The 57671-nt window shown below is 60.3% G+C and carries 50 protein-coding genes (2 of these 50 running past the window's edge); 19 read left to right on the top strand and 31 right to left on the bottom strand.

Translation table 11 applies throughout. From position 1 onward, the window contains the following. Together nikB and Thiofri_RS19245 are read left to right on the top strand one after the other, a co-directional pair. Nucleotides 1–379, top strand: partial view of a nickel ABC transporter permease gene (nikB, locus tag Thiofri_RS19250; RefSeq protein WP_009147765.1) — the end only. Its footprint begins 542 nt before the window's first position; the window shows 379 of its 921 coding nt (coding positions 543–921); its start codon lies beyond the left edge, outside the window; it ends in the stop codon at nt 377–379. 461 nt (nt 380–840) lie between these two features. Continuing rightward, a complete protein-coding gene (locus tag Thiofri_RS19245) occupies nt 841–2619 on the top strand; it encodes an AAA family ATPase (RefSeq protein ID WP_009147764.1) in 1779 nt (592 codons plus the stop codon). Nucleotides 2620–3079: 460 nt separating this feature from the next. Here Thiofri_RS19245 and Thiofri_RS19240 read toward each other — a convergent pair whose 3' ends face one another. After that, nucleotides 3080–4888: an oxygen-binding di-iron domain-containing protein gene (locus Thiofri_RS19240; RefSeq protein ID WP_009147762.1), complete on the bottom strand. Its 1809-nt coding sequence runs from the start codon at nt 4886–4888 to the stop codon at nt 3080–3082. A 474-nt stretch (nt 4889–5362) separates the two neighbouring features. On the opposite strand from Thiofri_RS19240, the gene Thiofri_RS19235 reads away from it, so the two are divergent. Continuing rightward, entirely contained in the window at nt 5363–6688 is a 1326-nt protein-coding gene (locus Thiofri_RS19235) for an ABC1 kinase family protein (protein ID WP_009147761.1), read from the top strand. A gap of 77 nt (nt 6689–6765) precedes the next feature. Here Thiofri_RS19235 and Thiofri_RS19230 read toward each other — a convergent pair whose 3' ends face one another. Further along, nucleotides 6766–7329, bottom strand: a complete 564-nt coding sequence (locus Thiofri_RS19230; RefSeq protein WP_009147760.1) for a cytochrome b — start codon at nt 7327–7329, stop codon at nt 6766–6768. A 171-nt stretch (nt 7330–7500) separates the two neighbouring features. Further along, nucleotides 7501–8052 (bottom strand): EF-hand domain-containing protein, encoded by a 552-nt coding sequence (locus Thiofri_RS19225; RefSeq protein WP_009147759.1) that lies wholly within the window; start codon nt 8050–8052, stop codon nt 7501–7503. Between the two features lie 246 nt (nt 8053–8298). Here Thiofri_RS19225 and Thiofri_RS19220 point away from each other — a divergent pair, with 246 nt between their 5' ends. Beyond that, nucleotides 8299–12201 carry a DUF3683 domain-containing protein gene (locus Thiofri_RS19220; protein ID WP_009147758.1) on the top strand — a complete coding sequence of 1301 codons (3903 nt, stop codon included), beginning with the start codon at nt 8299–8301 and terminating at the stop codon, nt 12199–12201. Between the two features lie 36 nt (nt 12202–12237). Beyond that, complete coding sequence (locus Thiofri_RS19215; protein ID WP_009147757.1) at nt 12238–14577, top strand: 2OG-Fe(II) oxygenase; 2340 nt, start codon at nt 12238–12240, stop codon at nt 14575–14577. A 30-nt stretch (nt 14578–14607) separates the two neighbouring features. Here the strand turns inward: Thiofri_RS19215 and Thiofri_RS19210 are convergent, their stop codons facing one another. The 19 genes from Thiofri_RS19210 to Thiofri_RS19120 form a co-directional block, all read right to left on the bottom strand. Then, a complete protein-coding gene (locus Thiofri_RS19210; protein ID WP_009147756.1) occupies nt 14608–15819 on the bottom strand; it encodes a protein phosphatase 2C domain-containing protein in 1212 nt (403 codons plus the stop codon). Further along, a complete protein-coding gene (locus tag Thiofri_RS19205; protein ID WP_009147755.1) occupies nt 15816–17519 on the bottom strand; it encodes an FHA domain-containing protein in 1704 nt (567 codons plus the stop codon). Before Thiofri_RS19205 ends, Thiofri_RS19210 begins: the two co-directional genes overlap by 4 nt. A gap of 115 nt (nt 17520–17634) precedes the next feature. Next, complete coding sequence (locus Thiofri_RS19200; protein ID WP_223296702.1) at nt 17635–18012, bottom strand: hypothetical protein; 378 nt, start codon at nt 18010–18012, stop codon at nt 17635–17637. Between the two features lie 44 nt (nt 18013–18056). Beyond that, nucleotides 18057–18596: an Rpn family recombination-promoting nuclease/putative transposase gene (locus Thiofri_RS19195; RefSeq protein WP_223296701.1), complete on the bottom strand. Its 540-nt coding sequence runs from the start codon at nt 18594–18596 to the stop codon at nt 18057–18059. Continuing rightward, nucleotides 18586–20574 carry a serine/threonine protein kinase gene (locus Thiofri_RS19190; RefSeq protein WP_009147753.1) on the bottom strand — a complete coding sequence of 663 codons (1989 nt, stop codon included), beginning with the start codon at nt 20572–20574 and terminating at the stop codon, nt 18586–18588. Before Thiofri_RS19190 ends, Thiofri_RS19195 begins: the two co-directional genes overlap by 11 nt. 79 nt (nt 20575–20653) lie before the next feature. Beyond that, the gene (locus Thiofri_RS19185; RefSeq protein ID WP_190275787.1) at nt 20654–21241 is read right to left on the bottom strand and encodes a hypothetical protein; all 588 of its coding nucleotides are present in this window, start codon (nt 21239–21241) and stop codon (nt 20654–20656) included. 76 nt (nt 21242–21317) lie between these two features. Next, the gene (locus Thiofri_RS19180; protein WP_223296700.1) at nt 21318–21530 is read right to left on the bottom strand and encodes a hypothetical protein; all 213 of its coding nucleotides are present in this window, start codon (nt 21528–21530) and stop codon (nt 21318–21320) included. Between the two features lie 20 nt (nt 21531–21550). After that, on the bottom strand, nt 21551–22357 hold the full coding sequence (locus Thiofri_RS19175; RefSeq protein WP_323705597.1) for a MotA/TolQ/ExbB proton channel family protein: 807 nt from the start codon (nt 22355–22357) through the stop codon (nt 21551–21553). Further along, entirely contained in the window at nt 22354–22773 is a 420-nt protein-coding gene (locus tag Thiofri_RS19170; RefSeq protein WP_009147749.1) for an FHA domain-containing protein, read from the bottom strand. Before Thiofri_RS19170 ends, Thiofri_RS19175 begins: the two co-directional genes overlap by 4 nt. 12 nt (nt 22774–22785) lie before the next feature. Continuing rightward, nucleotides 22786–23364, bottom strand: a complete 579-nt coding sequence (locus Thiofri_RS19165; protein ID WP_040855500.1) for an FHA domain-containing protein — start codon at nt 23362–23364, stop codon at nt 22786–22788. A 141-nt stretch (nt 23365–23505) separates the two neighbouring features. Beyond that, a complete protein-coding gene (locus tag Thiofri_RS19160; RefSeq protein WP_190275786.1) occupies nt 23506–23682 on the bottom strand; it encodes a hypothetical protein in 177 nt (58 codons plus the stop codon). Between the two features lie 10 nt (nt 23683–23692). Continuing rightward, on the bottom strand, nt 23693–23875 hold the full coding sequence (locus Thiofri_RS19155; RefSeq protein ID WP_051023805.1) for a hypothetical protein: 183 nt from the start codon (nt 23873–23875) through the stop codon (nt 23693–23695). Between the two features lie 70 nt (nt 23876–23945). Further along, on the bottom strand, nt 23946–24131 hold the full coding sequence (locus Thiofri_RS19150; protein WP_009147747.1) for a DUF433 domain-containing protein: 186 nt from the start codon (nt 24129–24131) through the stop codon (nt 23946–23948). Between the two features lie 117 nt (nt 24132–24248). Beyond that, nucleotides 24249–26117, bottom strand: coding sequence for a protein kinase domain-containing protein (locus Thiofri_RS19145; protein WP_009147746.1), 1869 nt, complete (start codon nt 26115–26117; stop codon nt 24249–24251). A 93-nt stretch (nt 26118–26210) separates the two neighbouring features. Continuing rightward, nucleotides 26211–26882, bottom strand: coding sequence for a YfaP family protein (locus tag Thiofri_RS19140; RefSeq protein WP_323705591.1), 672 nt, complete (start codon nt 26880–26882; stop codon nt 26211–26213). Further along, nucleotides 26882–27616 (bottom strand): PP2C family protein-serine/threonine phosphatase, encoded by a 735-nt coding sequence (locus Thiofri_RS19135; protein WP_323705590.1) that lies wholly within the window; start codon nt 27614–27616, stop codon nt 26882–26884. Before Thiofri_RS19135 ends, Thiofri_RS19140 begins: the two co-directional genes overlap by 1 nt. Further along, nucleotides 27613–28932 (bottom strand): trypsin-like peptidase domain-containing protein, encoded by a 1320-nt coding sequence (locus Thiofri_RS19130; protein WP_323705588.1) that lies wholly within the window; start codon nt 28930–28932, stop codon nt 27613–27615. The genes Thiofri_RS19135 and Thiofri_RS19130 overlap by 4 nt, the downstream gene beginning before the upstream one ends. A 32-nt stretch (nt 28933–28964) precedes the next feature. Continuing rightward, nucleotides 28965–30548, bottom strand: a complete 1584-nt coding sequence (locus tag Thiofri_RS19125) for a protein kinase domain-containing protein (protein ID WP_009147278.1) — start codon at nt 30546–30548, stop codon at nt 28965–28967. A 290-nt stretch (nt 30549–30838) separates the two neighbouring features. Beyond that, nucleotides 30839–31105 (bottom strand): type II toxin-antitoxin system TacA family antitoxin, encoded by a 267-nt coding sequence (locus Thiofri_RS19120; protein WP_407702917.1) that lies wholly within the window; start codon nt 31103–31105, stop codon nt 30839–30841. Nucleotides 31106–31407: 302 nt separating this feature from the next. Here Thiofri_RS19120 and ychF point away from each other — a divergent pair, with 302 nt between their 5' ends. Together ychF and Thiofri_RS19110 are read left to right on the top strand one after the other, a co-directional pair. Then, nucleotides 31408–32499: a redox-regulated ATPase YchF gene (gene ychF, locus Thiofri_RS19115; RefSeq protein WP_009147281.1), complete on the top strand. Its 1092-nt coding sequence runs from the start codon at nt 31408–31410 to the stop codon at nt 32497–32499. Next, the gene (locus tag Thiofri_RS19110) at nt 32492–33298 is read left to right on the top strand and encodes a phosphodiester glycosidase family protein (protein WP_143741785.1); all 807 of its coding nucleotides are present in this window, start codon (nt 32492–32494) and stop codon (nt 33296–33298) included. The genes ychF and Thiofri_RS19110 overlap by 8 nt, the downstream gene beginning before the upstream one ends. A 57-nt stretch (nt 33299–33355) precedes the next feature. Here Thiofri_RS19110 and Thiofri_RS19105 read toward each other — a convergent pair whose 3' ends face one another. Further along, nucleotides 33356–33778 (bottom strand): hypothetical protein, encoded by a 423-nt coding sequence (locus Thiofri_RS19105; RefSeq protein WP_009147283.1) that lies wholly within the window; start codon nt 33776–33778, stop codon nt 33356–33358. Nucleotides 33779–34129: 351 nt separating this feature from the next. Between Thiofri_RS19105 and rpe the strand changes: the two genes are divergently transcribed. From rpe to coaE, 10 genes are all read left to right on the top strand, one after another. Next, the gene (gene rpe / locus Thiofri_RS19100) at nt 34130–34825 is read left to right on the top strand and encodes a ribulose-phosphate 3-epimerase (protein ID WP_009147284.1); all 696 of its coding nucleotides are present in this window, start codon (nt 34130–34132) and stop codon (nt 34823–34825) included. 48 nt (nt 34826–34873) lie between these two features. Continuing rightward, nucleotides 34874–35650: a phosphoglycolate phosphatase gene (locus tag Thiofri_RS19095; RefSeq protein ID WP_313777880.1), complete on the top strand. Its 777-nt coding sequence runs from the start codon at nt 34874–34876 to the stop codon at nt 35648–35650. Between the two features lie 147 nt (nt 35651–35797). Beyond that, complete coding sequence (gene trpE, locus Thiofri_RS19090) at nt 35798–37303, top strand: anthranilate synthase component I (protein WP_009147286.1); 1506 nt, start codon at nt 35798–35800, stop codon at nt 37301–37303. A gap of 288 nt (nt 37304–37591) precedes the next feature. Beyond that, entirely contained in the window at nt 37592–38812 is a 1221-nt protein-coding gene (locus tag Thiofri_RS19085; protein ID WP_009147287.1) for an HD-GYP domain-containing protein, read from the top strand. A 299-nt stretch (nt 38813–39111) separates the two neighbouring features. Beyond that, nucleotides 39112–41058, top strand: a complete 1947-nt coding sequence (gene acs / locus Thiofri_RS19080) for an acetate--CoA ligase (RefSeq protein WP_009147288.1) — start codon at nt 39112–39114, stop codon at nt 41056–41058. A 147-nt stretch (nt 41059–41205) separates the two neighbouring features. Further along, nucleotides 41206–42039, top strand: a complete 834-nt coding sequence (locus Thiofri_RS19075; RefSeq protein ID WP_009147289.1) for a LabA-like NYN domain-containing protein — start codon at nt 41206–41208, stop codon at nt 42037–42039. A 199-nt stretch (nt 42040–42238) separates the two neighbouring features. After that, the gene (gene pilB, locus Thiofri_RS19070; RefSeq protein ID WP_009147290.1) at nt 42239–43951 is read left to right on the top strand and encodes a type IV-A pilus assembly ATPase PilB; all 1713 of its coding nucleotides are present in this window, start codon (nt 42239–42241) and stop codon (nt 43949–43951) included. Nucleotides 43952–43956: 5 nt separating this feature from the next. Further along, the gene (locus Thiofri_RS19065; RefSeq protein ID WP_009147291.1) at nt 43957–45210 is read left to right on the top strand and encodes a type II secretion system F family protein; all 1254 of its coding nucleotides are present in this window, start codon (nt 43957–43959) and stop codon (nt 45208–45210) included. A gap of 45 nt (nt 45211–45255) precedes the next feature. After that, on the top strand, nt 45256–46239 hold the full coding sequence (locus Thiofri_RS19060; RefSeq protein ID WP_009147292.1) for a prepilin peptidase: 984 nt from the start codon (nt 45256–45258) through the stop codon (nt 46237–46239). Between the two features lie 54 nt (nt 46240–46293). Beyond that, nucleotides 46294–46848 (top strand): dephospho-CoA kinase, encoded by a 555-nt coding sequence (gene coaE, locus Thiofri_RS19055; protein WP_407702916.1) that lies wholly within the window; start codon nt 46294–46296, stop codon nt 46846–46848. A gap of 43 nt (nt 46849–46891) precedes the next feature. On the opposite strand, the gene Thiofri_RS19050 is transcribed toward coaE, so the two are convergent. The 3 genes from Thiofri_RS19050 to Thiofri_RS19040 all read right to left on the bottom strand — a co-directional run bounded on the left by Thiofri_RS19050 (nt 46892) and on the right by Thiofri_RS19040 (nt 49607). After that, nucleotides 46892–48310 carry a PhoH family protein gene (locus Thiofri_RS19050; RefSeq protein ID WP_009147294.1) on the bottom strand — a complete coding sequence of 473 codons (1419 nt, stop codon included), beginning with the start codon at nt 48308–48310 and terminating at the stop codon, nt 46892–46894. A 182-nt stretch (nt 48311–48492) separates the two neighbouring features. After that, nucleotides 48493–48960, bottom strand: coding sequence for a peroxiredoxin (locus Thiofri_RS19045; RefSeq protein WP_009147295.1), 468 nt, complete (start codon nt 48958–48960; stop codon nt 48493–48495). Nucleotides 48961–49067: 107 nt separating this feature from the next. Continuing rightward, nucleotides 49068–49607: a glycine cleavage system protein R gene (locus Thiofri_RS19040; protein WP_009147296.1), complete on the bottom strand. Its 540-nt coding sequence runs from the start codon at nt 49605–49607 to the stop codon at nt 49068–49070. A 324-nt stretch (nt 49608–49931) separates the two neighbouring features. Here Thiofri_RS19040 and dapA point away from each other — a divergent pair, with 324 nt between their 5' ends. Further along, nucleotides 49932–50819 (top strand): 4-hydroxy-tetrahydrodipicolinate synthase, encoded by an 888-nt coding sequence (gene dapA, locus Thiofri_RS19035; RefSeq protein WP_009147297.1) that lies wholly within the window; start codon nt 49932–49934, stop codon nt 50817–50819. 140 nt (nt 50820–50959) lie between these two features. Next, complete coding sequence (bamC, locus tag Thiofri_RS19030) at nt 50960–52165, top strand: outer membrane protein assembly factor BamC (protein WP_009147298.1); 1206 nt, start codon at nt 50960–50962, stop codon at nt 52163–52165. 77 nt (nt 52166–52242) lie between these two features. On the opposite strand, the gene cydC is transcribed toward bamC, so the two are convergent. The 5 genes from cydC to Thiofri_RS19005 all read right to left on the bottom strand — a co-directional run. Then, nucleotides 52243–53979, bottom strand: a complete 1737-nt coding sequence (gene cydC / locus Thiofri_RS19025) for a thiol reductant ABC exporter subunit CydC (protein ID WP_009147299.1) — start codon at nt 53977–53979, stop codon at nt 52243–52245. After that, nucleotides 53976–55880 carry a thiol reductant ABC exporter subunit CydD gene (gene cydD, locus Thiofri_RS19020; protein ID WP_009147300.1) on the bottom strand — a complete coding sequence of 635 codons (1905 nt, stop codon included), beginning with the start codon at nt 55878–55880 and terminating at the stop codon, nt 53976–53978. The genes cydC and cydD overlap by 4 nt, the downstream gene beginning before the upstream one ends. 154 nt (nt 55881–56034) lie before the next feature. Further along, the gene (locus tag Thiofri_RS19015) at nt 56035–56613 is read right to left on the bottom strand and encodes a lipocalin family protein (protein ID WP_051023799.1); all 579 of its coding nucleotides are present in this window, start codon (nt 56611–56613) and stop codon (nt 56035–56037) included. A gap of 99 nt (nt 56614–56712) precedes the next feature. Next, complete coding sequence (locus Thiofri_RS19010; RefSeq protein ID WP_009147302.1) at nt 56713–57498, bottom strand: DUF1295 domain-containing protein; 786 nt, start codon at nt 57496–57498, stop codon at nt 56713–56715. Further along, nucleotides 57491–57671, bottom strand: partial view of a DUF2878 domain-containing protein gene (locus Thiofri_RS19005; RefSeq protein WP_009147303.1) — the 3' portion only. The gene runs 395 nt beyond the window's last position; 181 of the gene's 576 nt are visible here — the last part of the coding sequence; its start codon lies beyond the right edge, outside the window; the stop codon is at nt 57491–57493. The genes Thiofri_RS19010 and Thiofri_RS19005 overlap by 8 nt, the downstream gene beginning before the upstream one ends.

Raw genomic sequence — 57671 nt, 5'->3', positions numbered from 1 at the left:
CACCGGACTGGCCGCGCTGCTGGCCCGCATGGTGCGCGCTAGCCTGCTGGAGGTGCTGGGCGAGGACTACATCCGCACCGCTCGCGCCAAGGGCCTGAATGAATCCGCCGTGCTTTGGCGTCATGCCCTGCGCAACGCCGCCCTGCCCATCCTGACCCTGCTCGGTCTGCAACTCGGCGGCCTGCTCGGCGGTGCCGTCATCACCGAGACCGTCTTCTCCTGGCCCGGCATTGGCAGCCTGCTGGTCGACGCCATCAAAGCCCGCGACTACCCCGTGGTGCAGGGCTGCGTGCTGCTGATCAGCCTGATCTATGTCGGCGTCAATACCCTAACAGATGTGTTGTATTTATGGATCGACCCGCGCATTGGGCGGGCTTGATCGCGCACCAATCGTGCGACAGAATCGCTGGTGCGAATTTCAGGCATCGGGTCGTTCGCCTCCGCGCTGGCGCAATTCTTCGGCAATATCCTCAGCACTCGTCAGCTGACCGCCGGACGCGAGTTATACCAATCGCAAACTGGTTATCGGTTTTGGGTCGGGTGACGGCCACGGGGGTCTCGGCGGCCCTTGATCGGATCAGGGACGCCGCCGGGAAGCCTACAGGGAGGTATTCACGGCGTCCCCCGTGGCCGTCACCCGGCCCAAAACGAGCCGAAATCTCAAAGGGTTTCGGTATAGGCGTTGCGTGCCTGAAGTGCCAGCCGGCCCATTTTGCTCATGGGTTGGTAATGATCATCCGCAAGGTCTTGCATGTGTAATCCGGGCCGGCCAGCCAGCCAGCCGAGGCCGCAGCAGTGCTATGCTGAGGCAACTTGTCCCCGCCATGGAGCAGAGCAACCATGCACTTTCCCTATGGTCTGAGCGATTTTGGCACCCTGAGGCAGGAGGGTTACTGGTACCTCGACCGCACCGACCGTCTGGCCGCGCTCGAGAACACCGGGCGGCAGCTTATCTTCCTGCGCCCGCGCCGCTTCGGCAAAAGCCTGCTGCTCTCCATGTTGGAGCACTATTACGATCTGAACCGCTCCGAGCAATTCGATGCGTTGTTCGCCACCCTGGCGGTGGGGCAGAACCCGACGCCTCTGCGCAATCAGTTTTTCGTGCTCAAATGGGATTTCTCGCTGGTCGCTGCGCATGGGGAGATCGGCGATATTGAAGTGGCGCTGCATCGGCACATCAACGGGCGCATTCGTGCCTTCGCCCGGCGCTATCGCGAGCGATTGCCAGAACCGATTCAGATCCATCCCGAGGATTCCCTCACCTCTTGGGAGACACTCTTGAGTGTCCTTTCCCAAACTCCCCACAAACTCTATCTGCTGATCGACGAATACGACAACTTCGCCAACGAGGTACTGATGGCCGCCCAGCCCGGCGGGCAGGATCGTTACCAAACGCTGCTCCAGGGCGAAGGCTTGATGAAAACGGTGTTCAAGTCCGTTAAGGCCGCTGCTGGCGGGCAGGGACTTGATCGGGTGTTCATCACCGGCGTCTCGCCCGTGGTCTTGAGCGACATGACCAGCGGCTACAACGTGGGCAAGGATATTTTCCTGCTGCCCCAATTCAACGACCTGTGCGGCTTTACCGAGGGGGAAGTGGCTGCCGTTTTGAACCAGCTTACCCAAGAAGGAGGCGATTGGTCTGCGGACAAGGCGCTGGCGACCATGCGCACCTTCTACAACGGTTATCGCTTTAGCGAGGAGGCCGAGGAAAGTCTCTACAACCCCACTCTGAGCCTGTACTTTTTCGACGCGCTGTTCACCCAAGGCAAATACCCCCGGCAGATGCTCGATGAAAACCTGGCCATGGATCGCAACAAGCTGATTTATATCGCCTCGCTACCCCATGGCGAGGAGCTATTGATCGAAGCGCTAAGTGGCGATGACCGAGTGCTGGTGCCGGAACTGGTGCAGCGCTTTGGCGTCGCCGATGTACTGGCGGCAGTGAAGGATCAGCCCTTCATGGTGTCCTTGCTGTATTTCTTTGGCATTCTCACCTTGGCAGGCTTGAACTCCTTTAACGAGTGCCAGATGCGCATTCCCAATCTGGTGGCGCGCGGGCTCTATGTGGAGCGTTTGCGCGAACGCTGGCTGCCGCCGAGCGGACGCGCACGCGAGCTGCCCGACGCCGTGCGCGCCCTTGGCCAGCAAGGCGATCTCGCGCCCCTGTGCGCGCTGATCGAACAGAGCTATTTCGCCGTGCTGTCTAACCGAGATTATCGCTGGACCAACGAGTTGCTGGTGAAATTCGCCTTCCTGACCCTCTTGTTCGACGACCGTCTCTACATGGCCGTCTCTGAGCTGGAGACCGAGCGCGGCTATGCCGATCTTGCCTTGATCGTCCGCCCGGACATGCGTCGCTTTCAGGCACTTGATCTGCTGCTGGAATTCAAATATCTGAGCCTGAAGGAACTGGGCATGAGCGGCGCGCGAGTGCGGCAGGAATCCCGCGAGGCATTGGTCAAACAACCGGCGGTAGCCGCCAAGCTCGATGAGGCCGAAGCCCAGGCCCGCGACTACGGCGGCACCCTGACGAAACGCCATGGCCTGACCGACCTGCGCGCTTTCGCCGTGGTCGCCCTAGGGGTGGAGCGGCTGGTGTTTCGACCCCTTTCTGACTGAAGCACGCCCTCCCGTTCGATCTCCCGTACCTCGCCCCTCAGGACCCGGAAAAACGGTTCAGAAAATCGGGTATTTGTTGAAGTCTGCGCAAGAGCGCCAATTTCCTACCCCGACGGTCGGTTAATCTGTTATCGGCCTTTCGGTAAAGCGTCACTTTCACTAGAGGGTAAGACTATGAGCGATGAAGCACTGCGTAGAAAAAATCGTCTGGGCTTTTGGATGACGGCAGCAGTCTGTCTGCTGCCACTGGTGCCCTATGCCATGCATGCCGGGTCCTGATTCATAGTCCTGGCCGCTCCGAGAGATGAAGATGTTTTTCTAGGCTAAAAAAGGGGCGGTAATGTGAAACCCAAGAACCCGGCTTTCCGCCGGGTTCTTGCATTTTGGGAGCTTTGGTCCGCTCAATAAACAAGGGTATTGAAGCCGGACCAAGTCCGGCCGCCGTTCAAAAAAGGGGGCATCAAGCCGCCTCGACCCGATTACGGCCATTCTCCTTGGCGCGATAGAGCGCGGTATCGGCCCGTTTGATGAGTTGATCTAGGCTTTCGGCTGGGGCTCGTGTGGCCACACCGAAGCTGGCGGTAATGGCGAGTGGCTCTTTGCCGCCTGTATCAATGGGAGCAGCCATCAGACAGGCACGCAGGCGCTCGGCGGTGGCCATGGCCGTTTGCTGGCCTTGGCCCACCACAAAGACAATGAATTCCTCGCCACCATAGCGCACGGCAATATCGGTTGCGCGGCTGGAGGTGGTCAGCAGGGCCGCGACGCTTTGCAGTACGCGATCCCCAATGCCGTGGCCATAGGTGTCGTTGATGCGCTTGAAATGATCGACATCGAGCATAATGGCGGCGAATTCCGCCTTAGGGTCGCGATCATGCAGGGCACAATGGCGGCTCATCACATCCTGCATGTAAAAGCGGGTAAAAAGCCCCGTTAAAGCATCCCGAATGGAGCGCTGATAGGCTTTTTCCCGCTCCTGATCGATTTCCCGATAAATAACCTCGCGCTCCAAGGCCACCTGTAGCGGATCGGCGAGCTGCTTGACGATCTGCTCGACACCCTTGGTGACCGGAATACGCTCGCGCAGGGTGATGATGGCAAAGCCATCGATGCGCTGTTGCGAGGGGCCAATCAGCGGAATGGCAATGCGCGATCCCGTGCCGGAGCCGCTGTATTCCTCACAAAAGGCGCCAGCGCATTGGTGATGATCGATAAAAGCCGGATCGACCTGATGGGCGCTTACCCACTGCTCGCGATCCTGGCCGATGAATTGGCAGAACTCCGGGGATTCGCATTCAATGCTGCCGGAGAAGCGATTTTCTGGATTGAGTACCAGCATGTTCCCATCCGGCAGAGCAGTGTAATAATCGATGCGCTCCGCTGGCAGACTGCGCTGCACCAGTTCTAGCAGGCGGGTGGCGATGTCGCGGAAATCCCGATACAGCAGCATGGTCTCGGCAATGTCGCGCAGGGTGGCATTGAGTCGCGAGAGCCGCCGAATATCGCTGTCATCCTGACCGAGCAGATAAATGCCGCAATCGAGCTGCTTGAGCTGTTCGATCAGAAATGGGACCAGGGAGCGCGGAATAATGGAGCCATGCTGCGCGGCAATGATCTCCACCGGATAGCGCTCAATCTGCGCCATGGCATAGCCAAGAATGTCATTGCTTGGCATGTAATGCTCATGAAAGGGTTTGAGCGCCTCGATATGGGATTCCCCGCGCGCGACCAGGGTGGGTTGTTCGGTAAAGCCGCCGAATAGATCGCTGGAAAACAGCACCCCGGTCTTGGGGTCAAAGGTGCAGATGGCGCCGGGAAAATGCGCATAGGGCGTGAAAATGAACTTCAACTCCCGATCAACCAGCGGCAGGCGCCAGTCGTTTTGATCGACCAGCCAGAAGGGCATTTTGAGTCCGTAATGGCGCAGCAGGGCATGGGCACGCCAGTGGGTGACCACCACGGCATCCTCACGCTCGGTGATGGCGTCGATCAAGGGCAGCGCGGCGGTAATGTCGGGGTCCTGATGGTGACAGACAAAGTAACGAATCTGGGTGAAGGGAATCACCTGCTCGATTTTGCGCAGAGTACTGGGAAAGGTCAGGCGCGAGCCGGGGTCGAACAGCACAGACTGATCGCCCTGTTCGAGCAGATAAACATGGCACTGAAAGGGGTCATCCGGCAGCACATGCCCGACCCACCAGACCCGCTCGGCGATTTCGAGCGCCTTGTTGGTGTCGGCCCCGATCAGATGCCTGAGTTCCGGGTCCATATCTGGGTTCAGAGAGGATGACTTGTCCAGAAAACTTCTCCAGTGCGCGCGCGGTTCCGGCGGCTGTTGCTCTTTGCCACTTTGCTATGACCCGACTATATACCAAAACCCTTTGAGATTTTGGCTCGTTCTGGGTCGGGTGACGGCCACGGGGGACGCCGTGAATACATCCCTGTAGGCTTCCCAGGGGCGTCCTGCTGCCGAGACCCCCGTGGCCGCTACCCGTACCCAAACTGACAACCAGTTTGCGATTGGGATAGCACCGCGCGCACGGGGGCGCGAACGCAGATCCGCCATCCCAGGAGACGCCATGCGGTAGAGACACTCCCGCTCATTGGGGGGGCAGCGGGAGTGTTCGCGCGAGGAGGGAATTCCGACCAGGCTACTGGGGAATGTCATGGCGGGGGTGACTCGAAAAGGGCAGACTGGCGCACTATTTACTGAAGCATTCAACGGAATTTAGGGAACCCAACAATGAGTCACTTTTCAGAAAGCGGCGGTCGCGCCGTTCCCAGTCAGCGTTTGAGTCGCCTGTGGCATCTCGGTCGCGCCACCACTGATCTGGCCGCTGGTGTTGGCGTGCGCGGTCTGATGGAACTGGCGCGCTCGCGTGGTTCTGAGTCCAACCGCATTCGTCTCAGTCCGGTCGCCACCCAGCGTTTTACCGACCGCCTCGCGCGCATGCGCGGCGCGGTGATGAAAATGGGCCAGATGATGTCCATGGACGGCGCCGATGTGTTTACGCCCGAGGCGGCCGCCATTATGGGCAGCCTGCGTGAGCGTGCCGAGCCGATGCCGCTCAGTCAACTCGCGCAGGTGCTGGAACGAGAATGGGGGGCGGATTGGAACAAGAACTTTCGTCGCTTTGACTTCACCCCCATCGCAGCGGCTTCCATTGGCCAGGTGCATCGCGCCGAGACCAAGGACGGGCGCCAACTGGCGCTGAAGATTCAGTTCCCGGGTGTGCGTGAGAGCATCGATAGCGACATCGACAATCTGGGCTTTCTCGCCCGCACCTTAGGCATGGCGCCTAAAGGGATGGATCCGCAGCCGCTGCTTGATGAGGCGCGCCGCCAGCTGCACCAGGAGGCCGACTACCAGGCCGAAGCCGAGGCACTGGAGGCCTATCGCGCGCGCATTGGCGATGATCCCGCCTTTTTGGTGCCGGCGGTGCATCGGGATATCAGTACCGCCCAGGTGCTGGCGATGGATTATATCGAGGGGGTGTCGATTGATCGGCTGTCAGAGACAGGATTCAGCCGCCAAGAGCGTGATCGCGTCTCCAGTGCGCTGACGGACCTGACCTTGCGCGAGCTGTTTGGCTTTCAGCTCGCACAGACGGACCCGAATTTCGGCAACTATTTCTATCAGCCGGAGTCCGGGCGGGTGGTGTTGCTGGACTTTGGCGCTACCGCGCGCATTGCGCCTTCGCTGGTCGCGGGGTTTCGCCGCCTCGCCGCCGCTGGCATGGCCGACGATGTGCCCGCCATGCACCAAGCGATCATTGATCTCGGTTATCTCAGGGCCGATGCGCCGCGCCAGAATGTCGATGCCCTGACCGAACTCATGCGCCTGTCCGGCGAGATGCTGCGTACTGAGGGTATTTACGACTTTGGCACCTCGGATCTGTTCGAACGCATTTATCAGCGCGGGCGCGAGCTATACCTGGCCGGTGCCTTCAGCGAGCTGCCCGATCCGTCCAGTTTGTTCCTGCACCGGAAGTTTGTTGGCACCTTCATGCTGTGCCGGCGGCTGCGTGCGCGCATTGATTTCCGCGCCATGATGACGCGGCATCTATAACAGCGCGCGACGAGTGAGCTGCGAGAGATGGTTGCTAGGGGCGACCTCCAGGTCGCCCAAGGCCAATGCTGGAATGCTCAGGTTCTTGGCGGGCTCCAGGGCAGCATGCGCTCAAGCGCATGATCCTTGCGCACATACTGATGCCACAGAGCTGCGGCGATATGCAGCCCAACCAGGCTCAGCAGATAAATCGCCATTGGCGAGCCGTGCAGAATCTCCATCACATGATGCAGCCAGGGCTGATCGCCGACCAGAGATGGCACGGGTATGCCAAAGAAGTTGGCCGGGATGTCCTTGGAGGCAACACGCAAATAGCCAAAAATGGGAATGGCCAGGGTAGAGAGATTCAGCAGCATGTGCGCGGCCTTGGCCGCCAGCACCGACCACTGGGGTGCATCCAGCAGCTCAGGAGGGGGAGCGATCTTGGCCCAGAAAATGCGCGCGAAGGTCAGCCCAAAGACCAAAATCCCGAAGGACATGTGCAGCCCAAGCCAGAACTTGAAGGCATCTGAGTCTTCCGCCGACCCGCTGCGCAGGGCGTTGGTGATTAGCAGGCCCACCAGCAGCAGCGCCACTAGCCAGTGGAAACCTTGGGCGATGATGCCGTATTTTCGAATGTCCGAAGCCGATTCGGTGCTCATGACGATGGTCCTCGTGGTGACTCGGTTAACTAAGGCGGCGAGTTTGCAAAAGAAGCCCGACCTTCGTCATGGCTGAATCGCAAGTCACGCCCCAGGCTGTTGTTTGCCGAATAGATTGGTTCAGCGCTGGACCTTGGCGGTAAGCCAAGGCCCAGGTGGCAAGGTGTTGCGTTATTGCTGTGCCGGTGGTGCCGCCATGTCCCCGTGCTGTTGCTGCATTTCTTCCATGCGTCTTTGCATTTCCTGCTGCAACTCATCGAAGAAAGCGGTGGCTTCTTCGGCACTGGCCACGCCATCGCTGTTGGCGTCCATGCGCCCGAAAGAGTCTAGTGCGGGCTGCATGAATTCGTCCGCGCTCACCTGTCCGTTTTTGTCGGTGTCGAGATTTTGAACAAAGGTTTCGCCTGGGTCTGGCATGCCGCGCTTTTTCATCTCTGCCATCATCTCCGGCGGCGCCTGCTTGGCAAAGGCTTCGCTGGCTTCTTCAGTGGAGATGGCGCCGTCGCCATTGGCGTCGGTCTCTGTGAAGCGTTGCTGTTGCGGGGTCTTGATTTCATCGACGGACACCTGGCCATCGCCATTTTTGTCGAGTTCTTTCATAAAGGCAGCGGTCGGTGTCGTTGGCCCATCGGCGGGTGGCTCTTGGGCCAGGGCGCTGGTGGCGAGCACTAGGGTCGCGAGTGAGGTGGTCAACAGGTTGGGGATCAGGTTGAAGGTGCGCATGAGCTAAGAAACTCCATTCTAATAAAGCGTGGAAGCGGCAGGATTGCCGGGAAACCTTAAGCCAAAGAATCCAGGGGGGACGCATTGGCCATTGCTGCGATAGGGTAATGCGCCAGCGGTGCGCTCGCAAACCCGATGTGCGACCAGTCCCGCTGCGGGCTGACTTTGCGGCTGCCGGATCGCATTGGGGGCTGCCCGAACCCTGGGTTACACTGAGACTCCCTTTAGCAACCCTAATCTGTTCGCATGACTCAGCCCGCATCCACCGTCGCTCCGATGGCTCCCACCGCACCAGCCTGGCGTATTCGCGAAATTCCCTACAATTACACCTCCTTTTCTGATCGCGAGATTGTGATCCGCTTTCTTGGCGAGTCAAGCTGGCGACTGATCGAAGAGCTGCGCGGCTCAAGGCGCACCGGGCGTTCGGCGCAGATGCTGTTTGAGGTGCTGGGCGACATGTGGGTGGTCAGCCGCAATCCTTATTTGCAGGAGGATTTGCTCGATAGCCCGCGACGCCTGCGGCAGTTGATCGAGGGGCTTGAGCAGCGCCTGGATCTGTTCGAACAGCGCCTGAATCAAAACCAAAAAGCCGCTGCTTTGCTGGACGCCGGGCGGGAGGCTGTGCGGCGTTTTGCCGAGGGTTTTCAGCAGGATCTGGCGCTGCGCGGGCGTATCGAAAAGCGCCTGGCCGAGGTGACCCGGCGGGATAATATTCAGTTCGGCGGCCTGGCGCGGGTTTCCCATGCCACGGACGCGACCGACTGGCGCGTGGAGCTGCCCTTTGTGGTCATCAGCCCGGATGCCGAGGCCGAGGTCGCGCCCATTGTCGCCGCCTGCATCGATTGCGGGCTGTCGCTGATTGCCCATGGCGGTAACACCGGCTATACCGGCTCGGGTGTGCCCTTATCTGCGCGTACAGCGGTGATCGACACCGAGAAGCTCGATACGCTGTCACAAGTCGAGACCATGGTCCTGACCGGCGTGGCCGAGCCTGTGCCAACGGTGCTTTGCGGCGCCGGCGTGGTGACGCGCCGGGTGGCGGAGCGAGCGGAAGCCCAGGGCCTCGCCTTCGCGGTCGATCCGACCTCCCAGGATGCCTCCTGCATCGGCGGCAATGTAGCCATGAATGCCGGCGGCAAGAAGGCCGTCATCTGGGGGACGGCGCTCGATAATCTTGCCTCCTGGCGCATGGTGACACCCGAGGCGCAGTGGCTGGAGGTTGAGCGCCTGGACCATAACCTCGGCAAGCTCCAGGACGCCGAACGGGTGCGCTTTCGTATCCAGCGTTTTGCCACCGATGGCCAGACGCCTATTGGCGAGCCGGAGCTGATTGATGTGCCGGGCGGCAGCTTCCGCAAGGCCGGTCTTGGCAAGGATGTGACCGACAAGGCGCTGAGCAACCTGCCCGGGGTCCAGAAGGAGGGCTGCGACGGCATTATCACCTCCGCACGCTTCATCCTGCATCGCATGCCAGCGCATACCCTGACGCTGTGCCTGGAGTTCTTCGGCGCCGATCTCGAGCGCGCGGTGCCGGCCATCGTCGAGATCAAGGACATGATCGATGGCCTGCCTGAGGTGCAGATCGCCGGGCTGGAGCATCTGGATGAGCGCTACATCCGTGCGGTCAACTATTCCACCAAGGCCGCGCGGCGCGAGCTGCCCAAGATGGTGCTGCTCGCCGACCTGGTGTCCGATGACGATGCGGCGTTGGGAGCTGCGGCTGCGGCCGTGCGCGAAAGCGTCACCGCGCGCGATGGCGAGAGCTTCATCGCCACCAGCCCCGAGGCGCGCCGGCGCTTCTGGCTCGACCGCGCCCGCACCGCGGCCATCTCGCGCCATACCAATGCCTTCAAGATCAACGAGGACGTGGTCATCCCGCTCGGGCGCCTGGCCGACTACAGTCGCGCCATTGAGCGCATCAATATCGAGCAGTCCATTGGCAACAAGGACCGCATCCTGGCTGCCGTGCTGGAGTATCTGTCCGGCCCCATGCCGCAGGCGGCACCCCTGGACCACGAAGACTCGGCCGAAGGGCAGGCCATTGTGGCCGCCAAATGCGAGGCGGCGCGGGAGGCTGTCAGTCAGGCACGGACTCGCTGGCAGCAAATACTCGCCGCACTCGACGAACCGGCCGCCGACCACCTCGAGTTGCTGCGCGAGAAGGAACGCGGCTTGATCCGCGCCGATGACGATCGCGGTGACACTCTGCTCGCCATGCTGCTGCGCCGCGATCTGCGCCAGAGCTATCGCAAGGAGGTCGCCAATCGGCTCAATGAACTCTTCGCCGGGCAGGAACTGCAACCGGTGCGCGAGCATCTCGCCGGCATTCATCGCAAGATTCGCGACGCGCGCCTGTTCGTTGCCCTGCACATGCACGCCGGTGACGGCAATGTGCACACCAACATCCCGGTGCATTCCGCCGACTACGAGATGCTGCACGAGGCCGACCGCATCGTCGATCGCATCATGACGCTGGCGTCCGACTTGGGCGGCGTCATCTCCGGCGAGCATGGCATTGGGCTCACCAAGGTGCGCTATCTGGAGCCCGAACGGCTCGCCGCCTTTGCCGCGTACAAGGAGCGGGTCGACCCCCAGGGGCGCTTCAATCCCGGCAAGCTGCTTGCCGGTAGCGGACTGGAGCTGGCCTACACCCCCTCGCTGCGGCTGGTCGAGCGCGAGGCCATCATTCTGGAAGAGACTGAGCTCGGCGCGCTGAATGATGACGTCAAACACTGTCTGCGCTGCGGCAAATGCAAGCCCAAGTGCATGACCCATGTGCCGCGCGCCAATCTGTCCTACTCGCCGCGCAACAAGATTCTCGGCACCGGCCTGATTATCGAGGCTTTTTTGTACGAGGAGCAGACCCGTCGCGGGCTGTCCCAGCGGCATTTCGCCGAGATGAACGACATCGCCGACCATTGCACCATCTGCCATCACTGCCAGCCGCCCTGTCCGGTGAATATCGACTTTGGCGATCTCACCATGCGTCTGCGCCGCATGCTGGTCGAGCGCGGCAAGAAGCGCAGCAACCCCGGCGCCTGGGCGGCGATGCAGTTCCTCAACGCGCACGACCCGCGCCTGGTGCGCCTGCTGCGCCGAGTGCTGGGTCGGGGCGGTTTCGCCGGTCTCAACCTGGCGCATCGGTTTGCGGCGCGCCTGGGCCTGACCAAAGGGCCGACCATGGCCCCCGGCGCCACCACCGGTCGGCCGCAACCAGTCGATCAGGTGCGGCAACTGGTCAGCCGGCCGATCCGGGTCGAGCTGCCCAAGCAGGGTTATCGGGAGGTGCTGCAGCTTGAGGACAAAACCCGCATCCCTATTCTGTGCGATCCCCAGGGCGCCCACGGCGAGGACGAACAGGCGGTGTTCTACTTCCCCGGCTGCGGTTCGGAGCGGCTGTTCTCGGACATCGGCCTGGCGACTCTGGCCATGCTCTACCACCAGGGCGAGCGGGTCATTCTGCCACCGGGTTATCTCTGCTGCGGCTATCCACAACGCGGTGCGGGATTAGAACAGCGCGGTCAGCGCATCACCATGGAAAACCGGGTGTTATTCCACCGCGTCGCCCACACGCTCAATTATCTCGACATTCACACCGTGCTAGTCTCCTGCGGCACCTGCATGGACCAGCTCACGCGCTACCAGTTCGAGCGCATCTTCCCCGGCTGCCGACTGCTCGACATCCATGAATATCTGATGGAACAAAAGGTGGCGCTCACCCCGACCGACGGGACGCAATACCTCTACCACGACCCCTGCCACACGCCGATGAAGGCCTACCAGCCCATCTCGGTGGCCAGCAAACTCATGGGCCAGCCGGTGGCACTCTCTGAGCGCTGCTGCGGTGAAGCCGGCACCCTGGGCACCGCCAGGCCCGACATCGCCAACCAGGTGCGCTTGCGCAAGGCCGAGGAACTGGCGGCTGGGCTGAAAACGCTAACCGGCGAAACGCGCGCAACTGATGGCCAGGCAAAACTGCTGACCTCCTGCCCCGCCTGCCAGCAGGGCTTGGCCAAGTTCACCGACCAGACCGGGCTTGACACGGACTACGTTGTGGTCGAGCTCGCCCGTCGCCAGCTTGGCGAGGGCTGGCAGCAGGGGTTCATCAAGGATTTAGCGTCCCGAGGCATCGAACGGGTCCTGCTGTGAGGCCCAGCGTTTGTAACGACACACTGGAAACCTGCCATGCTAAACATCCAAGAGCAACTTGCCGCGCTGCTCGAGCGTATCGACCGTCCCGGCGACTTCTATGCCACCGGCACGCTCGACATGCACCCACCACGACTGCGGGTGGAGGGTATCGGCACCATCGCGCTGCCCTTGTTGCCGGTGCAGGCGCAACAACTGATCGGCGTCGCCGAGCAAGCGCCCTATGGTCGTGGCAGCGAGACCCTGGTCGATACCGAGGTGCGACGCACCTGGCAGATCGATGCCGCCCAGCTGTCGCTCGAGGGGCAACGCTGGCAAGATGATCTCGCCACCCTGCTCCCGTGCATTGCCGAGGGCTTGGGCGTTACCGGTCAGGTCGAGGCCGAGCTCTACAAGCTGCTGATCTACGATGCCGGCAGCTTTTTTGTGCGGCACCGCGACACCGAGAAATGCCCCGGCATGTTCGCCACCCTGGTGATGATCTTGCCCTCTGAGTTCAGCGGCGGCGAGCTGATCGTGCAGCACCAAGACCGCGAAGTGCGCCTGGATCTGCGCCGCGATGATCCAGCCGCCATCGCCTACGCCGCCTTCTATGCCGACTGCCGCCATCAGGTGTTGCCCATCACCGACGGCTGCCGGCTGGCGTTGATCTACAACTTGGTCCGCCGGGATGGCGGCCCGCTGCCCCAAGCACCGGATCATGACAGCGCGCGCACCGAGCTGACCCGGCTGCTCAGCCTGTGGAGCGAAAGGCCCGATCAGGGCCAGGCTCGGGGCGAAGGGCAGGGCGGCCATCAGGATCAAGCCAACTGGCCGCGCAAGCTGGTGCTACCCCTGGAGTACGCCTACACCGAGGCCGAGCTCGGCTTTCGCGCGCTCAAGGCCATCGATGCCACGCTCGCGGCCGTGGTGCGGGATGCGGCCGCCGCCTCTGAATGCGATCTGCATCTGGCCATGCTCAGTGTGCAAGAAACCGGCTGGGCGGAATACACGGGCTACAGTCGCTGGGGTGACGACCTCGAGGTCGGCGAGGTGGACGAGCGGGTGCAGGAACTGCACAGTTGGCGCCGACCGGATGGTCGCTCGTCGGCCATGGGGGCCTTGCCCTTCACCGATCACGAGCTTTGTCCGCCCTCGATGCTCGAGGAGATCGCCGATGCCGAGGCGGAATTCCACGAAGCCACCGGTAACGCGGGCGCCAGCTTCGAGCGTCAGTACCAGTGCGCGGCCCTGGTGCTCTGGCCGCGCCGGCAACGCAGTGCCGTGCTTGCCGCTGGCGGACTGGATGTCAGCCTGCCTCGGCTGAGCGAGCTAATCGGGGACGCGGATGCTAGCGCGGGGGCCGATGCCGAGATACTGGCCGAGGCGCGCCAACTCGCACAAGCCATCTGCGCCGGTTGGCCAGCGTCCGACCATTCAGCATACTTTGCCAGCCGCAATGGCAAGAGCGCGCGCTTTCTAAGCGCCCTGCATCGGCTTGGCGATACCCGCACCACGGTTGATTTCATCGCCAAGGTCGCCGCCGCTGGCGGCTACAGCGCGCAGGACAACGTACCAGTGCTAGCCATCCTCGATGAACTGCCCGCCGAGCACGCCGGGGCGATTTTGAGCAGCCTGATCACCGGCAATGCCCAGCGCGACCCCAGTGCCTGTGCCGAACTGCTCGCCAAGGTGCTCGCCGGCAAGCCGGAGTTGACCGGCGAGACGGTAAAGCCCGCGGCCATGGTACTCCTCGACGGGCTGCCGATCGCGCCCCCTGCCCGGAGCTACTATGGTGCGCCAGAAAAGATGACGCCCGAACTGGTTACCGCGACCCTGGCGGCTTTCCAGCACCTCGACGGGGCACTTGACACGGCATCAGTCAATCCGCTCGCGCAACAGGCACTCGAGCGCTTTCTCACACACCCGGAAACCTATGATCCCGACCAAATCCTGATCCCAGCCGCGCGCGCAGTGCAGACCGGCGAGGCCCCACTGGCTGCCAACACTCCTCTGGCTGAGCAACTCAAGGACGCCATGATTGCGCTCTTGCGCCAGCGCATTGCCGAAGCGCTCGAGCCACCCGCCGACTGGCGCCGTCCGGCCAAGCTCAAGTGCCAGTGCACCCATTGCCAGGAGCTGAGCCGCTTCCTCGAATCGCCGAGCGATTCCACCTGGCGATTGAAGGCCGGGCAACAGGCCCGCGACCACGTCAGCCACCAAATCCGCACGGCCCAATGCGATTTGGACTTGACGACAGATAAGCGTGGCCGACCTTATACTCTGGTTTGCACCAAAAATCAGGCCAGTTACGCCAAGCGCCTGCGCCAGCGAGCCGCCGACAGCGATAACCTGCATGCGCTGCTCGATCCGAACGGCACAGGAGACACCGCCTGATCCGAGCGCCCGGGCTTTGTTTCATGCGCTCTATTCATCCTCCGGCTCGGGTGCGGGCACGGACTTCTCAGCTTCCATGTTTGTAGTTTTCGATGGCGGAACCGCTGGAGGCCGTATCTGTGAGTCTACTGGCTGGGGTTGTGCGTCAGCGGCTTCCAATGCCCCGCTATCTCGCATGGAGGCGCCAGCCTCGGAATTCGGCACTGAAGACTCTGGCATCTGAGTCGCATCCTCTGGCGGCTTTGCTGGCTCTTGCTTCCCGGGGTTGCGCAGTGACATGCCGATGGCGATGCCGATCAGAACCAGCACTAACGCAAGCCCAATGCCAATGATCAGCTTGCTTAAGCGCGACGCGAATTGGCGCGTCCCAGTCATCTCCTGGCGAGGACTGGTCATTGCACCATGTTGCGGACCCGGAGATTGGAGCTCGATCTGATCGGGTGGGGACGCCTCTGCGGCCAGAATGGCGAGGGTTGCATTATCCTGAGTCGGCTTCGCGACAGCTTTCAAGCTGGAGACAATGGCCTCGGCGGCCTGCTGGGCAGGCTGGCGAATCAGTTGCCGCAAGTCTTCAGCATCCAGGCTCCCATGAACGCCATCGCTGCATAGCAGCAGGCGATCACCCATGCTGAGCGGAACGAGATCGGTGCCTGAATCGATCAGAGGAATGTCCTCCAAACCAAGAAAGCTGGTCAGCGCGTCGCGCTCCGGGTTCTCGTCGGCGTCTGCCTGATCGACCGCCCCCTGGGCAACCCGGGCTTGCAGGATGGCGGCGTAGTTATGCTCCTGACTCAACAGGCTCAAGTTGTCCGTGTCAGCACGATAGCCATAGAGACGGCTATCACCTGCCGCGACCCAGTAAATCCCTTCGTGATGGGCGACGGCTGCCACCAGCGTGGTGCCCACCTGGCCTTCTCCATCCGAAGTGATCGCCAGTTGGTAGACGGCGGCATTCGCCGCTTCGAGCGCGCGCTGCAAGGCGTCTGGAATCGATTCCTCTGGTGCTTTCTCGGCATAGGCTTGGCGCAGGATCGCAACCGCTGTCTGGGCGGCGGCACGTCCGTTCTGCAGCCCGCCCATGCCATCGGCGAGGACTGCGAGCATCCCGCCATGGGTGCTGAATTCGAGGTCGTCAAAGCCGTGAAAGCCAAAGGCATCCTGCTGCTCGCCGCGCGTGCCGATCCATTGGGCGTTGCCAGGTGTCAGGAACACTTTGTTCTTGGTTGCGGCACTCGCTGTCATGACAGCACTCGCAGCTCGGTCTGTCCCACACCGATGCGGTCGCCATTTTGCAGCGGATGCGTCCCCTGCACGCCAACGCCGTTCAATCGGGTGCCATTGGTGGAGCTCAGGTCGCGCAGCACTCGCTGGCCATTGTCTAGGCACAAAACCTCCGCATGACGACCGGAGATTTCATCGTCGCCGGAAAGCACTAAGGCACAATCGGCGGACCGACCAAGTCGTGCTGGCTGCATCACGGACAGTTCCACAACCTCTCCGCGCCGCGGGCCGGTGACAAAGGCCAGCCGCAGCTGGGGCAAGATATTGACCGGAGGGGCTTGCGGGGTCGCATGATCCGCCGGGGGAACGCTGGGAGCCGCAGGCATCTGTCCGCGCTCGGTAACCAAGGCGTCCGCATCCAGGCTCAGCGACGGCTCGCCCGCCTTATCTGACGCGGTTGCGGGTATCGCCAGTTCAGCCTGGTCTGTCATTGTCGCTGCAGTGGTCTGAGCTAACTGGCGGCCCCGGGCGCGCAAGACAACCGCCAGGATGATGAGCAGCACCACCAAAGCGATGCCACCTGCCGCGAGCACCCAGCGCTCGTTACTGTGGAGAATGCCCGTGATGCCAGTCTCTGCTGCTTCTTCCGATGCGGTTTCTCCCGCATCCGCAGTGTCCGCTGCTTCGGGTTCAGATTCCGTGCCGGAAGAATCGGCGATGTCTTCTTCCGCGTCCTCAGGCTCTTCGGTGCTGACCGGTGGGGGCAACAAACGCAGATCGCTCCCATCCGTCAAGCGAAGGCCATCGTCGCTCAGCAACGTGATCTGCAGCCGGTAGCGGTTCCCGTCCAGGGTGCAATCCGGGCATTGCAGTCGCAGCCGCCAGACAGCGCGAATGTGATCGCGCATCTCGGCATAGGGCGCGGACAAGTCCTCCGCGCGATTCGCATCCAAAAACAGCCCGCCGGACTCGCGTGCAAAACGGCCCAGTGCCGCCAGCCCAGCCGTGCGCCGCTCCGCGCTCCCCCCGGTGCTCAGTCCGATGGCATAAATGGGGGCGGGATTCTCCGCCAGCCTTGCATGCACCTCGTCCGCCGTCATGCCGCCGGGAGCATCCTCCAGTCCATCGCTCAGAATCACAATCGCGCGCCGCCGCGGCCAATCGGCGCGCTGTTGCTGACCAAGCGTGATCGCGCGCACCAGCCCCTGATGCAACGCGGTCTGCTGGTCCGTCGGCGCGAGACGCCCGATCGCCTCATCCAGCGCCGACCGATCGGCTGTCGGTGCCAGGACGGTCTCAACCCGCTCACCGAAGGTGATAATGCCGGCCAAGTCATTCGGCTGGAGTGCCGCGACCCAGGCCATCAGGGCCGCGCGAATCTGCGCGAAGCGGGCGGCGGAGAGTGATCGCGAACGGTCAACCAAAAACAGGTAGAGCACGCCTTCCTCTGTCGCCGCGAAAGGCTCGACGCTTTCAATGGCGCCGGCATGGGGACCGATGGTGACGTGCAAACGCTCCGGGTCGAGATCTCCGACAGGCTCCCCATGCGCATCGCGCACATCGAGATAGGAGGTGAGCTCGGTCCCATCCTGCCAGCTCTGTGACAGTCGCAGTTCGGCTGGCTCCGTCGCCGCGGCCGTTGCCGACGCAATGCCTGCCATGAATAGAGGCAAAAAAAGCGCGGCGGCGATCAGATGATGCGAGGCGATGATTCTTTTCATGAAGACTGGCCAGTGATCAAGTGTTGCTGTCAGGGAAGTGCCGCAGCTGTCGGCAGCGATGTTCAACCAGGGTCAGGCGGCGCGGCAAATCGGTGAAGTGCCATAACGTCTTGGTCTAGTCGTCATAATTGCCATGCAGCGCACGCACCTGCTGAAGCGGCAGACGGGTCGTCTGCGCGATCTGCTCGTCGGTCAAGAGGCCAAGCTTAATGAAATTCCGCGCCGTCTCGCGTGCCGATTCCTCACGACCTTCCTTGCGGCCCGCTTTGTGACCGGCTTTGCGGCCATCCTGGCGTTCCCGTTTCACTAAATGTTCAAGATTTTCCACCAACATTGCTTTGTCCTCGGTGAGAGAGTGAACTTGCCCGAGATCGATTCGGTTGCCCAGCCGTTTTAGGTGGCGCTTCAGCCAACGGGTGATCAAGCGGTCGAGACGTTCTTTGTTGGGATCGGCGCGAATCAGCGCCGCCAGCCGATCCACGGCCGCCTGCAAGCTCGCCCAGTCGCTTGAAGCGTTCTCGACCTCGAACAGACCCGTCAGGGGGCTGTTGATCGCCGCCAGCTCATCTTGGCTGTAGCGTCCCTCGTCGATGACCAGATAGCGCAGATGCGGCTGATAATGGCGCAAGAACGCCGGCGGCTTGGGGCGCACCAGCCCATGAATGTCCGCGCCGCAGTCCAGCGTCCGACGCCATTGTAGAGCACGATGGGCAACAGCGGCGGCAGGCCCTGCTTGAGCGAGGTTACCTTGGTCTTGAGCAGGTGATCATAAAAACAGGCCACATAGTGCAGCAGCCGAATCGCCACGCGCGCATCGACGCTGGACTGGAACTCCAGAAGCAGAAACAGAAACACACGCTGGCGCAGCCCTTGCCAAGCCACCTCGACCGACCAGACCACGTCATCGATCTTTTCTTCAAACAAAGGCGTAATGTAATGCCCGCTGTGGTTGGTCAGGATCGCAAAGTCCATCATCGTCGCCACCTCGGGCGGCGCGAAGCCTTCGATGAGCTGTTGGACAAGCTCGGGATGGCTGAAGAGTTCTTTGTAATTGAGATTTCGGGGGTTAGTTCGCACCAATTCTGCGCAATGAGCCGGAAAAACCACACTCAGCTCCATGGTAATAAGAACAAGAAAACTCTTTTATTACAAGAATGTCATCAGAAAAACGAAACGCTAAATTGCAATCAGAGCTTTCTTTTTCGTCTTCAAATAGAGCTTCGCTCTCAGAAATCCAACTAGCTTTGCCACTTAATTCGCCGATACACCTATTCTGAAAAATCTTTACTTTGAAGAATAAGCCTGTAATCTGTGCGTCGATATTGGCTTCAATCTGGTAATCGACCCCGTAAAAGTTTTTTATATACCCAGTCGTGTAGATTCCTGATTTTCTTTTGTTGGCGTTTATGCGTCTTTCTAAAACCATTGCAACATGATTGCCTGGTTCAATTTGACGCAAACGTTCAATTCGATCTTTCACTCGCTCAAGATTCGATGATCTAAATGCCTCATGCGCACTATTTTCATAAAATTCAATCATTTTTTTAAAAGCTTGTTGTGCTTCTTGATTATCCGCGTCGTTTTCCAGTAGTTTTCGAAAACAAAGGAACGCATTGTCATCTCCCGGATGAGTATAACGCATGTTCCTCATGTGCTCACGGCAAGTCGCGAGTAACTCAGCGTCTACTGCTGCGAATGGTGGCGACGTTTCAACTTCAGGTTGCGATTCAGCCTTAACTGCAGGCAGCGATGATGGTTCACTCGCGGCAGTCCTGTCAGGCTTCGTTTCAGATGTTAACGACAGCTCGGTTTGCCCCGTCGATTTTGATTGCTCGGTAACCGGTTCTTCTGGTTGGATCATCCCTGTTGCCAATGGCTCGTAATCGGCCGGTGGCGACTTGAATTGAGACAGCAGCGCAATCGCGATAAGAACACCCGCCAGCGTACTAACTTGTACGCCCACGCCAACACGGGACCGGCGGCGCCCGTCCGTTGGTGGCGCAGCTTGGGGTTGTGATGGCTCAGTTAGAAGTTGCGCGTCATTTGGCACCGCTGGCGATTGGGCGACGAGAGGCACAACTAGCAAGTCGAGTCCCTGCTGAAACGCCCTTACCGACGCAGGTCGCTCGTCCATATTGATTGCCAATGCCTGCGTCAGAGCCGTGCTGATCGGTGAGCGGATACCAAAGTCGGAGGCCGGGCGCAGGTCATCACCCGCCATGCGCTCGGTCGCCTCGGGCGGCACGAATCCCGTCAGCATCCGATACAGCACCGCTGCCGCGCCATAGATGTCGGTCGCCGGTCCTTGCTGGCCTTTACGATGATACTGCTCAAAAGGGGCATACCCCGGACTGATCACTACCGACAATGACCGCGAGCGCTCCCCCATCGCCTGCCGCGCGGCTCCGAAGTCGAGCAGAATCGGGCGCACGCCGCCGGTATTGGTCTGGGCGAGGTAGATGTTCTGCGGCTTGATGTCCCGATGCAGAAAACCTGCGGCATGGACTGCGCGCAGACCATCGAGAATCGGCTGCATCAGTGCCAGCGCATCCGCCTCGGACATGCGACTGCCGGGCAGGCTGTCGAGGTGCTCTTGCAGCGAGCAGCCTTGGTAGTAGTCCATTACCAGATAGGCGGTGCCGTTTGCTTTGAAGAACTGGCGTACGCGAACCAGGTTGGGATGATCAAGCTTGGCGAGCGTGCGGGCCTCGGCCAGGAATTGCTCAAGCCCGTAACTGAAGAGTTCCGTTTCGTCGCTACTGTGAGGACGCAAGGTGCGGCTGTCCTGGGCGCGGACGGCCAACTCGCGTGGCAGATACTCCTTGATGGCGACCGTCGCCTCGAGCATCTGGTCCCAGGCGAGATAGGTGATGCCAAAGCCGCCCGGTTTGCCAAGCACGCGGCCAACAACAAACTGATTGTTGAGCAGTGTTTGCAGCGGGAGCGCCTGCACCGGGCGCGGGGCGGCTTCATCAAAGCCGCAGTGCGGGCAGGGATTCGCGGTACCCTTTGGCTTGAAACAACCTGGGCAAAGTTGATCCGGGGCGGCCGTCATGCGGCTATCCTTGGCAGGTTTTAATGCGATTGGGTGGATTGCTTACTACGCAGGTATTCTGGATTTAATGACAACCAGATCAACTCGCATCGCAAATCCGGTCGAAAATCAGTAGGGCGACTCGGGAGCAAACGGCTTTCACCGACGGCCAATCTTGCCACGGTGATTTCAGCCCTTTGTATTCGGCTAGCTCGGTTTCTTCAAGATCATAAGGCATCGGGTTGGCGAGTTGAATTTCTAACTGCTGTAAAGGGGATTCCCCATTGCTCTGCGGATAGAGTTGGTCAAAAGGGTCAAGAGCGGCGGTCAGGTCTTCGATACTCATACAATCAGCCAATGCGACAAAGTCCAGATAGTCCCGCGTGGCATTGCGCTTGAGGATCAGAATCCCTTTGATGCGAAGAATTTCGGCTTCCGTTGGTAGGCGAATTTGTTGCTCTTGGATTGAAATCGTCCGCGTCTCAAGCGGCGCGTCCCGAATCAACTGCCTAATGCCTGTCTCAATTCCGTCAAGTCGGCCAAGAATCTGCACCGGACGCTGTACGCGGGCCGTTTTCCACCCCGCGACCGATTCGAGTTGTTCAAGAACGGTGTCGAAGTGAAATTTGAGGTCAGTCAGAACATGATCGGCATCGCGCGAAAACCGGTGCTCGGCAACCAGTGCCACGGCGGTTCCTCCGACCAATACGGCTTCTGGCAGTAGGCGCTGAAGCCTGGCTGCCGCGGACAGTACCTGTTCCCAATCAGGCAGTTTTTCGGTGTGCTTCGACATAGCGCAGCCAGAATAGGTGGCGTTGGGCATAAGGGTCCGAGGCATACTGACCGCATACCCGCTCGACCTTGTTCAACAGAGCCGAATCAGCCAGCACGGCGCGCCTTAGTTCCGCCCAGTCGTTGAAATTCCCGCGGGAAATGACGTCATCAATGGCCGCGAGCGTGAACCTCTGATGATTCAAATGCCGATGTTCCATTGCGCTCAATGCCCGGCATAGAGCCGATTGACGAGATTGACCAGGGTGTAGTGTCCCGCTTGATTCAATACCCGCTCCTCACGCGTTTGCACCAAATTGAGTAGCAGCACCAGAATAGCGCTTTCGATCAATGCGACCAGGGTGGTGTAGAACGCGACTCCCAGGGCTTGCGCGATCTCACCGAGCGGCTGGGTGCCAGCGCTGGGGTCGATGAGATTCAGCGCCAGCGCGATGCCGATCACGGTGCCGGTGAAGCCGATGGTGGGGATGACCCAAACCAAATAGCGCAGCATGGCGTAGCACAGATCGACCCGGTGGGCGATCAACTCCAGGCTGGAATTGAGCACGCTGACCACCTGATCGACCGAGCGACTCGACTGGAATTGCAGGATGCACAGGTCGATCAACCCCGGCAGCACGCCTTGCTCGCCATCGTGGCGGCCGGCAACGCGCGCGCGAATCGCCGGCAGGTCGTGGCTTTGCAGCACCACGCGCGGGTCTTCGGGCAGCAGATGCCCGGCGAGCAGTGCGGATTCGTCACGCAGTGCACGCCAGCGTAAGAACAGCTCGCCGAAGCCCGCGAACAGCAGCAGGTGCATCAGATTCTGAATGGTAAAGGGGTAGACGAAAGGCGAATTGGGCGGCGGCAGCGCGTGATGGTCGAGCAGCAAAACCGCGACCGGGTCGCCGGCGGACAACAGCACGCTTAGCAGGGCAATGAACATCAAGGCACACAGCAGCGCCAGGACGCGCACCAGCCAGGCCGGCGGGACGCGGCTGACGACGGTTGGCAGGGGTGCCGGCTCGGTCATTGGCCACAGGCGGGGCAAGTGCCGCCGACCGCCTTGATGGCGCCGCAGTCACAGCGTTCGAGTGGCTCGCCTAGTGCGGGCGCGGGTGTGGGTTCGGGCTCACTCGGTGCCTCGGTCTTGGATGCAGCAGCCGGCGACTTAAGCCGCCAGGCTTCGAGAATCTCCCGCACTCGTAGGCGTGCCTCGCCGAAATCAACCTGATCCATGGGCGAGACCAGAGCCTGATGCAGGCGTTGACGCTGGCCGTTCGCCGCAATCAGAAAGGTGCCGTTGCGGCTGCGGCAGTCGGTGAGCAGCAGTTTGCCGTCGCCCAGAAAGCTCAGCTCGGCATGCTGGCTGCTGACGGTGTGATGGTTGAGCGCGATCTCGCAGCGCGGATCGCGACCGATGTGGATCTTGGTAGTGGGCGAGGCCAATTTGTGCTGACCTCAGTCCCCATCCGACCAGCGGAAGGGCTCGCCGCAGAAGGGCACGAACAGCAATTTGCTCGCGCCCAACTCGATCCGGTCATAGGCCGTCAGCACCTCGGCGGCGAGGACTTCGTCATCGTTCAGATAGACCAGCCCACGGCTGTCGCCGGGCGCGAGGCTGAAGCGGTTCTTCTTCGGGTTGTAGCTGATCACCGCGTGATTCTCGCGACTAATGCTGGCATCGCCGGCAATGGCTATATCCATAGTCGGTGCACGCCCAATAAAATTGCGCTCACTATGGATGCGAAAATCCCGCCCCTTGTCCGGCCCCTCAATGCACACCAGCCAGCCGACAACCGGATCGATGCCACCGAGTTTCTCGGCCCAGATGTGTCGGGTAACGCCATCGTCACGCTGTGGCGGCGCCCCGACGCGACCGGCGGCTCGGGTCACCGATGCCTCCACCTCAACATTCTGCGCGACCGAGTTGGAGACGCCAACGGTTGCACCGATGTCCATATCGACACCGCAATAGGGGCAGGTGGAATGCGCGCTGTCGTCGTAGAAATGGCCTTTGCCGCAGGATTTCATGGGCATGCTCTTGGTTCCCTCAAAGCGGAGTGCAAATGTCTTGGTCGAGTATCTTAGCGCAACATCGTGTTGCCGTGCGCATCGACTAAGGTGGTGGCTTCTTCACCTTGTCGCAGAGCTTTGGGGTGAGCGTTTCGAGGTCTTTTTTCAGCTTGCCGCGTGAAGCGAACCCGATAGCTCCAGAGGTTCCTTGAAGATGTCCTCAAAAGAGCGAATCGCGCCCTTTTCCGCTTCGATTCGGGCCTGCTCGAAGGATTCTCGGAAGCCTGGCAAGGACAGCAGATCCAGGGTTTCGATCAGGCTCTCGTGCTCGGTCTCGGACATCAGTACGCGTCTAGTGCCGGTTTTTCTCATGTAACGCTTGCACTTGCTGGAGCGGCAGACCTGTCGCCTGCGCGATCTGCACATCGGTCAAAATGCCAAGTCTGATGAGATTGTGTGCGGTCTCGCGCGAGGACTCCTCACGACCTTCACTGCGCTCCCGTTTCACCAGGTTCTCGAGATTTTCCACCAACATCGCTTTGTCCTCGGATAACGAATGGACTTCATCATGCCGCCAAAGATCCAAATCGTTTGACTGTGGTCATTCAAGCCGCGAAGGCGAGCGCCGCCAGGATGTCTTCTCGCGTCAAATCTTCGTAGTGAGCCAGGATCTCATCAATTCTCATCCCGCCGGCCAGCCATTCGAGGATGTTTTCGACCGGATAGCGCAGTCCACGAATGCAAGGCTTTCCGTGGCAGATGCCAAGATCAATTGTAATCAAATCGGTCATGAATACTTTCCCCATAAATTAATGCAAGAAATTTGGATGTGTAACAAAATCTTACTCATCGAGCAAGTGTGAATAACGTGGTCTTTCCCTGATTTTCCTTAGATTTAAGTTGCAATGTCAGCTTGTTTTCTTCCACGTTGCTATTGCCTTCATGGCATTCTTGGCGCTAATCGTATCTTTCGGCTCGAAACCTTTTGAGCTGAGATTTTTTTCTCTCCATTGGTTTCCTAGTCCGCCAAAAAGAAGCGCTATGCCGATACTAATCAAGGAGTATAGAGTGTCAGGTGGCGGCCCAGCCCCGACGATAGGCTCGGCTTCCAAAGCGCCTTCAATTAACCCAAGAGTAAAGAATCCAACAAAGTATAATATTCCAATAACCCAGAGTTTCTTGAAAAACGCCCAGAATCCCCCGAAACAGAAGGCTGGCCATGACCAACCTTGCTTGACCGCCTCAATCTTCCCTGTGTGGGAGATAAAGATTTTATAGTGTTTGAGTTTTCCTCTCGTGTCATTTCTGCTCTCTTGCTTGATTTCTTCTTTGCTTACAAACCATTCCCCATCGATCAGGCGGCCCTCATAGAATCCATCTCGAATCATATCGATCACTTTAGCTTCGGTAAGTCCCTTGAGTCCCGCGAACTTTTTGACTGGAATCTCGCTTTGGAAATTCTCTGAAGTAAATTCACTTTCATAGAGGCTTGAGTGGCCATTCTGATTGCCCCGTAAGTTCAAGCTATAGGGGTACGTATCTTCTGTTGGGTCTAACTCGTCCTTACTGACAAACCACGATCCGTTCACCAAGCGACCAATATAGAAGCCATCTCGTATCATATTGATAACCTTGGCTTCTGGTATGCCTTTTATTTGAGCAAAGTCAGTCAAAGGGATTTCGTTTTCGTTAGCTTCCTCGCGCTTGGCTTTGCGAGCACCAACATTGCTCTTGGAAAATGTCCTTGAGGGTGTGACTTCATCTTTGGGGTAGGAAGGCGCATTATCTATACGATGCTCTGGATCTTTCGGCTTTATTTGGTCTTGGATTGCTTGCGCTGTTTGAGGCCGATCTGAGGGGGTAACCGCTAGCGCCGAAGTAAGCGCCTTACTGAGAGCCAGAGAGACGCCAAAGTCGCTGGCCGGTTTGAGTTCGTCCGCGCTCATGCGCTCTGTAGCTTCAGGCGGCTCGACGCCTGTCACGGCTTTATAAAGCACCGCCGCTGCTGAATAGATGTCAGTCCAAGGCCCTTGCTGGCCTTTGCGCTGGTATTGCTCGAACGGTGCATAGCCAGCGCTGACTACCACTGATAGCGAGCGGCTGCGCTCGCCCATTGCTTGGCGCGCGGCACCGAAGTCCAGCAGGATCGGGCGCGTGCCGCCGGTGTCGGTCTTGGCCAGATAGATGTTCTGCGGCTTTACATCGCGGTGCAGGAAGCCCTTGGCGTGCACCGCACGTAGCCCATCGAGAATCGGCAGCATGAGCTGAACGGCGGCCTGCTCTGGTAACTTGCCACCCTGTTGGTCTAGGTACTCAGCTAGGGACACGCCATCGTAGTAGTCCATCACCAGGTAGGCGGTGCCATTCGCCTCGAAGAACTGGCGTACCCGAACGATGTTCGGATGATCGAGCTGGGCAAGCGTGCGTGCCTCGCGCAGGAACTGATCGAGGCCGTAGCGGAACAGCTCGGCATCTTCTACTGAGTGGGCGGCGATCGTGCTCTTGTCCATATCACGCCCGGCCAGATCGCGCGGGAGGTATTCCTTAATCGCTACGCGCGTATGTAGCTGTTGGTCCCAAGCCAGATAGGTAATGCCAAACCCACCCGGCCTACCGAGCACGCGGCCAACGAGAAACTGGCCATTGAGCAGCCTATGGTGAGGTAGAACGAGCGGCCCACGCGGCACCTGTTCGTCATAACCGCAGTGGGGGCAGGGATTGGCACCTGCAGTAGCGGCGAAGCAGCCGGGGCAAAGGTGCGCTGAGTCAGTGGTCATCGGCGATGATCCTGGGCATTCGTGGGCGATGGAGCCATTGTAGAGCGGTGTTCGCTGGTGCGGCAACGTGCGAGTAAGGTTGCAACCGACTTATTATCGCAACGAAACGTTACCGTCGGCATCGACCTGAATGGTCGTGATGAGCGCGGACTCACTCGTGCGGTTTAGCCGCACGGTCGGAAAGGCGTTGCTTCCGTCGCGATGAAAGACGCGGCCCTGCACGACAGCCGGCTTGCGAGCATCCTTGTCTTTGTAGAGCTGGGCGAAGATCTGGTAGCGGCCCGGCGGGGCATCGCGCACTTCCCAGACCTCGTTGCCAGGTCCATTAATCGTATCCTCGCTCAGCTCTCCGGGGCGCCCGGGGCGGGTTTTGTGCTCGAAATAGAACTCAGCGCCGCTGGGGTCGATCACATGCAGATCGATATCGTCGAGCGTGTTCCAGCGGATATAGAGCACCAGAAAGGTGCGCGCCAGCCGGCTGACCAGGCTCTCAGCCTGCTGCCGTTGGCGCTCTGCCTCGGCGCGTGCGCTCTGGGTCTCCGCCTCAGCGGCTTCTCGCGCCGCCTCGGCACTCGCCAGCTCGGCCTGGGTGGCATCCAGTGCCTGCTGCAATTCGGCGATGCGGGATTGATCGGCGATGGCGTCGCGCTCGTAGTAGGGCAGCAGAATGATCATGATGATCAGAAAGGCTGCCATCGCGCTCGCGAACACATCGAGCATCGATAGGTTGAAAATCGAAATCTCGCGGCTGCGGCGCTTGAGCATCAGGTCGGCGATCCGTCGACGAAAATGGCCATGGCGCTGTAGTTGTCATGGCCGGGTTCGGCGCGCTCAAGCAGGCGCTGCTCCATGCGCTCAAGCCAGGCCGTCGGCTCGCTGGTCTCGGCCAGCGTCTGTTGCATTTCGTTCTCATCAACCCATTCCCAGAAGCCATCGCTGCACAGCAGAAAGACATCGCCCGGTTGCAGCGCGACTGTGGCCTCGGACAGCGCTGGCTTGGGTGGGCGCTCCTGTCCCAGACAGCGCAGCAGGCGGTTGCGATCCTCGTGACCACGGATCTGCTCCGGTGTAATCTCCCCGGCCAGTGCCAGCACCTGGGGCACGCTGTGATCGGCGGTCTGCACCCACAGACGCCCGGCGCGAAAGCCATACAGCCGACTATCGCCAACATGCGCCCAGCGGGCGTTGCGGCCATCGCTGCATAACAGCACCAGAGTGGTGCGCATGGCGACCAGACGCGCGGCCTCTTGCTGACCATCGACCACGGTCTGGTGGGCGGCGGCGATAATCTCGGTCAGATTGGGCAGACCGGTGCTGGCGACCTGGGTGGTGGCAAGAACTGCGTTGACGGCAAGGCGCGAGGCGATCTCGCCGCCACCGTGACCGCCGAGACCATCGGCCAGCACCCAGATGCCTTCGCCTTGCCCCAGTGCGTCCTCATTCAGAGTGCGCCCGCCGGCGACGCTTAACTGGGCGGTGCGAAAGGTTAGGGTGGTCATGTCAAAAGTACCTCGAAAGCGACCTCAGCCGTTGCCAGATCGACGCGGCCGCCCGGCGTCAGGGTGGTCGAGCCACCGGGTGGCAGTGGCTCGCCATTCACAAAGGTGCCGTGGGAAGACCAGCAGTCCTCGACCCGAAACTGGCGTGTCGGGCGATCATAGCTGATCAGCGCATGGCGTTTACTGACTCGACCAAAAGTGGGTGGAATCACCAGTTGCGCCATGGCCGGATCGCGGCCGATGGCAAGAGGCTCGGCACCGAGCGGAATCTTGACGCCGGCATAGGGGCCGGCGAGGCCGCGCAGTTGCGCCTGTCCGGGCGGCGTTTGTGCTGGCGCTGCGGCGGGCTGCGGAGCGCGTAAGCTCGACTGGCGGACGGCGGTGCTCGGGGTGGCAGAGCGAGCGCGGCGGGCAAGCAGGGTCAAGACCATCAGGCCCAGCGCCAGCGCGGCGATGGTCAGCCAGACGCCGCCGGATAGGACATGGTCAGCGGCCTCTGGCCGGGTGGATTCCACCCGATAAGCGATCCCGAGACGATCTAGATAGGGCAGCAGTTCATCGCTGACCACGGCCCAGCCGATGCCCTCGCCGAGCGGCACCCGCACCGGCGTGCCATCGGAATCCGGGTCGGTGGTGGCGACCTCCGTCAGTGCCTTCATGGTGTTGATGCCGATCACGCGGCCAGCGGCGTCGAACAGCGGCCCGCCGGAGTTGCCGGGATTGATGGCGGCGTCGAGCTGGATCAGCCGAGGCAGACCAGCGCCCGGTGCCGCCGGGTCGATGCGACTGACCACGCCAGTGGTCGCGCTGGGATCGGCCAGATCGCCGGCGTCTTCGCGGTCGGCCACACAAGGAAATCCATAGGCGACGACCGGGTCGAGCTTGCGTACGCTGGCCGCACTCGCAAAGGTGACTGCCGGGCGGCGCAGTGGTCGATCCAGTGCCAGAATGGCCAGATCGCGATTCGTATCCGAGCTGACGACCTGTACCCCGACCACCGGCTCGCCGGCTGGGTCGCGCCCGTCGCGCTCGGTTGCAGAGATCAGCACCGCAGCCTGTCCCGCCGCGGCAGTGCAGTCGACCACATGCCAATTGGTGACGACGTGACGACCATCGCCAATGACGAAGCCTGATCCAGTGCCGAGCTCCGTGCCATCTTCGCTCAGGCACAGCACCCGCAGCGTTGCCGCATCCATGTGCGCGCGGGTGGCGTCGTCGCTGGAGCGCAGCGGCGTGCTGGCAAGCAGGGTGCTGAGTGCTGTCAGCGACAATACCAGTGCCGCTGCGGTGCGTGAGCTGGGTCTTCGGCTGATCACAGGGTTTGTGCGCAAGATGCAAAAAAACAAAATCACTGTCCGCCGCGCACCAACCGCACAGCACTGCCGTTGCTCTTATTGCCGAGGTTGACGTAGCCATCGTTGAAGGAGACAGGCCACGCGCCGTACGAATAGTTGGTAGGCGGCGAGGCCGACCAGAAACAAATAGATGGCGTATTAGGAAAAGCTTCAAGGTGGATCGTTGGTCGAACATAATGGCCTTTGCAGGCGCTATTCGTGACTTTCCAATAATCTGGTTGACCGCTTGAACAGTAAACAAGCGTTTTCAATTCATCGATTGTCGGTACGCGCCAATCGCTGTAACCGGCAAACTCGGGCCAAGTCTTCTGTTGTCCGTTTGGCATGATCGCATCCCATGTCATCTTGACTGCCGATCCAGCACAAGTCGTTCCAGTCCACTTCTGCCCAAGGCTGCAGCGCATCCACTGCAAGCCAGTGCTGAGATCAGTTAAGGTGCCGTCGCCATGATCCTGGTAGCGCTGTTCAAACAGTGATGGCGAAGCCCCCTGCCGCTGTTTCTCTCCGGGAAGCAGTGACGCACCTCCGCTCGGATGCCTGACCTCGGGACGCACTTTAGAACTGCTGGGCACGGCGGGCGGCATATCCTCGGCACGCGCAACCGACGGCTGGAGCATCTGCTGAAAAGCCGCAACTGACTCTGGCCGCGCGTCCATCTTCATCGCCAGCGCAAGAGCGAGCACCGCGCTGGCCTGCGGACTCACGCCAAACTCGGTCGCTGGAAGCAATTCATCCCCGGCCATGCGCTCAGTTGCTTCGGGCGGCACCACGCCGGTCACCATCCGATACAGCACCGCAGCTGAACTATAGATGTCCGTCGCTGCGGCTTGCTGGCCTTTGCGATGGTATTGCTCAAAAGGCGCATAGCCTGGACTGATGATCACTGAGAGTGACCGGCTGCGCTCCCCTATTGCCTGCCGAGCGGTGCCAAAGTCGAGCAGAATTGGGCGCACACTGCCGAAGTCGGTTTCGGCGAGGTAGATGTTCTGCGGCTTGATGTCGCGATGCAGAAATCCCTTGGCATGAACGGTGCGCAGACCGTCGAGGATCGGCTGCATCAGCGCCAGCGCTTTTGACTCGTTCATCCGGCTGTTTGGCTGCGTCTCCAGATGCTCTGCCAACGAGCAGCCCTGGTAGTAATCCATCACCAGATAGGCGGTGCCATTGGCCTCGAAGAACTGGCGTACCCGCACGATATTGGGATGATCGAGCTTGGCGAGCGTGCGCGCTTCGGCGAGGAATTGCTCCAGGCCGTAGCGGAAAAGATCGTTCTCGTCCGTGCTGTGCGGATGCAGCGTGCGGCTGTCTTGGGCGCGCACTACCAACTCGCGCGGCAGGTATTCTTTAATGGCTACGGTGGCCTCAAGCAGCTGATCCCAGGCCAGGTAGGTGATGCCGAAACCGCCGGGCTTGCCGAGCACTCGACCGACCATGAATTGATCGTGAAGGAGGGTGCGCAGTGGTAAAGCCTGCACCGGGCGTGGGGCTGCCTCGTCGAAGCCACAGTGCGGGCAGGGGGTCGCACGGCCTTTGGACTGGAAGCAGCCGGGGCAAAGCGCGGCGGGGTTGGTGTCCATGATCTGTCTTTACTTCGTGGCGCGGTAGCGGGAATCCCGAAGTTTAGCGCCCGAGGCCGAGACCTGCCACTGCCGTCGTGTCTCGACCTGGGCGACTGTGCATCCGGCGCGACTCAGTCCTCGGTGAAAATCTCATCCAGAGAGTCAGCGCGTAATAGCCGAGGATCACGCTCGGGGCTGTCTCTTGAACTGCGACAAAGGTTTTCGACAAGCCTTTGTCCTGATGCTGGCGAGCGATCTTGACCAGCCAGTCATTGAGTTCGGAGCGCCCGCAATCGAAAGCGCGCCGGTCATGCTGGCCAGTCAAAGGCTGAATCAGCATCGCGCTTCGGTGTCTCGTAACGGTTTTGGGCGGCGGCGAGTGCGGAGTTTGGCAATGGTGGATGTTCAAGCAAATCCAGCAGACGTTCAGCATCTCGCGGCGATAAGTGCAAACGCTTTTCGTGCTCGATGACCACTTGAGCCTCCTTGAGCGCAGCCTGCACGAGGAACTGACTGAGTGTGGCGCCGGTGAGATCGGCTGCGCAATGCAGCGTACGCAAGACATCGGGTGGCACACGAGCGCCGATTCGAGTTGAATGTTTTGGTTCGCTGGCGAGCACGGAAAAGGCCCCGTGGTTGATCAATATGGATGAAACAAGAGCATCGGCGCCACAGTGACGCCATCATTTTGCCGAGCGATCATTGTGACCGTTTCTGGCGGTCTCCAGGTTGGGCGCGGTGCCGTTGAATTGCCGCATCGCGCGCGTCACAGGTCTAATTCGCGCGAGCGTTAGTGGTCCGCTGATCAGGCGGGGACTTCCCGCATCGGCTATGATGCTCGGCTTTCCGTTCTCCAACCAGCAATAGAATCAGCACCATGGGTTTTAAATGCGGCATTGTCGGCCTGCCGAACGTGGGCAAGTCGACGCTTTTCAATGCACTGACCAAATCCGGCATCGCGGCCGAGAATTATCCCTTCTGCACCATTGACCCCAATGTTGGCGTGGTGCCGCTGCCGGATGATCGGCTCGATGTGATCGCCGCGATTGCCAAGTCGGCCAAGACAATCCCCACCAGCATGCAGTTCGTCGACATCGCCGGGCTGGTAGCCGGCGCCTCGAAAGGAGAGGGGCTGGGCAATCAATTCCTCGCCAACATCCGCGAGACCGATGCCATCGCTCATGTGGTGCGCTGCTTCGAGGACGATGATGTGGTGCATGTCTCCGGCGGTGTCGATCCGCTGCGGGATATGGAAATCATCAATACCGAGCTGGCGCTGGCAGATATGGATTCGGTCGAAAAGGCGCTCGACAAGGCCACCCGCCAGAGCAAGACCGGCGATAAGCTGGCCGCCGCGCGCCGCGAGCTGCTGGAGCGAGTCGCGGCGCATCTGAATGAAGGCCATCCCCTGCGCACGCTCGGTCTTGATGCCGATCAGCAAGCGGCCTTGCGCGATCTCTTTTTGATGACTGGCAAGCCGGTGCTCTACATCGCCAACGTGGCCGAGGATGGCTTTACCAATAACCCGCTGCTTGCGCGTGTGCAGGGCCAGGCGGCGCGCGAAGGTGCCGAAGTGGTTGCCGTCTGTGCCGCGATTGAGTCCGAAATGGTCGAGCTGGATGCCGACAGCCGCGCCGATTTTCTGGCTGATCTTGGGCTGGAAGAACCCGGCCTGAACCGCGTGGTGCGCGCCGGCTACCGATTGCTTGGGCTAGAGACCTATTTTACCGCCGGCCCCAAGGAGGCGCGCGCCTGGACCATTCCCCATGCCGCGACGGCTCCCCAAGCGGCGGGCGTCATCCACACGGACTTCGAACGCGGCTTCATCCGCGCCGAGGTGATTGCCTATGAGGATTTCGTCAATTACAAAGGCGAGCAGGGAGCCAAGGACGCGGGCCGGTTGCGCTCTGAGGGCAAGGAGTACATCGTCAAGGATGGCGATGTGGTGCACTTCCGCTTCAATGTGTGAGCGTCAGTTGCGACCGGCCCTCATGCTGGCGCTGCTGCTGTCGCTGACCACGGCAACAGCGCTCGCAGCAGACTGGCAGCCGGTGGGAGAGCGACCACTGGTCCCGGCCAATGCGGACCTGGCCTACGCCGAAGGCACGTCCCAGCGTCAATCAGACGATCAGCGCGTCGTCGCCCGCCTGGCCTTTTTTCATTCCCGCGCCTTCCGGTTAGCGGTGGTTGATCTTGAGTCCATCAACCCTGAGACGAAAAAACTCATTGATGCGGCTTTTCGCGCCGCCGGGATGCCGGCTGGCATCAATGGCGGCTTTTTTCATCCCGACGGGCAACCGCTTGGGTTGGTAATCGCTGACGGCCAGCGCATTAATCGACTCGAGCGGGCCAAGCTGCTGAGCGGGGTGCTCTACAGTGACGCCGGGGGTAATTATCTAGAGCGCTACGCGGCCTTTCGTGACCACGCCGGCATTGACGCGCTCTTGCAGTCCGGCCCCTATCTGGTCGAACACGGCCGCGCGGTGCGAGGGCTGAGGAGCGCGCCGGCAGCGCGCCGCAGTTTTGCCGCGACTGACTGGCGCGGTCACTGGTTGCTGGGCGCAACCCGCAATTCAATCAGCCTGGCCGATCTGGCGGATTGCCTGGCAACGGCTGGTTGTTTGACCGATTGGCCGGTGGAGCGCGCGATCAATCTCGACGGGGGTTCATCAACCGGCTTTTTCTTCGCGGACGGGCCAGGCGGAAAGGCGGTGGTGATGCCACCACTGAAGACAGTGCGCAACTTGCTGGGCATTGTGCCGCGCTAATGCAGTAGCCGGCGCACAGAGGGACAATGAACGGCGCCGATCAGGATGACAGGCGATCTAAGCCGTGACGCTGTCGATGTTGTCATTCGAGCAGGCCGCCTCGGCGTAGCCGGGATTCCCAGCGATCTCGTCATCGAAAAAAAAGCCACAGGTCGCAGGCGTGATGTTTTCATCTGGCGTGCGCGGATATTTGCGGCAGCTCGGCGGGCGGGCATGGTAGACAGTGCAGAGACTCAAGCCCTGTTCGTCATAACGCAGAAACGGGCAGGGAAGGGGGAGTTTGCAGCATTCGCCGCAGCGATTGCATTCTCCGCGTCGGCGTTCGTCAACAGGTAGCCAGGAGGTTGCGAAGCGCAGAGCCTTGTGCTTCAGCCCGACCGTGACTTTGCTCAACCCCGGCTCCTTCTCGACCACATTCTCCCTGTGAGAACATGCCTCCTCCTTCCAAACCAAAACTTCATCATCGATCTTAGGCGCCATGTTTTCGAGAACTCCGATCAGCAATATTCGGCTAGGAGCGTGGAGCGCGTTGTGCGCAACAAGAGGCTATGCTCGCCGATTGGCGCTTGTTTTACCAGCATGATCGCATCGGGCGAGTGCTGATTCTTAAGCGTTGAGATTTTGGCGCGTTCTGGACCGGGTGCCGGTTACGGGGTCATCGGCGAAATCATGGTGGTTCGCGATTTTTGGAGAGTGCCCTGTCAGGGCGCTGATGAAAAGCCGGCGCTGATCGGGTAAAGTAGCCGATTCTGAAATGCACCTGGATTTTTCGCGATGCGCCCGCTTCGGTGGCGTTTCGCTCAACTGACTGTCAGCCGCGGAGATCTCGCCATGGCCGCTCTTGATGATCTGATCGCCCCGTCCATCCTTTCTGCCAATTTCGCCAAGCTTGGCGAGGAAGTCGACAATGTGCTTGCCGCCGGCGCGGACATTGTGCATTTCGATGTGATGGACAACCATTATGTTCCCAACCTGACCATCGGCCCGCTGGTGTGCGAGGCGCTGCGCAAGCATGGCGTGACCGCGCCCATCGATGTGCATCTAATGGTCAAGCCGGTTGATCGTATTGTTGGCGACTTTGCCGCTGCAGGTGCGACCTACATTACCTTTCACCCCGAGGCCAGCGAGCATGTCGACCGCACGCTCCAGCTTATTCAGTCCGAGGGTTGCAAGGCTGGGCTGGTGTTCAATCCGGCCACGAAGCTTGATGCGCTCGAGTATGTGATGGAACGTATCGACATGATTTTGCTGATGTCGGTCAATCCAGGCTTTGGTGGGCAGAGCTTCATCCCCTCGGCTTTGACCAAGCTGCGCCAGGCGCGCGAGTTGATCAAGGCGAGCGGGCGGGAGATTCGCCTGGAGATCGACGGTGGCGTCAAAGCGGACAATATCGGCGAGATCAAGGCCGCAGGGGCCGATACCTTCGTGTCTGGCTCTGGCATCTTCGGCAAGGGCTCGGACAGCGACCCCAACCGCTACAACAGCATCATCGCCAAGATGCGTGACGAGCTGGCGAAAGCGGCCTGAGTGCGGGTTGCTGACCCTGAACTGAACCCGTCCTTGAGCTTGCCGGAGATGCGCCAACCCATGCTGCCCGATGGATTCCGACCCGGTCTGGTGCTCATGGACCTGGACGGCACCCTGGTCGACAGTGTGCCGGACCTGGCCCATTGCGTCGATCAGATGATGGAGCAAATCGGGCGTCCGCCCCGGGGCGAGAAAGCGGTGCGCAACTGGGTCGGCAATGGCGTCGAGCGGCTGGTGTCGCGCGCGCTGAGCGGATCGCTTGAGGACCGTCCGAGCCCCGAGGAATACGCGCGCGCCTACCCGATTTTCGTTGAGCTTTACGCCAAGCACAATTGCCAGCGCTCGGTGCTTTATCCTGGCGTGCGCGAAGGGCTTGGCTGGCTGCATGCCCAAGGGTTCCGGCTGGGGTGTGTGACCAACAAGTCGGCCTGTTTTACCGAGCCCTTGCTGACGCACTTCGATCTACGCGGGCTGTTCGAGATCGTGATCAGCGGTGACAGCCTGCCCGAAAAGAAGCCGAGTCCGCTGCCGCTGCTGCATGCGGCCGAGCATTTCAGCGTCGAGCCACGGCAGGCGCTGATGGTGGGCGATTCGATCAGCGATGTGAAGGCTGCCCGCGCGGCCGGTTTCTCCATCGTGTGCATGAGCTACGGCTACAATCACGGACAGGATATTCGCGACGCCCAGCCCGATGCGGTCATCGACACCCTGCCGCAGCTTGCGGATCTGCTTCCTGAGCGAGAGCCGGACATGGGGCCGGGTCGGGGTGCGGGGCTGGAAGCAGAGTTGGCGGCGGCGGTTGCATCGTCCGGTGCGGCCGCCTGAGCGTCGCCGTTGACCGCAATGATGCCGATCTCTTTCGCGCTCCCGGTTAAGTCTCAAGCCGCTGCGGCCCTTGGGTGGCGATGGCGATGTCTGCGCACTCGACTATGATTCGCGCTTTCTGGCTTTCGTCTGACTGGAGTTCGCCGCATGACGCCCGAGCAATATCGCGCCCTGGTTGCCCGGGGCTATAACCGCATCCCGCTGGTGTGTGAGGTCTTAGCCGACCTTGACACCCCGCTCAGCTGCTATCTCAAGCTGGTCGAAGGGCCCTATTCCTACCTGTTCGAGTCGGTGCAGGGCGGGGAGAAATGGGGTCGCTACTCCATTATCGGTCTGCCCTGTCGCACCGTGCTCAAGGTGTTTGGTCGCACCCTGCGCATTGAGCGCGATGGCCAACTGATCGAGGAGATCGAGTCGGAAGACCCACTGGCCTGGATCGAGTCCTTTCAAAAGCGCTTCCGCGTGGCTGAACATTCGGAGATGCCGCGCTTCGCCGGCGGTCTGGTTGGTTACTTTGGCTACGACAGCATTCGTTACATCGAGCCCAAGCTGCGTGACTGTCCCAACCCGGATCAGCTCGGCACCCCGGATATCCTGCTGATGCTGTCTGAGGAGGTGGTCGTTTTCGACAACCTGAGCGGGCGCATTTATATCATCGTGCATCTCAACCCGGATGCCGGCGACGATCTCCACAGCGGCCATGCCCGTATCCAAGAGTTGGTGCAGCGCATGCAGCGCGGCGCGCCCCGAAATCCAGCGCAGGTAGGCCGTCCGGTGAGCGAGCAGGACTTTCTGTCGGGCTTCAGCCGCGGCGGCTACGAGCAGGCTGTCGCGCGCATCAAGGACTATATCCTCGCTGGCGACTGCATGCAGGTGGTGCTCTCGCAGCGGCTGTCCATTCCCTTCCACGCCCGTCCGCTCGACCTCTACCGCGCGCTGCGGGGGCTGAACCCCTCGCCCTACATGTATTTTCTCGATCTCGACGGGTTTCAGATCGTCGGCTCCTCGCCCGAGATTCTGACCCGGCTCGAGGACGGCGTTGTCACCGTGCGTCCCATCGCCGGGACGCGCCGGCGCGGCTATACCGAGCAGGAGGACCAGGAACTCGAAGCCGAGCTGCTGGCCGATCCCAAGGAACTTGCCGAGCATCTGATGCTGATCGATCTCGGCCGCAACGACTGCGGGCGGGTGGCAGAAGTCGGCTCGGTGACGGTGACGGATCAGAAGATCGTCGAGCGCTATTCGCATGTGATGCACATCGTCTCCAATGTGATCGGGCAGCTGCGCGAGGGCATGACCGCCATGGACGTGCTGCGCGCCACCTTTCCGGCCGGAACCGTCTCGGGTGCACCCAAGATTCGCGCCATGGAGATCATCGACGAGCTCGAGCCGGTCAAGCGCGGAATCTACTCTGGCGCGGTCGGCTATCTCGGCTTCAACGGCAACATGGACACGGCCATTGCCATTCGCACCGCGGTCATCAAAGACGGCGAGTTGCACATCCAGGCCGGTGCCGGCGTGGTCGCCGACTCGATCCCCGAGCTCGAGTGGAAGGAGACCATGAACAAAGGCCGGGCGATTTTCCGCGCCGTGGCCATGGCCGAAGCCGGCATCGAGCAGCATCCCTGCGTGGGCGGTGGAGCAGAGGATTGATGCTCAGGGTCGCCTCGGCCCACTGACAGAAAGCGTTCGCAGATAGCCCTTCGCCGCTAGCTGAGCCCTAGAAAAGGGCTCGGCTGCGCACCTTCGCTAACCAGTAGCACCAAGCGATGCCCTCGCTAGAACATGGGGGTCCGCTTTTGCGCGCCGAAAATCAACACATAATGTAGTATTTTTTGTTTTCAGCTGAAAGAAACAGTGGCTGGAGGACAGGGTTTTCATGTAGCCTTGAGGAAACTCAATTGACGGACACGATGCTCTGATCGTGGCCAGTGGCCTGCGATGATCAAAAAAATCCTCACCGAACAGCTACGGCCTGGCATGTACATCCATGATCTAAATTGTGGATGGCTCGATCATTCCTTTCTCTCAAACAGATTTGCCGTTAAGCATTCAGGGGTGATTGCGAAGATCCAGCAGGCGGGTATTCGCGAGTGCTATATCGATACCGACAAGGGCGCCGATGTCGCGGACGCGCCGACTCAGCAGGAGGTCCAACAGGAGCTTGACGATGAGCTTGATGCCATTGTCGGGAATCAATCTGATGATCTGCATGAGGTTCCGCTCAGGGAGGAACGCACGCGGGCCGAGCGGATTCAGCAGCAAGCGATCACGCTGATCAATGAATTGATGTCGGATATTCGGCTGGGTCAGCAGATTGACTTGGAACGGACGGCGCCGATTCTGAAAGAGATGACGGATTCCATTTTCCGGAATCGAGATGCGTTGCTCGGTTTACAGCGTATCCGCCGCCAGGACCGCTATACCTTTGAGCACTCGGTCAATGTCGCTGTGCTGATGATCTCCTTTGGCCGCAGCCTGGGTTTCGAGCGCGAGCTGCTCAATCAGATCGGTACCGGCGCGTTCTTGCATGATATCGGCAAGACTCTGATTGAAAAAGCAATTCTGAATAAACCTGGGCCGCTGACGGAGGCTGAGCTCAAGGAAATGCGTGAGCATGTGGTGCATTCCGAACGCATGCTTGAGGCGGCGCCAGGCATCCCGCTCGCCGGATTACAGGTGGCCGCCGAGCATCATGAGCGCATGGACGGAAGCGGGTATCCAAAAAAGAAACGGGGTGAGGCGATATCGCAATACGGCAGAATGGCCGCAATAGTCGATATCTATGATGCGCTAACGTCTGACCGTGTTTACCATAAAGGAGAGGAACCGAGTGCGGCACTGCGCAAGCTGCTCGAATGGGGTCACTACCATGTGGATGTTGAGTTGGTGCAGCACTTCATCCGCTGTGTCGGTATCTACCCTGTTGGCACCCTTGTTCGGTTGGCCAGCCACCGTGTCGGTTTGGTGATTGAAAGCAATTCCAACAGCTTGCTGCAACCGGTGGTGCGCGTTTTCATGGATGCGAAGCGTCGTCGCTATTTGGATGTGCATGACCTAAATTTATCCGATCCTCAAGCCGCCGGCGACGAGCGGATTCTCAAGCCTGAACAGCTGTCGGATTGGCCGGTTGATCTTGAGCGAATTGCCAAACAGCCCTGACAAACCATTACTCGACCCCTCGGGTAGCAAGCCCTGAGAGGAGAGCGACAAAAAGTTGTCGCAAGAGGGGTGGCCGTTGCGTCAAAGTTCATGCGTCTGGGCTGAAAGGAGACCCTCTCGCTGGCCGGCTGCCGAGCAAGGGGTTAGTATTGCGCTTGCGCGCCACCAAATGATCGTGCGCCAAGTGCGCGGCCGCTATGATCCGGCCGATGATCAGGTGGCTTTAACATTTCCCGGTTGCGACTCAGCGCCCCCTTTGCTGTCTCGCGCCGCACCCCTCTTGAGGAGAGACCATCGCCATGTCGGAGTCAAAAATCTACGAGGTCCCGTCGCAGATCGCCGAGCGCGCCCATATCGATCATGATCAGTACCTGAGCCTCTATCAGCGCTCGGTCGATGATCCCGAGGGCTTTTGGGCGGAGCAGGCTGATCGATTCGTCACCTGGTTCAAGAAATGGGACAAGGTGATGGACTACAGCTACGGACCCGATGATGTCTTTATCCGCTGGTTCGATGGCGGCAAGCTGAATGTCGCCTACAACTGCCTCGACCGCCATCTCGACACCCGTGGCGATCAGGTTGCTATCATTTGGGAGGGCGATGATCCCAGTGTTGATCGCTCCCTGACTTACCGCGAACTGCATGCGGAGGTCAGCAAACTCGGCAATGTGCTCAAATCCCGGGGCGTGCGCAAAGGTGATCGCGTCTGCATCTACATGCCCATGGTGCCGGAGGCGGCCGTTGCCATGCTCGCCTGCGCGCGCATCGGTGCCGTGCACTCGGTGGTCTTTGGTGGCTTCTCGCCCGATTCCCTGCGTGACCGCATTCTGGACTCCGACTGCCGGGTGCTGATCACTGCCGATGAGAGCCTGCGCGGCGGACGCCAGGTGCCGCTGAAAAAGAACGCCGACCAGGCGCTGGCCGAGTGCCCCGATGTCAGCACCTGTCTGGTCATTCAGCGCACTGGCGGCGAGGTGGCCTGGAGCGAGGGCCGCGACCTCTGGTACCACGAGGCCATGGCCGAGGCATCGCCCGATTGTGAGCCTGAGCCCATGGATGCCGAGGATCCGCTGTTCATCCTCTACACCTCGGGTTCCACGGGTAAGCCCAAGGGCGTGCTGCACACCACCGGCGGCTATCTGGTCTTTGCCGCCATGACGCATCTCTACACCTTCGACTACCAAGACGGTGAGATGTACTGGTGCACCGCCGATGTCGGCTGGGTCACCGGACATACCTACATCGTCTATGGCCCGCTCGCCAATGGCGCCAAGTCGCTGATGTTTGAGGGGGTGCCGAATTATCCGGACAACTCGCGCTTTTGGCAGGTGGTCGACAAGCACCAGGTCAATATCTTTTACACCGCGCCCACGGCCATTCGCGCCCTAATGCGTGCTGGCACCGACCCGGTTAAAGCCACCTCGCGCTCCTCGCTGCGCATTCTTGGCACCGTGGGCGAGCCCATTAACCCCGAGGCCTGGGAGTGGTATAGCCAGGTGGTTGGCGATGGCCGCTGCCCGGTGGTGGATACCTGGTGGCAGACCGAGACTGGTGGTCATTTGATCACCCCGCTGCCTGGCGCGACTCCGCTCAAGCCGGGCTCGGCGACGCGGCCTTTCTTCGGCGTGGTGCCGGCTCTGGTTGACGCGAGCGAGGGCACCCTGATCGACGGCGCGGGCGAAGGTGCCTTGGTTATCACTCGCCCCTGGCCAGGACAGATGCGCACCGTCTACGGCGACCATCAGCGCTTCATCGATACCTACTTCAAGCAATATCCGGGGTACTACTTCTCCGGTGACGGTGCGCGCCGCGATGCCGATGGTTATTATTGGATCACCGGGCGCATCGATGATGTTCTCAATGTCTCGGGTCATCGCCTGGGTACGGCCGAGATCGAATCTGCCCTGGTGCTGCATGAATCCGTCGCAGAGGCAGCTGTGGTCGGCTATCCGCACGATATCAAAGGTCAGGGCATCTATGCTTATGTCACCCCCATGGCCGGCGTCGAACCCACGGATGCGCTCAAGCAAGAACTCGTCAAACTGGTGCGCACCGAGATCGGCCCCATTGCCACGGTGGATATCATCCAATGGGCACCCGGTCTTCCCAAGACGCGCTCGGGCAAGATCATGCGGCGGATTCTGCGCAAAATTGCAGCCAACGAGGTCTCGGCGCTGGGTGACACCTCTACCCTGGCCGACCCAACCGTGGTCGAGGATTTGATCGATCATCGCGCGAATCAATAAGTGGCTGATTTGGATTTGTCTTGCAATGGATTTTCCCCCGGTAACCGCACTTTGCGATGCGCGGGAAGCTTGTATTCTTTTTGTTAATGCGTAAACAACGCCGCCCCTCTGGGCGGCGTTGTTTTTTTCTCTAAGAGGACGTTATTTTTGTATTCTGCTCAACGTGTTGGTGTCTTTGTTGACGCTGAGAATGTCCGCTATAACGGCGGTTACCAAATGCGCTATGACGTGCTGCGGCGTTTTGCCGGGCGCAGCGATGGCCCCCTGCAACGCCTGAATACCTATCTTGCCTTCGACAGCGAGCGCGCGCGCGAGGACTATGACTATGCCAAGAAGTCGCGCGCCTACCAGCAGATGGTGCGCGATTACGGCTGGAAAATTACCGTTAAATATGTGCGTCGCTATACTGATGAAAACGGCGTGGTGTCGACCAAGGCCAATGCCGACCTCGACATGGCGGTGGATGCCATGCTGCAGGCCGGCAAGCTCGAACAGGTGATTCTGGTCACCGGCGACGGCGACTTTCTGCAAGTGGTTTCGGCGCTGCAAAATGGCGGTTGCCGGGTTGAGCTGATTGGCTTTAAGAACGTCTCGCGCCAATTACAGCAGCAGGTCGATGCTTTCTGGTCCGGTTTTTTGATTCCGGACCTGCTGCCCATCAATTACGAGCCGCGCAACGACTGGGGTAAGCCGGGCTCCTGCGTGCGCGGGGTCTGCACCAAATGGTTTCCGGACAAGGGCTATGGTTTTTTGCGCTTCATGAATCATATTTCCCCCAACCTCTGGGTGACTGATCCACGCGAGCCGGATTCGCCTTACACCAGTGTTTTCTGCCACGCCAACGAGGTGGCTGAGGATGTCGGCGAGGAAATGTTGCTCAATCGCGAGACGATTTTCGAGTTTTATCTCAATGAAAGTGACCAGAAGGACAATGGACTGGTGGCGAATAATGTGCGCCTGGCCTTTGGTGTCAATCGTTAGCCCGGTGCCTCGGGTATGGGCAGGCACTGGGTTGACGCAGTATCATCACATTGCATCGGCGATTTTTGGATCGTCGGTTAGACTATGGCGGTAGTGGTGGCGAATATCCTCAAACCGACGCGTGCGACCTGTTTTCGATGATGTCATCCGCCGTTCGGTTTGATGCCCATTCTCTTGATCTCAACGCAAAGAGCGTCCGATGGCGACCAATCAGTCGGAAGTCAATTTATCAGGCCTTGCGCGCAGGCTGGTCCGTGACGAGCTGATCTCCGAGGAGGTAGCGCGCAAAATTCAGGAAGAGGCAGCGCGCCGCCGCGAGCCTTTTGTGCAGTGTCTGGTTGAAAAAAAGGCATTGGACAGCCGCAGTATCGCGCTGGCGGCTTCGCAGGAATTCGGCGTACCTGTGCTTAACCTAAGCGCCATGGACTTGCAGTCGCTGCCGCTGTCGCTGGTCGATGAGCGGCTGATGTCCAAGCATCGGGCGTTGCCGCTGTTCCGTCGCGGCAACCGGCTGTTCCTGGCCATTTCCGATCCCACTAATGATCAAGCGCTTGATGAAATTCGCTTTAATACCGGGCTGGCAACTGACTCGGTGTTGGTGGAGGAAGACAAGCTCGCGGCAGCGCTGATCAAGGCAGTCGAGGGTTCAGGGACTGGCGGGGTCGATGTCTCGGATGCCGATCTCGAGAATATCGACGTTCAGGATCCTGACAGCGAGAATCGCGACGATACCGACTCCAACGTCGATGATGCGCCTATTGTGCGTTATGTGAACAAAATGCTGGTCGACGCCATCTCGAGCGGCACCTCGGATATCCACTTCGAGCCCTACGAGAAGAGCTTTCGCGTGCGCTTCCGTCAGGATGGTATGTTGCGCGAGGTCGCCCATCCGCCGCTCAACATCGCCGGGCGTCTGATTTCGCGACTCAAAGTCATGTCGCGCATGAACATCGCCGAGCGACGCGTGCCCCAGGATGGTCGCATCAAGCTCAAGCTCTCGCGTTCGCGTGATATCGATTTTCGCGTTAATACCCTGCCGACCCTCTACGGCGAGAAAGTGGTATTGCGTATTCTCGACTCCTCGGCTGCCAATGTGGGCATCGAAAGCTTGGGCATGGATGAGAAGCAGCGCAAGGATTTTTTGTCCAGCATCGACAAACCCTATGGCATGATCCTGGTCACGGGACCCACCGGCTCGGGCAAGACAGTGACGCTCTATTCGGCGCTCAATATCCTCAACCAGCCGGATATCAATATTTCCACCGTCGAGGACCCCGTCGAGATTCAAGTGCCCGGCATTAACCAGGTCAACCTGAATCCAAAAAGCGGCTTGACCTTTGCCGCCGCCCTGCGCGCCTTTCTGCGTCAGGACCCGGACATTGTCATGGTCGGCGAGATTCGTGACCTGGAGACGGCTGAAATCGCTGTCAAGGCAGCCCAAACCGGCCACTTGGTGCTCTCGACTCTGCACACCAACGATGCGCCCCAGTCGCTTACCCGCCTGGCCAACATGGGGGTGCCGCCCTTTAACATTGCCTCCTCGGTGCTGCTGATCATGGCCCAGCGCCTTGCGCGCAAACTCTGTTCCATCTGCCGTCAAGCAGAACATATCCCGGCTGAAGCGCTGCTTGCAGAAGGCTTTACCCAAGAGGAAGTCGACGAAGGGGTAACCATCTACCGCCCGGTGGGTTGTGATCAATGTACCAACGGCTACAAAGGACGGGTGGGCATTTTTCAGATCATCAAGGTGTCAGAGGAAATGGGCCGGCTGATCATGGAAGGCGGCAATTCGATTCAACTCGCCAAGCAGGCAAAACTCGAGGGCTATGCGGACCTGCGCCTTTCGGGTCTGCGTAAGGTCAAGGCTGGTGTGACCAGTCTTGAGGAACTCAACCGAGTCACCAAGGATTAATCGCCATGGCTGTCGCCGCGAAACAACTGCCTGTAAAAAAACAGGCCAAGGCCGAAAAAAGCTACAACTTTGCCTGGGAGGGCGTCGACAAGCGTGGCGCCAAGATCAAGGGGGAGACCCGTGGCACCAACATGGCGATGATTCGCGCTGATCTGCGCCGCCAGGGGGTGAATCCCACCAAGGTGCGCAAGAAAACGGAGTTTGTCATCGGCAGCGGCAAAAAGAAGATCACCAGCGCGGATATCAGCATTTTCAGCCGTCAACTTGCCACCATGATGGCCGCCGGCGTACCGCTGGTGCAGTCTTTCGAGATCGTTGGTCGCGGGCATGAAAACCCCTCGATGCAGGAACTCATCCTGGCCATCAAGAACGATATCGAAAGTGGCACCGCGATGGCGCCATCCTTGGCCAAGCACCCCAAATACTTCGACGATCTGGTGTGCAGCCTGGTCGCTGCCGGTGAGCAGGCGGGTGTGCTCGATGTGCTGCTCGACAAAATTGCGACCTACAAGGAAAAGACCGAATCCATCAAGGGCAAGATCAAGAAGGCGCTGTTCTATCCTGCTGCCGTCATCATTGTTGCCGTTGTGGTGTCTGCGGTGCTTTTGGTGTTTGTAATTCCGCAGTTCAAGGAACTGTTCACCAGTTTCGGTGCCGATCTGCCGGCCTTTACCCTGATGGTCGTTGGGCTTTCCGACTTCTTGCAGAAGTGGTGGTGGATTGTCGCCATGGGGATGGGGGCTTTCGGTTTTTCTGTGGCCAAGGTGCATGAGAAATCGCGCAAGTTTCGTGAGTTGATCGACCGCGCTTCGCTGAAGATCCCCATTATTGGTTCCATCCTGAACGACGCTGCCATTGCCCGTTTTGCCCGCACGCTCTCAACCATGTTCGCCGCCGGCGTGCCCTTGGTTGAGGCTTTGGGCTCGGTGTCTGGCGCGACCGGCAACATCGTCTACACGGATGCGGTTCTCAAAATGCGCGAAGAGGTTGCCACGGGCCAGAGCCTGCAACTGGCGATGCGCCAGCGCAATCTGTTTCCGCACATGGTGATTCAAATGACGGCCATCGGTGAGGAGTCAGGCTCGCTCGATGCCATGCTGGCCAAGGTAGCGGACTTTTACGAAGAAAGAGTCGACAACGCCGTGGATGCGATGAGTAGCTTGCTCGAGCCCTTGATCATGGTGGTCATCGGCGGTCTGGTGGGGAGCCTGATCGTTGCCATGTATCTGCCGATCTTCAAGCTCGCCGCAGTTGTCTGATTTCGTGCTGGCTCGATCATTTCTCATCATGGCTTGGACTGGGCGATGAGCGATCTCATTCGCGTGCTTGCGGAAACTCCCTGGCTGCTGTACAGCACGACTGTGCTGTTGGGGCTGGTCGTGGGCAGTTTCCTGAATGTGGTCATCCTGCGCCTGCCGCGCATGATGGAGCTTGAATGGCATCGGGATTGCGCCGAACTGCTGACAGCCGAGGCGGAAACGGCATCCAGTCCCAGTTTGGTTACCAGTGCTACCCCCAGCCCTATCGGTGGGCCTAGCCAGGAGCAGTCGGGGGAGCAGCAGTCGAAGCACGAGCCGGTGCCCGAGCAAGAGCCGGCGCCCTTTAGCCTGGCACGGCCTGCTTCGCACTGTCCGAGCTGTAGTCATCGCATCCGCGCCTGGGAAAATATTCCGGTCCTGAGCTACCTGCTGCTGCGCGGGCGCTGCTCGGCCTGTCGTGCGCCCATTGCCATCCGTTATCCGCTGATTGAAACCCTAACTGCCGTGCTCAGCCTGGTGGTGGTCTGGCACTTTGGCTTCAGCGTGCAGGCAGCCGCAGCACTGGTGTTTACCTGGTCGATGGTCGCGCTGGCGGTGATCGACTTCGACACCCAACTGCTACCTGATGCCATCACCCTGCCAGTGCTCTGGGGCGGGCTGTTGCTCAGTCTGTTCGGGGTTTTCGTCGATGCCGAGACGGCCATTATTGGTGCCATCGCCGGTTATCTGAGTCTTTGGTCGGTGTTTCAGCTGTTCCGGGTGCTGACCGGCCGTGAGGGTATGGGCCGCGGGGACTTCAAGCTGCTTGCGCTCTTTGGTGCCTGGATGGGCTGGCAGGCGTTGCCGCAGATTATTCTGCTCTCTGCGGTGCCTGGAGCCCTGGTGGGGATCGCGCTGATCGCGCTTGGCCGGCAGAAGCAGCGCACGCCAATGCCTTTCGGCCCTTATCTGGCTATTGCCGGTTGGGTGAGCCTGCTGTGGGGGGCTGAGATCACCGAAGCTTATCTGCGCTGGAGCGGCCTGGGCTGAATGTGTCGGCTGTGCGTGGCGCTGACTGGCGGGATCGGTAGCGGCAAGTCAAGCGTGGCTGAGCGCTTTGCGCATCGCGGCGTGACTGTCATTGATGCCGATCTGATTTCCCATGCCCTGACGGCGACGCATGGTGCGGCCATGCCAGCTATTGTCGCGGCCTTTGGTGCCGCCGCCCGCGCCCCGACCGGAGCGCTTGATCGTGCCTGGATGCGTGAGCGGGTCTTTCATGATGCCGGTGTCAGGCAAGAGCTTGAGTCCATTCTCCATCCGATGATCCGCGCCGAGATGCTGCGGCTTGCCGAGCAGGTACCAGGCCCCTACAGCCTGCTTGCGATTCCGCTATTGTTTGAAACCGGTCAACAGGCGCTGGTTGATCGCGTGCTGGTGGTCGATCTGCCAGAGGCGATGCAGATTGAGCGGGTACGCAGACGCGATGGACTCAGCGATGCCACCATCCATGCCATCCTTGCAAGCCAGGTTGACCGGCAGCGCCGTTTGAGCGGAGCTGATGATCTGATTGATAATTCAGGCGCTCTTGACGCTTTGGATGCGCGGGTGGCGGAGTTGGATGGTTTTTATCGCACTTTGGCACAGGTGCGCCGTTGAGCCCAAGTTTGACATGTGGCGGGTATTGTCTCGGACTCCGGCATCACAGCCGATCGGAGGCAAAATCCGCCAATCGCGAACGCTCGCCGCGAATCAGGGTAATGTGGCCGCTGTGGTCCCAATACTTGAAGCGGTCGACGACATAGGTCAGGCCCGAGGTGGTTTCTGTCAGGTAAGGGGTGTCGATTTGGGCAATATTGCCCAGGCAGACGATCTTGGTGCCCGGCCCTGCGCGGGTAATCAGGGTTTTCATCTGCTTGGCGGTCAGGTTTTGCGCTTCATCCAGAATGATGTACTTGTGCAGAAAGGTGCGCCCGCGCATGAAATTGAGCGATGAGATGCGGATGCGATTGCGCACCAGATCATTGGTGGCGGCGCGACCCCACTCGCCACCTTCGGTCTGGGTGAGCACTTCCAGATTGTCCATCAGCGCGCCCATCCAGGGGGTCATTTTTTCTTCTTCGGTGCCGGGCAGAAAGCCAATGTCTTCCCCCACCGGCACTGTCACCCGGGTCATGATGATCTCGCGGTAGATGCTGCGATCAAGTACCTGCGCCAGTCCTGCCGCTAGGGCAAGCAGCGTCTTGCCGGTGCCGGCGGTGCCGAGCAGGGTGACGAAGTCGATTTCTGGATTCATCAGCATATTGAGCGCGAAGTTCTGCTCTGGGTTGCGCGCGCGTATGCCCCAGACGTTGTGCCGTGGCAGGCGATAGTCCTCGACCAGTTCGATGACGGCTTCCTGCTCGCTGCGCTTCTCGCGCACGATGGCCTCGAAAGGCGGGTTGTCATCCAGTGACAGGCACTCACCCGGGTACCATTCGGCCAGATCCGGGCCGGTAATGCGGTAGAAAGTGCGGCCTTCTTCTTTCCAGGAGTCGAGCGTTTTGGCGTGCCTGTCCCAGAAATCGGCCGTGAGGGTGCGCAGGCCGGTGTAGAGCAGGTCGACATCGTCAAGGACCTGGTCGTTGGAGTAGTCCTCGGCCGCGATGCCAAGCACCGTGGCCTTGATGCGCAGGTTGATGTCTTTTGAGACGATGACGACCTGTAGGTCGGGATGCTGCTCCTTGAGCGCCAGCGCGGTGGCCAGAATGTTGTTGTCGGCGTTGTGCCCAGGCAGGTTGGCGGAGGTCCGCGATGCCAGTGGCTCGGTCTGGAAAAACAATCGCCCCGCCGGCGGTGCGGACAATGAGCGCCCAGCATCGCCGAGTGTCTGGATCGGCAGGCCGGCTTCGATATCTTCGCGCCGCGCGTCGCTGATCAGTTCATCAAGAAAGCGGCTGGTTTGGCGCACATTGCGCGCCACTTCCGACATGCCTTTTTTTCCGGCATCCAGTTCCTCGAGCACCACCATCGGCAGGAAGACATGGTGTTCGTGGAAGCGGAAAATGGCTGTTGGATCGTGCATCAACACATTGGTGTCGAGCACGAACAGGCATAGTGAATCCTTTTGGCGCTTAATCATGGTATTCCAAGCCTTCTATGCTCGGTGATGGCGCGGCTTGTGCGGTCGAGCTGGCCAGTTTGGGTGCGCATGCCGGTCATGGCGGCTACTGGGGCATTTGCCTATAAGGAGCCTCATTGTCCGGGGTGGTCGGGACCATGAGGGTTAGGTCGGGGCCGCCCTGCGAGGCTTGAGAACCCAGGTTATGACAGGGCCTTGGCGGCAGCCAGCACCTCATCGACATGGCCTTTGACGCTGACTTTGCGCCACTCATGCCGCAGCACGCCCTCAGAGTCAATCAGAAAGGTGCTGCGCTCCACGCCGAGCGATTCCTTGCCATACATTTTCTTTAACTTGATCACATCAAACAGCTGGCACAGCGCTTCGTCCTTGTCCGACACCAAGTCGAAGCTGAATCCCTGTTTGGTCTTGAAGTTTTCCTGCGCCTTTAGGCCATCGCGCGAGGCACCGAGAATGGCGGTATTGGCAGCGGCGAATGCATCCGCAGCGGCGGTGAAGTCGAGTCCCTCCTGGGTGCAACCGGGGGTGCTGGCTTTGGGGTAGAAATAGAGCACCAGGTTGCGACCACGAAAATCGCTGAGCGCGATCTCGCGGTCACCGGTGATCTTGACCTTGATGTCTGGAAGATTGTCGCCGACTGTTAAAGGCATCTTCTCGCTCCGGGTTGGATAATGACTGGGTCCAGGCAACATGGGTGCGCTGGCTGGCATGTATCAAGCCCAAGCGCCATCTGGTGGGCGCGATGTTGGGCGCACTCTCAGGCTTTGAGCGGCTCAAGCACGGCGTCCAGGTTGAGCCCGTCGCAGTAGTCCATGAACTCTTCCCGCAGTGTGGCAATGTGGGTATCAGCCGGGATGCCGACGGTCATGTGCACCGCGAACATGGGCGTGCCGGTGTGGGCTGCGGCATAGGTGTTGGTGGCCATGTCCTCGATATTAATGCCGCGATCAGCAAAGAATCCGGCCAGGTTATGGACGATCCCCGGGTGATCCATGGCCACCACATCAACCGCGTAGGGGATGTTGTTGCCACTGCGCTCGCGCTCGCCGGTGCGCTTGCTGGTAATGGTCAGCCCGAGCTGGCGCTGAAGATCGGGCAGGACGTTTTCGACTTTCGCCAGGGTATTCCATTTGCCCTCGATCAGCAGGATGGCGGCAAAATCGCCGCCGAGCACTGTCATACGGCTGTCTTCGATGCTACAGCCCTGATCGAGAATGGTCTTGGAGAGCCGATCAACAATGCCGGGATGGTCTTCGCCCAGCGCGGAGAGAACAAGAAAGGTTTTCTGCTTAGTCATGACCTTTTTGACGCTTGTAACTTAAGTCGGTTGGGACTGGGAAATGAACCGATACTGAGTGTATCACGCTCGCTTGTCGACAGGCAGGCTGAAGCTCGCCCGGTCCGCTGCCTCATGATAAGCCTGCGATGTCGAGCGAACAGGCTTCCTGGTGGGAGTGGCTTCAGCCACGACCGGTGGCGACTTGCAGGCATTCTTGCCATGGGTGGAAAGCAGGCGCTACCATCCCACCATGAATGTCAGGACATCAGGAGTCCGGTCAGGGCTGGATTCTGGCAAACTGAATAATTTTTTGCTCAATGATTCCGCCAACGGAGCGACGCAATGAACAAAATGCGCGGCAGCATTGTCGCCCTGATCACCCCAATGACGCCATCGGGAGCTGTCGATGACCAGGCGTTGCGGCGGCTGGTGGACTTTCATGTCGAAGCCGGCACAGTCGCGCTGGTATCCGTGGGAACCACCGGCGAGTCGGCGACGCTCGACGAGACCGAGCACTGCGATGTCATTACCCGGACCATTAAGATGGCAGCTGGGCGCATTCCCGTGATTGCCGGCACCGGGGCCAACTCAACGACCGAAGCTATCCGCCTGACCCGCTGTGCCAAAGACGCGGGCGCTGATGCGGCCTTGTTGGTAACCCCCTATTACAATAAGCCGACGCAGGAAGGGCTCTATCAGCATCACAAGGCGGTGGCTGAGGCCGTCGAGCTGCCGCAGTTGCTGTACAACGTGCCGGGGCGCACAGCATGCGATCTCAAGCCCGAGACGGTCGCGCGGCTTGCAGAGGTGCCTAACATTGTTGGTCTTAAGGAGGCGACTGGCGACCTGACTCGGGTGGCGGCCTTGCGCGCGCTCTGCGGCAAGGATTTTCTGCTCTACAGCGGTGACGATGGAACCTGCTGCGACTTCATGCTCGCCGGCGGCGATGGCGTGATTTCCGTCACCAGCAACCTGGTTCCGGCAAAGATGCAGGCCATGTGCGTTGCGGCTTTGGCAGGCGATGCCGAACAAGCCCGCGCATTGAATGCCGCGCTTGACCCGTTGCATCAGGGGTTGTTCGTTGAGTCCAATCCCATCCCTGTCAAATGGGCACTTGCCGAGATGGGGCTTTGTCAGCCGGGCATCCGCCTGCCCTTGACCTGGCTGACTGCATCGCACCATGACGGACTGCGTGCGAGCCTGCGGGATCTTGACTGTATCGCCACTTGACAGCGCCCGGTGGTCTTAACCGATGCCCGATGCGCGCTGATGAGGTACACTCGCGCCTTTGCCTGAGCGGTCTTGTCGCACCCAGTGGCCGTGCGGTTTGAGCGGTATTCGTTCCCTATAGATTGAGGTGGCAAATTGCCATGAGCGTCGAATTGGAAGCCAAATTCTCACAATTAAACCCGCGCATTCTCGGGTCGCGCTTGGCCGTCGCCTCGGTGGCCTCGGTGGTGGCGGCATCGCTGATGACGGGCTGTGGTATCCGGAACAAAATCGACAAGGTCTTGCCTGATCAGCGCCTGGAATACAAACATCAGCGCGAGGCAGGGGAAAACCTCGAGTTACCACCGGATCTCACCGCCGCCTCTTTCGACGATGCCCTCGACATCCCTCCGGCTAGCGGCATCACCACTTACTCCGAATACACCGGCACGCGTGAGCGTCGGCAGCGGGTCGCCGGCAGTGGTGAGGTGTTGCCAAGCGTCGCGGGTGTCGAGATGGAACGCTCGGGCGACAAGCGTTGGCTGCAGATCGATCAATCGCCACAATTGGTTTGGCCGCAGGTGGTCGCCTTCTGGCGCCAGCAAGGCATTTTGCTGGTTGAGCAGGAGCCGTCCATTGGTGTGATGAAGACCGACTGGATTGAAAATCGCGCCGAGGTCCGCCGGGATATCGTCACCAAGATGTTCCGCACGGTGGTCGATGGTCTTTACAGCACCTCCACACGCGATCAATACCGGGTGCGTATCGATGCCGGACCGCGTCCCGGCACCACCGAGGTCTATCTGACCCACCGTGCAATGGAAGAGCGCCTGGTGCGTAATACCCTGGGCGAGGAGGCCAGCACTGTGTGGGAGCCGGCGCCAAGCGACCCGGGCAAGGAAGGTGCAATGCTGCGGCGGCTGATGCTGTCGCTCGGTGTGTCTGAGCAACAAGCTCAGCGCATGCTCGCGCAACAGGGCTCAAGCGCGCCAACACGCAGTGCGCAACTGGTGCAAAGTGGCGGCGGCGCCCTGGTCATCGCCGAACCCTATCGGCAAGCCTGGCGCCAGGTTGGTCTGGCGCTTGATCGCAGCGGCTTTGCGGTCGAAGATCGCAATCGTTCCGAAGGGGTGTTTTACGTGCGCTACGACGATCCGAACAGGAGCCAGGGCAAGAAAAAAGGGCTGGGTTCACGCCTGGCGTTCTGGAAGAATAACAACAAAGACCTTGGCGTTGAGCAATACCAGGTGCGCCTGAACGAGGCGCAGGGCCAGACCCGCGTGACTATTCACGATTCTAATGGCAACCCCGACACTTCCCCCACAGCCGGGCGCATCCTGAGCCTGCTAAGCGAGGAAATGCGCTGAGAAGTCTTTCCTATGGGGCGAATTAATTCGCCCCATAGGCTCTTGGTCCCGGCCCCCCCGAGAATGCAGCGCCTGTTTCACGCTGCGGCACTGGCATCAAAGCCCAGTAGTCGCGGATAGAGTTCGCCCTGCAGTAATTCCTGGTGGCTGCCGCGTTCAACTAGACGTCCCTGATCAATCACCAGAATCTCATCCATGCGCGCAAGCGCAATGGGCTTGTGGGTAATCAGCAGGGTGCTGCGCCCCTCCATGGCTTGATCGATTGCCATCATCAATGCCTGTTCGGTAGGACCGTCGAGGCCTTCAGTTGGCTCATCAAGCAACAGAATGGGCGCGTCCTTAAGCAGTGCGCGGGCGATGGCGATGCGTCTTGCCTGTCCGCCAGAAAGGCGCACGCCTGTTTCCCCCACCCAGGTGTCATAGCCCTCGGGCAGGCTCTGGAGGAAGTCATGAATCTGCGCCGTGCGACAGGCACGCTCCAAGTCTTGCTCGCTCGCCGCCGGTGCGGCCAGCAGCAGATTCTCGCGGATGCTGGTGTTGAACAGATGCGTCTGCTGCGACACCAGGGCCAGATGGCGGCGCAGTTCCTCGCCCCGTAATTGCGCCAATGGCAGGTCGCCGAGTCGAATCTCTCCTGCGTCCGGCAGCCAGAAACGCAGCAGCAGGTTCATTACCGTGCTTTTGCCGCTGCCGGTCGGCCCGACTAGGGCGATGCGCTTTCCGACCGGTAATTCCAGGTTAAAGTCACGCAAGGCGGCGCGCTCTGCCTTGGGGTAGCGGAAACCGACCCCGCGCAGGCTGAGATGGAAATGCTCGGGCGTCACCTGCGGTCCCTCGGGCTCGGGTGCTGCGGGCTGGGTGTCGACAATGGCAAATAGCCGCCGCGCCGCAGTCAGGGTGCTCTCGAGCTGCTGAAAGGCCAGGGGCAGAGGCGCGACAGCCTCGAAGCTCGCCAGGGCCAGCAGCGCCAGCATGGCCAGCTGGGGTGGCGCCAGGCTGTTGGTCTCAAGCAGCGGCAGGCCAAGCCAGATCGCAAACCAGAGTGCCAGATTGGCGCACAGGCCCACACCGCCGGAGGCAATGCCCGCCAGGCGGCTCATGCGATCCTGGGAGGCGATCAACTCCGCGCTGAGCGCATCGAGGCTCCGTGCGTGGTCATCGGCGGCGCCGAATACCAGCAGCTCGGACAGCCCTTGGGTGCCGTCGATGGCGGTCTGGCGCAGTTTGGCTTCGGTCTCGACCAGATGGCGTCCGGGCTCGCGGCCGAGCTTGCGGCTTGCGGTGGGCAGAAGGGTACCAGCGATCAGCAGCAGGACGAGAAGGCTGAGCGCCAGGCCGAGATCATAGAAGGCGGTGAAGAGGAAAAAAACCAGACTGGCGCTGGCCGCGACCAGCACCGGGATCAGCACCCGCACATAGAAGTTGTCGAGCGCATCGATGTCGGAACGGATGCGGCTTAGCAGGTCGCCGCTGTGAAATTCTTGCAGGCGTGCCGGCGCCAGGGGCTCGAGATGCTGGTAGAACCAAACCCGCAGCCCGGAGAGCTGGCGCAAGGTGGCCTCGTGCGAGACCAGGCGCTCCAGATAGCGCCCGAGGGTGCGTGCCATGGCGCTGGCGCGGATGATGGTTGCCGGGGTGAAGTAATTCATCATCACGCCAGCGGCACCGGCCACGGCCATCGCAGTGATGAACCAGCCGGAAATGGCCAGCAGGGTCACATTGGCCAGCAGGGTGACCAGCGCGATCAGAAAGCCACCCCATATCCAGGCGCGGTAGGGTTTAAACAGGTGCCAGAGACGCAGCAACTCCTTCATGCAAGTTCTCCGGGATCAGCGGCTTGGGCGATTTCGGCAAACTGACCCTTGGCCATGCGCGCGTAATGGCCCTGTAGGGCGATCAACTCATCATGCGTGCCCTGTTCAGCAATGCGCCCATCAACAATCACCAGAATGCGATCAGCATGGCGCACGGTGACCAGCCGATGGGCGATGATTAGCAGGCCGCGATCACGCGCCAGCTCATCGATGCCGGCCTGCACCAGTGCTTCGTTGGCCGGATCCAGGCTGGCGGTGGCCTCATCGAGAATCACCAGCCGGGCGTCGCGCACAAAGGCGCGGGCAAGCGCGATGCGCTGAATCTGCCCGCCGGAGAGCCCAACGCCCTGCTCGCCAATTTCGGTGTCATATCTAGCCGGTAGTTGATCGATGAACTCGGCCGCACGCGCGCGTCTGGCGGCGTCTTGCACCGTCTCCAGGCTGGCTTGTGGCGTGCCCAGGCGGATGTTCTCAAGCAGGCTGCCCTGGAACAAGCGCGGACGCTGTGGTAGCCAGGCCAGGCGCCGGCGCCAGTCTTCAAGGTCCATATCGGCAAGGGAAATGCCATCGACAACAATCCGCCCAGCATCCGGCATGCCGAAACCGAGCAGCAGGCTGGCGATGGTGGTCTTGCCGGCACCGCTCGGGCCGACCAGGGCCACACGCTCGCCTGGGTTGATGCGAAAGTTCGCGCCTTGCAAGGCCGGGCGACCTGCTTCGTAAGCGAAGTGCACATCCTCAAAGCCAATAGCCAGCGGGCTGTTGGTGGGCAGGCGACGGCCGGGCGATGGCCGCTCAGGCAGGGGCGTGTCGAGAATGTCGGCGATGCGCTCGGCGGCGGCGATGGCCTCGAGTCGCCCATGATAGTGGGTGCCCAGGCTGCGCAGGGGCAGAAAGAATTCGGGCGCGAGCAGCAGAATGAAAAATCCGCTCAGAAAGCTGATCTCGGGCGGTGCGATTAGATCCGGCAGCGGCAGGTCGAGTTGGTAGAGCCGAAAGCCGATGAAGACCGCGATAATGGCGATGCCGACGGTGGCGAAGAATTCGAGTACCGCCGAGGACAGAAAAGCCACCCGCAGTACCTCCATGGTGCGGCGGCGATAGTCCTCTGAAATCTCGGCAATGACTTGTGCCTCGCGGCGGCTGGCATTGAACAGCTTGAGCGTGGTCAGCCCTTGGATCACATCCAGAAAATGCGCGCCCATGCGCGCCAGTGCCTTCCACTGATGCTGATTGATGGCCTCCACCCGGGTGCCGATCAGGATCATGAAAATCGGGATGAGCGGCGCGACCAGCGCCATGATCAGGCTCGAAAGCCAGTCGATGGGTGCGACTACCACGATTATGGCCAGCGGTAGCAGCATGGTCACCGTCATGGCTGGCAGATAGCGGGCATAGTAGGCTTCGAGCGCCTCGATGCCCTTGGTCAGATCCTCGGCCAGGGCGCCGCTGCGCTGACCAGCCATCCAGCGGGGGCCGGCAGCCTGAATGTGTCGGTAGACCCGATTACGCAGGTTGCGTTTGACGCCGGCGGCGGCGCGAAAGGCTGTCTGCTCGGCGCCCCAGCTCAGCAGGGCGCGCAGCGCGAAGAGCCCGAGCAGTGGCAGCATCCAAGGGGTCAGCTCGGCGCGACCGGCGCCAGCGAAGACAAAGGCGTTGATCACATAGGCCAGTATCCAGGCTTGGGCGATCAGCAGCCCACCGTTGGCGAGCTGCATGGCGATGGCCAGGCGCAGATAGAGACCAGCCAAGGGCTTTTGCTGATCGAGAAAGCGCTTGGCTGCAAGTTTGCTTTCACCTGCGTGCGCCCGATCATCGCCAGCGGCAGGCGCCGGGCGTGTTCCACGCTGTTGCGCTTCTGCGCCAGTCAAGTTGGGGTCAGGAGTGGCCGGAGTCGGCATGGCAAGGTATCAGGCGGCAAGCGAGCCCATGGGCGGCGAATGGGTGTCGCGGATTCCGCGCCGGCCGGCGAGTAGTCGGTCACGCCAGCAGCACAAGGTGGCCCTAGGTGGCGTCGGGGAAAGCTGGCGCCAGTGCAAGGAGATGTCCAGAAGCTCAGCCCTCAGGCTTGGTTGGCGCACGCTCGGTCTGTTGCGGAACCCGCTCGAGTTTAGTCGCATCGTAGCCGATACTGGCGATGAAGTCTCGCATGCGTTGCAGTTCGGCATCGCTGAATGCAGGCTGACGCGCCATCACCCAGACATAATCGCGCTTGGCACGGCCAATCACCGTGAGCTGATAATCCGGGTCCAGATAGACGATGCGATAGTCGGCCTTGATCGGCCAGATAAACTGCATGCCCCAATGCGCGTTGGTGCTGGTGTCGAGCACAAAGCCTTTGGGGTGATAGACTTTTTGCGCGCCGTCGAAGGCATCCTTGTTGAAGGTGAAAGTGGTCGCTATGGTGCCATCCGGGTTGAGCGCATAAGACTCGACCGCGTTGTAAGCGCCTTTTTCAACGAAGGTGGGAATATTGGCGACCACATACCAGTCGCCCATAAAGCGTTCGAGATCGACCTGCTTGACGGTGTCCATGGGTTCTCCTCCGGTTTCGACACAGGCGGACAGAATGAGTGAGCTGGCGGCGAGCAGCAAGGCGCGCCCAAGGTGTTTCAGGCGTGGTGGGGAAGTCATGCGGTTTGGCATCCTCGTTGTTTTTTCGATGGGGTCAAGTTGGCTGGGCCCTTGGTCAGAACGTCCCGACATCGGCCCCGACATCGGCCCCGACATCGGCTAAGCCTCCGCTTTTGCCTTCGGCCGTCCGGGAAGGAACGCATTGGTGCGGCGAATGTAGTCCGCATAGGCCGGGCGACGCTCGCCGATATCGGACTCAAGCAGTTTCACGCCAGAGACGCGCAGCAGCAGGAAGGTCACCAGCGCCGGGCCGATCAGGCTCCACCAGGCACCGCCCGCCAGCGCAAGCAGCCCGAAGCCCCACCACAGACAGGCCTCGCCAAAGTAATTTGGATGCCGGGTATAGCGCCACAGGCCGCGATCCATCACCTGTCCGGTGTTGCGCGCATCGGCCTTGAAGCTGGCCAGTTGCTGATCACCAATGGCCTCGAAGCCAAAGCCGAATAGCCAGACCAGGACTCCGGCCAGATCCAGCCAATTTAGCGGCGCGGGGCTCAGGGTGGCACCGAGCAGGGGCAGGGAAATCACCCAGGCCAGAATCGCTTGCAGGCCGAAGACGATATACAGACTCTTTATCCAGAAATTGGGTTCGTTGTCCCGGCGGATGGCCTGGTAGCGCCGGTCTTCCGGTTCACCCCAGTTGCGCAGGGTAATAAAGACCGACAAGCGCATCGCCCAGAGCGCAACCAGAAATAGCATCAGGCTGGCCCGCCCGCCCAGTGCCTCGGCGCTCGCGACATAGATGAGGGTCATGAGCAGGAAGAACAGCGACCACATCGAATCGACAATGCTGACATCCTGCTTGCGAATGCTCACTAGCCAACCAAACATTGCCAGCAGTAGGCTAACGGCCAGGCCAGCTGCGTAGATGCCGAGGTCAAACATTGGATGCTGCTCCAGTTAAAACTCGTCTGGGCGATGATTGCAGTTGTGGTCGGTACCCATCCAGACGCATGGAAAGCCACAGTAGAAAGGGCGTTGCGAAAAACCAGCCAATACTGATGGCCGGGAAAGCAATGACCGGGTCCGGGAAACTTACCCCGCCGAGTTGCTCGCCA

The sequence above is a fragment of the Thiorhodovibrio frisius genome (assembly GCF_033954835.1).
GTDB classification, from domain to species: Bacteria; Pseudomonadota; Gammaproteobacteria; order Chromatiales; family Chromatiaceae; genus Thiorhodovibrio; species Thiorhodovibrio frisius.
This window is presented reverse-complemented; position numbering and strand designations above follow the sequence as displayed.

Excerpts from the sequence above, each read along its gene's own strand:
- Thiofri_RS19220 (WP_009147758.1), top strand. The coding sequence starts at position 8,299 with ATGACTCAGCCCGCATCCACCGTCGCTCCGATGGCTCCCACCGCACCA.
- Thiofri_RS19085 (WP_009147287.1), top strand. The coding sequence starts at position 37,592 with ATGATCAAAAAAATCCTCACCGAACAGCTACGGCCTGGCATGTACATC.
- Thiofri_RS19190 (WP_009147753.1), bottom strand. The coding sequence starts at position 20,574 with ATGACGGCCGCCCCGGATCAACTTTGCCCAGGTTGTTTCAAGCCAAAG.
- Thiofri_RS19205 (WP_009147755.1), bottom strand. The coding sequence starts at position 17,519 with ATGAAAAGAATCATCGCCTCGCATCATCTGATCGCCGCCGCGCTTTTT.
- Thiofri_RS19060 (WP_009147292.1), top strand. The coding sequence starts at position 45,256 with ATGAGCGATCTCATTCGCGTGCTTGCGGAAACTCCCTGGCTGCTGTAC.
- cydC (WP_009147299.1), bottom strand. The coding sequence starts at position 53,979 with ATGAAGGAGTTGCTGCGTCTCTGGCACCTGTTTAAACCCTACCGCGCC.
- Thiofri_RS19065 (WP_009147291.1), top strand. The coding sequence starts at position 43,957 with ATGGCTGTCGCCGCGAAACAACTGCCTGTAAAAAAACAGGCCAAGGCC.
- dapA (WP_009147297.1), top strand. The coding sequence starts at position 49,932 with ATGAACAAAATGCGCGGCAGCATTGTCGCCCTGATCACCCCAATGACG.
- Thiofri_RS19215 (WP_009147757.1), top strand. The coding sequence starts at position 12,238 with ATGCTAAACATCCAAGAGCAACTTGCCGCGCTGCTCGAGCGTATCGAC.
- acs (WP_009147288.1), top strand. The coding sequence starts at position 39,112 with ATGTCGGAGTCAAAAATCTACGAGGTCCCGTCGCAGATCGCCGAGCGC.
- Thiofri_RS19175 (WP_323705597.1), bottom strand. The coding sequence starts at position 22,357 with ATGACCGAGCCGGCACCCCTGCCAACCGTCGTCAGCCGCGTCCCGCCG.
- Thiofri_RS19040 (WP_009147296.1), bottom strand. The coding sequence starts at position 49,607 with ATGACTAAGCAGAAAACCTTTCTTGTTCTCTCCGCGCTGGGCGAAGAC.
- Thiofri_RS19095 (WP_313777880.1), top strand. The coding sequence starts at position 34,874 with ATGCGCCAACCCATGCTGCCCGATGGATTCCGACCCGGTCTGGTGCTC.
- Thiofri_RS19245 (WP_009147764.1), top strand. The coding sequence starts at position 841 with ATGCACTTTCCCTATGGTCTGAGCGATTTTGGCACCCTGAGGCAGGAG.
- trpE (WP_009147286.1), top strand. The coding sequence starts at position 35,798 with ATGACGCCCGAGCAATATCGCGCCCTGGTTGCCCGGGGCTATAACCGC.
- bamC (WP_009147298.1), top strand. The coding sequence starts at position 50,960 with ATGAGCGTCGAATTGGAAGCCAAATTCTCACAATTAAACCCGCGCATT.
- Thiofri_RS19135 (WP_323705590.1), bottom strand. The coding sequence starts at position 27,616 with ATGACCACCCTAACCTTTCGCACCGCCCAGTTAAGCGTCGCCGGCGGG.
- Thiofri_RS19145 (WP_009147746.1), bottom strand. The coding sequence starts at position 26,117 with ATGACCACTGACTCAGCGCACCTTTGCCCCGGCTGCTTCGCCGCTACT.
- Thiofri_RS19155 (WP_051023805.1), bottom strand. The coding sequence starts at position 23,875 with ATGTTGGTGGAAAATCTCGAGAACCTGGTGAAACGGGAGCGCAGTGAA.
- Thiofri_RS19235 (WP_009147761.1), top strand. The coding sequence starts at position 5,363 with ATGAGTCACTTTTCAGAAAGCGGCGGTCGCGCCGTTCCCAGTCAGCGT.
- Thiofri_RS19110 (WP_143741785.1), top strand. The coding sequence starts at position 32,492 with ATGTGTGAGCGTCAGTTGCGACCGGCCCTCATGCTGGCGCTGCTGCTG.
- ychF (WP_009147281.1), top strand. The coding sequence starts at position 31,408 with ATGGGTTTTAAATGCGGCATTGTCGGCCTGCCGAACGTGGGCAAGTCG.
- Thiofri_RS19150 (WP_009147747.1), bottom strand. The coding sequence starts at position 24,131 with ATGACCGATTTGATTACAATTGATCTTGGCATCTGCCACGGAAAGCCT.
- Thiofri_RS19015 (WP_051023799.1), bottom strand. The coding sequence starts at position 56,613 with ATGACTTCCCCACCACGCCTGAAACACCTTGGGCGCGCCTTGCTGCTC.
- Thiofri_RS19240 (WP_009147762.1), bottom strand. The coding sequence starts at position 4,888 with ATGGACCCGGAACTCAGGCATCTGATCGGGGCCGACACCAACAAGGCG.
- Thiofri_RS19225 (WP_009147759.1), bottom strand. The coding sequence starts at position 8,052 with ATGCGCACCTTCAACCTGATCCCCAACCTGTTGACCACCTCACTCGCG.
- Thiofri_RS19230 (WP_009147760.1), bottom strand. The coding sequence starts at position 7,329 with ATGAGCACCGAATCGGCTTCGGACATTCGAAAATACGGCATCATCGCC.
- Thiofri_RS19105 (WP_009147283.1), bottom strand. The coding sequence starts at position 33,778 with ATGGCGCCTAAGATCGATGATGAAGTTTTGGTTTGGAAGGAGGAGGCA.
- Thiofri_RS19010 (WP_009147302.1), bottom strand. The coding sequence starts at position 57,498 with ATGTTTGACCTCGGCATCTACGCAGCTGGCCTGGCCGTTAGCCTACTG.
- Thiofri_RS19045 (WP_009147295.1), bottom strand. The coding sequence starts at position 48,960 with ATGCCTTTAACAGTCGGCGACAATCTTCCAGACATCAAGGTCAAGATC.
- rpe (WP_009147284.1), top strand. The coding sequence starts at position 34,130 with ATGGCCGCTCTTGATGATCTGATCGCCCCGTCCATCCTTTCTGCCAAT.
- cydD (WP_009147300.1), bottom strand. The coding sequence starts at position 55,880 with ATGCCGACTCCGGCCACTCCTGACCCCAACTTGACTGGCGCAGAAGCG.
- Thiofri_RS19050 (WP_009147294.1), bottom strand. The coding sequence starts at position 48,310 with ATGATTAAGCGCCAAAAGGATTCACTATGCCTGTTCGTGCTCGACACC.
- Thiofri_RS19140 (WP_323705591.1), bottom strand. The coding sequence starts at position 26,882 with ATGCTCAAGCGCCGCAGCCGCGAGATTTCGATTTTCAACCTATCGATG.
- Thiofri_RS19165 (WP_040855500.1), bottom strand. The coding sequence starts at position 23,364 with ATGCCCATGAAATCCTGCGGCAAAGGCCATTTCTACGACGACAGCGCG.
- Thiofri_RS19210 (WP_009147756.1), bottom strand. The coding sequence starts at position 15,819 with ATGACAGCGAGTGCCGCAACCAAGAACAAAGTGTTCCTGACACCTGGC.
- Thiofri_RS19125 (WP_009147278.1), bottom strand. The coding sequence starts at position 30,548 with ATGGACACCAACCCCGCCGCGCTTTGCCCCGGCTGCTTCCAGTCCAAA.
- pilB (WP_009147290.1), top strand. The coding sequence starts at position 42,239 with ATGGCGACCAATCAGTCGGAAGTCAATTTATCAGGCCTTGCGCGCAGG.
- Thiofri_RS19160 (WP_190275786.1), bottom strand. The coding sequence starts at position 23,682 with ATGTCCGAGACCGAGCACGAGAGCCTGATCGAAACCCTGGATCTGCTG.